The 57,671-nt window shown below is 70.8% G+C and carries 46 protein-coding genes, 1 tRNA gene and 1 riboswitch (1 of these 48 running past the window's edge); of the genes, 17 read left to right on the top strand and 30 right to left on the bottom strand.

What is annotated here, in order from left to right:
- The 3 genes from ACIBLC_RS34940 to ACIBLC_RS34930 all read left to right on the top strand — a co-directional run.
- Nucleotides 1–642: the 3' portion of a transcriptional regulator gene (locus ACIBLC_RS34940; protein WP_399215412.1), read on the top strand. The gene continues 171 nt to the left of window position 1, outside the view; 642 of the gene's 813 nt are visible here — the last part of the coding sequence; its start codon lies off the left edge, out of view; the stop codon is at nt 640–642.
- A 67-nt stretch (nt 643–709) separates the two neighbouring features.
- On the top strand, nt 710–1,225 hold the full coding sequence (locus tag ACIBLC_RS34935) for a roadblock/LC7 domain-containing protein (protein ID WP_399215411.1): 516 nt from the start codon (nt 710–712) through the stop codon (nt 1,223–1,225).
- Between the two features lie 16 nt (nt 1,226–1,241).
- Complete coding sequence (locus ACIBLC_RS34930; RefSeq protein ID WP_399215410.1) at nt 1,242–1,616, top strand: hypothetical protein; 375 nt, start codon at nt 1,242–1,244, stop codon at nt 1,614–1,616.
- A 54-nt stretch (nt 1,617–1,670) separates the two neighbouring features.
- On the opposite strand, the gene ACIBLC_RS34925 is transcribed toward ACIBLC_RS34930, so the two are convergent.
- The 3 genes from ACIBLC_RS34925 to ACIBLC_RS34915 form a co-directional block, all read right to left on the bottom strand.
- Nucleotides 1,671–2,240, bottom strand: a complete 570-nt coding sequence (locus ACIBLC_RS34925; RefSeq protein WP_399215409.1) for a hypothetical protein — start codon at nt 2,238–2,240, stop codon at nt 1,671–1,673.
- A 145-nt stretch (nt 2,241–2,385) separates the two neighbouring features.
- Nucleotides 2,386–3,276 carry a MurR/RpiR family transcriptional regulator gene (locus tag ACIBLC_RS34920; protein WP_399215469.1) on the bottom strand — a complete coding sequence of 297 codons (891 nt, stop codon included), beginning with the start codon at nt 3,274–3,276 and terminating at the stop codon, nt 2,386–2,388.
- A 5-nt stretch (nt 3,277–3,281) separates the two neighbouring features.
- Nucleotides 3,282–5,132, bottom strand: a complete 1,851-nt coding sequence (locus ACIBLC_RS34915; RefSeq protein ID WP_399215408.1) for an aromatic amino acid ammonia-lyase — start codon at nt 5,130–5,132, stop codon at nt 3,282–3,284.
- 311 nt (nt 5,133–5,443) lie between these two features.
- Here ACIBLC_RS34915 and ACIBLC_RS34910 point away from each other — a divergent pair, with 311 nt between their 5' ends.
- Nucleotides 5,444–5,878 (top strand): hypothetical protein, encoded by a 435-nt coding sequence (locus ACIBLC_RS34910; protein ID WP_399215407.1) that lies wholly within the window; start codon nt 5,444–5,446, stop codon nt 5,876–5,878.
- A gap of 415 nt (nt 5,879–6,293) precedes the next feature.
- Here the strand turns inward: ACIBLC_RS34910 and ACIBLC_RS34905 are convergent, their stop codons facing one another.
- Nucleotides 6,294–7,688, bottom strand: a complete 1,395-nt coding sequence (locus tag ACIBLC_RS34905) for a cystathionine beta-synthase (RefSeq protein ID WP_399215406.1) — start codon at nt 7,686–7,688, stop codon at nt 6,294–6,296.
- A gap of 143 nt (nt 7,689–7,831) precedes the next feature.
- Between ACIBLC_RS34905 and ACIBLC_RS34900 the strand changes: the two genes are divergently transcribed.
- The 3 genes from ACIBLC_RS34900 to ACIBLC_RS34890 all read left to right on the top strand — a co-directional run bounded on the left by ACIBLC_RS34900 (nt 7,832) and on the right by ACIBLC_RS34890 (nt 11,506).
- Entirely contained in the window at nt 7,832–8,854 is a 1,023-nt protein-coding gene (locus ACIBLC_RS34900) for an SGNH/GDSL hydrolase family protein (RefSeq protein WP_399215405.1), read from the top strand.
- A gap of 364 nt (nt 8,855–9,218) precedes the next feature.
- Nucleotides 9,219–10,439 (top strand): acetyl-CoA C-acetyltransferase, encoded by a 1,221-nt coding sequence (locus ACIBLC_RS34895; RefSeq protein WP_399215404.1) that lies wholly within the window; start codon nt 9,219–9,221, stop codon nt 10,437–10,439.
- A 284-nt stretch (nt 10,440–10,723) separates the two neighbouring features.
- Nucleotides 10,724–11,506, top strand: coding sequence for a hypothetical protein (locus ACIBLC_RS34890; RefSeq protein WP_399215403.1), 783 nt, complete (start codon nt 10,724–10,726; stop codon nt 11,504–11,506).
- A gap of 129 nt (nt 11,507–11,635) precedes the next feature.
- Here the strand turns inward: ACIBLC_RS34890 and ACIBLC_RS34885 are convergent, their stop codons facing one another.
- The gene (locus tag ACIBLC_RS34885; protein WP_399215402.1) at nt 11,636–11,947 is read right to left on the bottom strand and encodes a hypothetical protein; all 312 of its coding nucleotides are present in this window, start codon (nt 11,945–11,947) and stop codon (nt 11,636–11,638) included.
- A 104-nt stretch (nt 11,948–12,051) separates the two neighbouring features.
- Between ACIBLC_RS34885 and ACIBLC_RS34880 the strand changes: the two genes are divergently transcribed.
- Nucleotides 12,052–12,282 carry a DUF4287 domain-containing protein gene (locus tag ACIBLC_RS34880; protein ID WP_399215400.1) on the top strand — a complete coding sequence of 77 codons (231 nt, stop codon included), beginning with the start codon at nt 12,052–12,054 and terminating at the stop codon, nt 12,280–12,282.
- Nucleotides 12,283–12,388: 106 nt separating this feature from the next.
- Here ACIBLC_RS34880 and ACIBLC_RS34875 read toward each other — a convergent pair whose 3' ends face one another.
- The 3 genes from ACIBLC_RS34875 to ACIBLC_RS34865 all read right to left on the bottom strand — a co-directional run bounded on the left by ACIBLC_RS34875 (nt 12,389) and on the right by ACIBLC_RS34865 (nt 14,976).
- The gene (locus ACIBLC_RS34875; protein ID WP_399215399.1) at nt 12,389–13,273 is read right to left on the bottom strand and encodes a Bax inhibitor-1/YccA family protein; all 885 of its coding nucleotides are present in this window, start codon (nt 13,271–13,273) and stop codon (nt 12,389–12,391) included.
- A 235-nt stretch (nt 13,274–13,508) separates the two neighbouring features.
- Nucleotides 13,509–14,684: a 4-hydroxybenzoate 3-monooxygenase gene (locus ACIBLC_RS34870; RefSeq protein WP_399215398.1), complete on the bottom strand. Its 1,176-nt coding sequence runs from the start codon at nt 14,682–14,684 to the stop codon at nt 13,509–13,511.
- Nucleotides 14,685–14,893: 209 nt separating this feature from the next.
- Nucleotides 14,894–14,976: transfer RNA gene (locus ACIBLC_RS34865), tRNA-Leu, on the bottom strand.
- Nucleotides 14,977–15,397: 421 nt separating this feature from the next.
- On the opposite strand from ACIBLC_RS34865, the gene ACIBLC_RS34860 reads away from it, so the two are divergent.
- Together ACIBLC_RS34860 and ACIBLC_RS34855 are read left to right on the top strand one after the other, a co-directional pair.
- Nucleotides 15,398–16,168 (top strand): ABC transporter ATP-binding protein, encoded by a 771-nt coding sequence (locus ACIBLC_RS34860; protein ID WP_399215467.1) that lies wholly within the window; start codon nt 15,398–15,400, stop codon nt 16,166–16,168.
- Nucleotides 16,169–16,244: 76 nt separating this feature from the next.
- A complete protein-coding gene (locus ACIBLC_RS34855; protein ID WP_399215397.1) occupies nt 16,245–18,773 on the top strand; it encodes an ABC transporter permease in 2,529 nt (842 codons plus the stop codon).
- 142 nt (nt 18,774–18,915) lie between these two features.
- On the opposite strand, the gene ACIBLC_RS34850 is transcribed toward ACIBLC_RS34855, so the two are convergent.
- The 10 genes from ACIBLC_RS34850 to ACIBLC_RS34805 form a co-directional block, all read right to left on the bottom strand.
- Complete coding sequence (locus ACIBLC_RS34850) at nt 18,916–20,202, bottom strand: class I SAM-dependent methyltransferase (RefSeq protein ID WP_399215396.1); 1,287 nt, start codon at nt 20,200–20,202, stop codon at nt 18,916–18,918.
- Nucleotides 20,203–20,447: 245 nt separating this feature from the next.
- On the bottom strand, nt 20,448–21,851 hold the full coding sequence (locus ACIBLC_RS34845; RefSeq protein WP_399215395.1) for an NAD(P)/FAD-dependent oxidoreductase: 1,404 nt from the start codon (nt 21,849–21,851) through the stop codon (nt 20,448–20,450).
- 465 nt (nt 21,852–22,316) lie between these two features.
- The gene (locus tag ACIBLC_RS34840; RefSeq protein ID WP_399215394.1) at nt 22,317–23,258 is read right to left on the bottom strand and encodes an exopolyphosphatase; all 942 of its coding nucleotides are present in this window, start codon (nt 23,256–23,258) and stop codon (nt 22,317–22,319) included.
- A complete protein-coding gene (locus ACIBLC_RS34835; protein ID WP_399215393.1) occupies nt 23,255–23,818 on the bottom strand; it encodes a DUF501 domain-containing protein in 564 nt (187 codons plus the stop codon). The genes ACIBLC_RS34840 and ACIBLC_RS34835 overlap by 4 nt, the downstream gene beginning before the upstream one ends.
- Nucleotides 23,819–23,931: 113 nt before the next feature.
- Nucleotides 23,932–24,408 (bottom strand): septum formation initiator family protein, encoded by a 477-nt coding sequence (locus ACIBLC_RS34830; RefSeq protein ID WP_399215391.1) that lies wholly within the window; start codon nt 24,406–24,408, stop codon nt 23,932–23,934.
- Between the two features lie 141 nt (nt 24,409–24,549).
- Nucleotides 24,550–25,836, bottom strand: a complete 1,287-nt coding sequence (gene eno / locus ACIBLC_RS34825) for a phosphopyruvate hydratase (RefSeq protein WP_399215390.1) — start codon at nt 25,834–25,836, stop codon at nt 24,550–24,552.
- A gap of 375 nt (nt 25,837–26,211) precedes the next feature.
- Nucleotides 26,212–26,916 carry a transglycosylase family protein gene (locus ACIBLC_RS34820; protein WP_399215388.1) on the bottom strand — a complete coding sequence of 235 codons (705 nt, stop codon included), beginning with the start codon at nt 26,914–26,916 and terminating at the stop codon, nt 26,212–26,214.
- 4 nt (nt 26,917–26,920) lie between these two features.
- Nucleotides 26,921–27,085, bottom strand: a riboswitch (cyclic di-AMP (ydaO/yuaA leader).
- Nucleotides 27,086–27,269: 184 nt separating this feature from the next.
- Nucleotides 27,270–28,136, bottom strand: coding sequence for a transglycosylase family protein (locus tag ACIBLC_RS34815; protein WP_399215387.1), 867 nt, complete (start codon nt 28,134–28,136; stop codon nt 27,270–27,272).
- A gap of 392 nt (nt 28,137–28,528) precedes the next feature.
- Nucleotides 28,529–28,930, bottom strand: a complete 402-nt coding sequence (locus ACIBLC_RS34810) for a transposase (protein ID WP_399215466.1) — start codon at nt 28,928–28,930, stop codon at nt 28,529–28,531.
- Nucleotides 28,931–29,004: 74 nt separating this feature from the next.
- A complete protein-coding gene (locus ACIBLC_RS34805; protein WP_399215386.1) occupies nt 29,005–30,477 on the bottom strand; it encodes a recombinase family protein in 1,473 nt (490 codons plus the stop codon).
- A 196-nt stretch (nt 30,478–30,673) separates the two neighbouring features.
- Between ACIBLC_RS34805 and ACIBLC_RS34800 the strand changes: the two genes are divergently transcribed.
- Both ACIBLC_RS34800 and ACIBLC_RS34795 read left to right on the top strand, forming a co-directional pair.
- Entirely contained in the window at nt 30,674–31,963 is a 1,290-nt protein-coding gene (locus ACIBLC_RS34800) for a cytochrome P450 (protein WP_399215385.1), read from the top strand.
- Nucleotides 31,964–32,061: 98 nt separating this feature from the next.
- On the top strand, nt 32,062–33,273 hold the full coding sequence (locus ACIBLC_RS34795) for a globin domain-containing protein (protein WP_399215384.1): 1,212 nt from the start codon (nt 32,062–32,064) through the stop codon (nt 33,271–33,273).
- A 10-nt stretch (nt 33,274–33,283) separates the two neighbouring features.
- Here the strand turns inward: ACIBLC_RS34795 and ACIBLC_RS34790 are convergent, their stop codons facing one another.
- The 9 genes from ACIBLC_RS34790 to ACIBLC_RS34750 all read right to left on the bottom strand — a co-directional run bounded on the left by ACIBLC_RS34790 (nt 33,284) and on the right by ACIBLC_RS34750 (nt 46,541).
- Nucleotides 33,284–34,306: a nucleoside triphosphate pyrophosphohydrolase gene (locus ACIBLC_RS34790; protein WP_399215465.1), complete on the bottom strand. Its 1,023-nt coding sequence runs from the start codon at nt 34,304–34,306 to the stop codon at nt 33,284–33,286.
- 184 nt (nt 34,307–34,490) lie between these two features.
- A complete protein-coding gene (locus ACIBLC_RS34785) occupies nt 34,491–35,150 on the bottom strand; it encodes a SurA N-terminal domain-containing protein (protein ID WP_399215383.1) in 660 nt (219 codons plus the stop codon).
- Between the two features lie 149 nt (nt 35,151–35,299).
- On the bottom strand, nt 35,300–36,802 hold the full coding sequence (locus tag ACIBLC_RS34780) for a protein kinase (RefSeq protein WP_399215464.1): 1,503 nt from the start codon (nt 36,800–36,802) through the stop codon (nt 35,300–35,302).
- 17 nt (nt 36,803–36,819) lie between these two features.
- Complete coding sequence (locus tag ACIBLC_RS34775; protein ID WP_399215382.1) at nt 36,820–37,410, bottom strand: hypothetical protein; 591 nt, start codon at nt 37,408–37,410, stop codon at nt 36,820–36,822.
- Between the two features lie 234 nt (nt 37,411–37,644).
- A complete protein-coding gene (locus tag ACIBLC_RS34770) occupies nt 37,645–38,415 on the bottom strand; it encodes an N-acetyltransferase (protein WP_399215380.1) in 771 nt (256 codons plus the stop codon).
- Between the two features lie 56 nt (nt 38,416–38,471).
- A complete protein-coding gene (locus ACIBLC_RS34765; RefSeq protein ID WP_399215379.1) occupies nt 38,472–39,206 on the bottom strand; it encodes an HNH endonuclease family protein in 735 nt (244 codons plus the stop codon).
- Nucleotides 39,207–39,334: 128 nt separating this feature from the next.
- Nucleotides 39,335–42,886: a transcription-repair coupling factor gene (gene mfd, locus ACIBLC_RS34760; protein ID WP_399215378.1), complete on the bottom strand. Its 3,552-nt coding sequence runs from the start codon at nt 42,884–42,886 to the stop codon at nt 39,335–39,337.
- Between the two features lie 290 nt (nt 42,887–43,176).
- Entirely contained in the window at nt 43,177–45,756 is a 2,580-nt protein-coding gene (locus tag ACIBLC_RS34755) for an ABC transporter permease (protein ID WP_399215377.1), read from the bottom strand.
- Nucleotides 45,753–46,541 (bottom strand): ABC transporter ATP-binding protein, encoded by a 789-nt coding sequence (locus ACIBLC_RS34750; RefSeq protein WP_399215376.1) that lies wholly within the window; start codon nt 46,539–46,541, stop codon nt 45,753–45,755. The genes ACIBLC_RS34755 and ACIBLC_RS34750 overlap by 4 nt, the downstream gene beginning before the upstream one ends.
- 425 nt (nt 46,542–46,966) lie before the next feature.
- Here ACIBLC_RS34750 and ACIBLC_RS34745 point away from each other — a divergent pair, with 425 nt between their 5' ends.
- The 3 genes from ACIBLC_RS34745 to ACIBLC_RS34735 all read left to right on the top strand — a co-directional run bounded on the left by ACIBLC_RS34745 (nt 46,967) and on the right by ACIBLC_RS34735 (nt 50,761).
- A complete protein-coding gene (locus ACIBLC_RS34745) occupies nt 46,967–48,478 on the top strand; it encodes an MFS transporter (RefSeq protein ID WP_399215375.1) in 1,512 nt (503 codons plus the stop codon).
- A gap of 157 nt (nt 48,479–48,635) precedes the next feature.
- Nucleotides 48,636–49,127 (top strand): DUF485 domain-containing protein, encoded by a 492-nt coding sequence (locus ACIBLC_RS34740; protein WP_399215374.1) that lies wholly within the window; start codon nt 48,636–48,638, stop codon nt 49,125–49,127.
- Nucleotides 49,124–50,761, top strand: a complete 1,638-nt coding sequence (locus ACIBLC_RS34735; RefSeq protein WP_399215373.1) for a cation acetate symporter — start codon at nt 49,124–49,126, stop codon at nt 50,759–50,761. The genes ACIBLC_RS34740 and ACIBLC_RS34735 overlap by 4 nt, the downstream gene beginning before the upstream one ends.
- 24 nt (nt 50,762–50,785) lie before the next feature.
- On the opposite strand, the gene ACIBLC_RS34730 is transcribed toward ACIBLC_RS34735, so the two are convergent.
- The 3 genes from ACIBLC_RS34730 to ACIBLC_RS34720 form a co-directional block, all read right to left on the bottom strand.
- Entirely contained in the window at nt 50,786–51,673 is an 888-nt protein-coding gene (locus tag ACIBLC_RS34730) for a cellulose-binding protein (protein WP_399215372.1), read from the bottom strand.
- 371 nt (nt 51,674–52,044) lie between these two features.
- Nucleotides 52,045–54,789, bottom strand: a complete 2,745-nt coding sequence (locus tag ACIBLC_RS34725) for an SUKH-4 family immunity protein (protein ID WP_399215371.1) — start codon at nt 54,787–54,789, stop codon at nt 52,045–52,047.
- 7 nt (nt 54,790–54,796) lie between these two features.
- On the bottom strand, nt 54,797–55,810 hold the full coding sequence (locus ACIBLC_RS34720) for an SMI1/KNR4 family protein (protein ID WP_399215370.1): 1,014 nt from the start codon (nt 55,808–55,810) through the stop codon (nt 54,797–54,799).
- 229 nt (nt 55,811–56,039) lie between these two features.
- Here ACIBLC_RS34720 and ACIBLC_RS34715 point away from each other — a divergent pair, with 229 nt between their 5' ends.
- A complete protein-coding gene (locus ACIBLC_RS34715; protein WP_399215369.1) occupies nt 56,040–56,555 on the top strand; it encodes a YwqJ-related putative deaminase in 516 nt (171 codons plus the stop codon).
- A 124-nt stretch (nt 56,556–56,679) separates the two neighbouring features.
- Nucleotides 56,680–57,174 (top strand): SUKH-3 domain-containing protein, encoded by a 495-nt coding sequence (locus ACIBLC_RS34710; RefSeq protein WP_399215368.1) that lies wholly within the window; start codon nt 56,680–56,682, stop codon nt 57,172–57,174.
- Nucleotides 57,175–57,671: the final 497 nt, after the last annotated feature.

The raw sequence follows: 57,671 nt of genomic DNA, 5'->3' as shown, positions 1-57,671 counted from the left end.
GCCGAAAGCCCCGCCACACCAGGGCTCGACGTGCTGTTCGCCGCCCGCGGGGTGCTGGACCCCCAGGTGTGGCGGGAGGCCGTCGCCGCGGCCGGCGCGAGCCATCAGGTCGGCCAGTTCCTGGTCGACAGCGGCCGGATAGCGGAAGGCGCGCTGGAACTGTGCCACCTCGGTTCGCTTTACGACGCGGCGTACTTCGTGCTCGGGCCGAGCAGCACCCCGAGCCGCTTCCGGTACGGGGCCGCGCACTGGCTCGGTCCCGTCCGCCCGGTGCCGGTGGCCGCGCTGGAGCGCGAGACCGTGCGCCGCCGCGAGCTGCTGCACCGCATCTGGCCCGACCCGGCGACGGACACCGCGCCCCTGGTGCGCGCCCGGCTCGCCGCCGGGCCGTCGGTCCCGCTGCGCCAGGAGGCCGTACTCGGCCGGGTGGACGGCGTGCGCACCGCGGCGGACGTCTCGCTCGAGCTGGGGCGGCCCGCCTTCCACACCCTGGTCGACCTGCGGCGGCTGGCCGCCGCCGGGCTCGTGACGGTGGCGCCCCCGGCGCAGCCGCCGCAGCTGCCCAGCGAGCTCACCCAGCCGTCGGCCGATCCCGACGTGGCCCTGCTGCGGCGGCTCAGAGACGCATTGGAGGCCCTGTGAGCCCTGACCCGCGGGAGGCCTTGTGATCCGCGCGCTACGACAACAGCGTGCCGAGAGGAGACTGCTGATGGCGGCGGAGCCCGAAGTCCTCGACGAACTGCACCGGTTGAGGGCCCGAGTACCCCAGCTGACCGGGGCGCTCGCGGCCAGCGCCGACGGTCTCGTCCTCGCCCACGACACCCCCGGCGTGGAGCCCGACGGCCTGGCCGCGCTCACCGCGGCCGCGCTGGGCGTCGCCGTACGGATGGCGGACGCCACCGGGCAGGGCGACTTCCGCGAGCTGCTGGTGCGCGGCGTCCACGGCTATGTGGCGACGTACGCGGCGGGCGGCTCCGCCGTGCTGACCCTGCTCGCCCAGGACCGGGTGAACGTCGGCCGGCTGCACCTGGAGGGGCGCCGCTCCAGCACCCGGATCGGCGAGCTCGTGGACGCCGCGACGGCACGCGGTGAGCCGGTCACCTCGGCGCGGGCCCCCGTGAAACCGGGCCCCGCCCCCTCACGTACCCGCGCGGCGCGCGGCGCGACGGGTTCGCGCACCGCCGCCACCCCGACCCCCAACACCCCGAGAACATCGGAAAGCTGAAAGGAAACCGAACACCATGGCCAACACCGAAACAGCACTGAAAGAAGCACTCGCCTCCATCGAGGGCGCCACCGGAGCCGCCCTCGTCGACTACACCAGCGGCATGGCGCTGGGCACCATCGGCGGCAGCAAGGGCTTCGACCTCAACGTCGCGGCGGCCGGCAACACCGACGTCGTACGCGCCAAGCTGCGCACCATGGAGCACCTCGGGCTGAAGGGCGAGATCGAGGACATCCTGATCACGCTGTCCGACCAGTACCACCTGATCCGGTTGATGCAGGGGCGCGGCGGCAACGGCCTCTTCCTGTACCTGGTGCTCGACGCCAAGCGGTCCAACCTGGCGATGGCCCGCCACCAGCTGCGCAGGATCGAGGCGGAGCTGGAGGTGTGACCCGGGCCGACGGCCCAGGGCCGGCACGGCCAACGGCCGTCGCGGCCCGTGCCGTCAGTGACGCCGCGCTCCGCCGGGCGCGGCGTCGCCCGCCGCCACACCGGTGGCCCGGCACGCCTTGACCGGCTTGCCCGCGGGGGCGCCCGCGCCCCTGCCGAGCCAGTCGACGCGCACCCAGATCAGCTCCTGCCCGGCGCGTTCGCGGCGCCCCAGCCAGCCGGCCTTCAGCCACAGGCCTGCTCCCGCGCCGGCGAGCAGCATGCCGCCCGCGGCGGGCACCGCGAACGAGCTGCCGAGCGCGGCCGCGAAGGCGAGCAGCAGCCACCATCGATGGCCCCGGCGCCAGTTCCGTACGGTCACCGCGCGGTCCTGGAGCACGTCGTGCTTGCCGGCGCGCGCGGCGGCGCGGGCCAGTGCGGCGTACCGCTTCCTGTGCCGGTACGCCACCACGACGGCCGCGACGATGAACAGCGCCGCCCCCGCCATGACCCCGATCCGGCGCCCGGTGAATCCCGGCAACAGCAACCCGATGCCCGCCGCGAACACCCCGCACCACCACAGCGGTGCCGCGCCCGCCCTCACGACGACAGCCACCCGGGCCAGTCCCTGCCCTCCGCGCCCCACGTTCCGCCTCCTCGTGTGTCCCAGCTCTCCGGGCGGGCACGCTAGCGAGCGAAGGTGAGACGAACCTGAGAAATACGGCGGCTCGGCCAAAACGTGACTACGCCAAAACGTGACTACGCCGAACCGTGATTGCTCCACGCCGTGCCTACTCCACGAACAGGCCCCGGGCCGCGGCCCGCGCGTCGAACTCCTCCAGCCGTGCCTGCGCGTCCGGCAGGTCGTCGCACATCGCCTCCAGCAGAACGCGGCCGAGCAGCATCGGGGCGCAGGCCGTGTCGAAGGCCAGACCGGTGCCGACGGCGGCCGGCAGCAGCAGGTCCGACACCTTCGCCACCGGCGCGAACGCCGAGTCCGCGACCGTCACCACCGTCAGGCCCGCCGCCTTCGCGTACGCCAGCGAGTCCACGACCTCGCGCGGATGCCGGGGCAGCGCGAAGCACAGCAGTGCCGTGGCCCCGGCGTGTACGGCCGCGTCGATACGGTCGTGGAGCATCGTGCCGCCCTCGTGCAGCAGCCGTACGTCGGGATGGACCTTGGCGGCGAAGTACCCGAAGCCGTACGCCTGGGAGGCGGCGGCGCGCAGCCCGAGCACGATGAGCGGCCTGCTCGAGGCGAGCAGCCGTCCCGCGCGGGCCACCGGGCGCGGGTCCGCCAGCACCTCCGCCAGGTGCTTCAGGTTCTCGATCTCGGCCTCGACGGCCTGCTGGTACTCGTTGTACGAGGCGGAGCCCGCGGTCTGTTCGGCGGGCGTGACCTCGCGCAGGTGCTTGCGCAGCGCCGGGTAGCCGTCGAAGCCGAGCGCGACCGCGAAGCGGGTGACGGACGGCTGGCTGACCCCGGCCAGTTCGGCGAGCTCGACGCTCGACAGGAAGGGCACGTCGGCTGCGCGGCGCACCATGCTGTGCGCGATCCGCCGCTGGGTAGGCGTCAGCCGGTGCCCCTCGAAGAGCGCCTGAAGCCGAGCGGCCGGACTGTCCGTCGTCATACCGATGCTCCTCCCGTCCACACCCGTGATCCCGTCCGCGTTTGCGTCCATGCCGCTCATGACGCGCTCCCCCTCCAGATGTCCGTGAACCGGTCGAGCAGTACGGCCGCGGTGCCCACGTCGTCGGTGAGCGGCCGGTCGGCCTGTTCCGGGTCGAGCACCGACTCGGCGAGCTCCAGCGCCCGCCCGGCCGGCAGTTCCGGGTCGGGCCGCAGGCCCCGCTGGCGCAAGGCCCGTACGGCGGCGACGAGTTCGCAGCCGACGACGAGACGGTACGCACCGCAGGCGCGCAGCGTCTGCCGTGCGGCGAGCGAGGCGAAGCTGGCCTGTTCCTCGACGCCCCGGGAGAGTACAGCGTGGCCCAGCGAGGCGGGCGCGGAGAAGGCCCGCAGGTCACCGAGGGCGGCCGCGGCGGCGTACTCCAGGATCATCACGCCGGAGGACGCGGGTTCGCTGTCGGCGAGGAAAGGGCGCAGCCGGGTGTAGGCGGGTTCGTTGAGGGTGGAGAGGCGGGAGGTCGACAGCCGGGCGACCTGGGTGACGGCCAGCCTGAAGTGGTCGAGGGCGAGGGCGAGTTGGGCCTGGTAGAAGCCGCCGTGGTGGTAGGCGGCCATGTCCTCGGGGGAGATCAGGGGGTTCTCGGCGGCGGCGTTGATCTCGACGGTGAGGACGCCCTCCAGCGCGTCCGCCGCGTCCTGGGCGGGCCCGTGGATCTGCGGGACACAGCGGAAGCCGTACGGGTCCTGGATCCGTCCGAGCGGCGGCACCGGCCGGTCGGCGGCGCCGATCAACTCCCGCATCCGCCGGGCCACTTCGACCGAGCCGCGGTGCGGCCGCGCGGCGTGCACGGGCGCCGCGTACGCCTCGTGCGAGCCGTCGACCGCGATCAGCGAGAGCGCGGCGACCACCTGGGTGGCCCCGATGAGCCCCCGCAGCTCGTCCAACGCCAGCGCGGCCTGCCCGAGCGTGAGCGCGTTGCTGCTGATGAGCGCGAGAGCGTCATTGTTGTCGAGCAACTGCGGCTCGGGCCCCACCACCTGCGAGTACGCCCCCTCGGCGGCCACCCCCACGGACGCCCGCCACGACGTCACCCCTCCGGAGACCGACCCCGCGGACGCCACCCCTCCGGAGACCGCCCCCACTGACGCCACCGCCCCGGAAGCCGACCCCGCTGACGCCAGCGCTTCGGGCAACCGCCCGTCGGAAGCCGCGGCTTCAGCCACCCGCTCGGCGGACGGCGTCGTTCCAGACGCCCGCCCGTCGGCGGTCACCCCTTCGTGCGCCCACCCCGGGGATGCCACCCTTCCGGGCGCCCGTCCCCCGGACGCCACCCCGCCCAGAGGCCGCCCCCCGGAAGACCCCGCACCCCCCGGCCCCGGCCGCCGCCACGGATGCTCCCCCGCCAGCGCCAGCCCCACCTGGGCCAGCGCCGCGATGTCTCCGGTGCCCACGGAGCCGAACTCGTTCACCGCCGGGTGGACGCCGGTCTCCAGTGCCTCGCACAGGGCCGTGACGACGGAGGGCCGCAGGCCGGCGCCGCCGGCGAGGAGCTGGTTGGCCCGGACGGCGAGCATCGCGCGGACCTCCCGGGCGGGCAGCTCCTCGCCGATCGCCCCGGCGTGGCTGCGCAGCAGCCGCAGGCCGTGTCCCGCGGCGGACGCCGTCGGCACGTCCTCGTTCCGGTTGGCGCCCACGCCGGTGGAGCGCCCGTAGACGCGACCGCTCGCGGCGATCTGCCGGGCGGCGTCCCAGGATTCCTCGACGCGCTTCATCGCCTCGGTGCCGGGAACGGGCCGCGCGGCTCCGTCGGCGAGCCGGACGACGTCCGCGACACCGGTGCTACAGCCGTCCAGCACCACGAGTCCGACCGTCACCCCACTCGGCGCGGCCACATTCCGAGACGGCATAGAGCGCAAACTCCCCTCGATCCGGACATTGGATCCTGCCTGGTGGCCACAAGTAACCAGCGGTCAACACCGGACCGGTGGCAACCTATTCAGATAGAGAGAACTCTGCATGACGATATGCAGGCCGGGCAAGGGACACCTCATGATCCAGAGGGCCCGGAGGACGTCACGAACGCGTACGCCAAGCAGCACAGGCCGGCCAGGCAGCCGGGGCCGCCCGCCGGCGGTGGGCGGGGCGGGGGTGGAGCCCACCGCGAACAGGGGGGCTAACCCCCGTGCCACGAGGGCGTCGGCTCCCTAACGTAGACACCATGACCGGTATGGAAGCCCACGGCGACGCCGAACTGAAGAAGGAACTCGACGCCACCCTGCACGCACGCAAGGAGCTGGGCGAAGAGTACGAGCCCGCGTTGATCGACTCGTTCCTGGAGAAGGTCGAACAGCGCTTTGACGGCGTGGTCGACCGCCGGGTGCGGCGCCAGCTCGCGGAGCAGCAGATGGTGGTGGCCCGCGGATCGCGCTCGCCCCAGTCGACCGACTCCTTCGGCGAACGCTTCGGCTTCGGGATCGTCTCCCTCGTCCTGGCCGTCCCGCTGTCCGGGATCGGCGGCGGCGTGGCGGGCCTGCCCGGCCTGCTGGTCGCCTGGGGCGGGATCGTGGGGGTCAACATGGTCCAGGCCGCGCGGCTCTCCCCGAACTTCTTCGGGCGCCGCAAGGGCAGGCGCGAGTCGGACTGGGAAGACTGAGCGGAGCCGAACACGTGTGAAGGGCCCGGCACCTGAAGCAGGTGCCGGGCCCTTCGGGGTCTTGCGCGGGGACCGCCGCACCCCCGTTGCCGGGGGGCGGGACGACGGCGGTCCCCGCGAGGGACGCGCGCCGGGTCAGGGCCGGGCGTACGCGTCCGTGGCGTCCATGGAGGTCCGGGAGCCGCTCCGGAGGTCCTTGACGCCGATTTGGTGTCGGCCGGGGCGGGGAGCCGCTCCCGCCCTTGCCGACACCCACTAATGTGCCGGACCCGTGTTAAGCCGGTGCTGCGCGGACGTGACGCGCTCGTACCACTTCTGCGAAGTTCCCGCCTCTGCGAAGTTCCCGCCCGAAAGCGCCGTTCAGGAGCCTTCTCGCGGCTCGGCGAGCACTTCGGCCCGGATCACCGGCCGCCCGTCACTTCTTCGGGGCGCCCTTGGCGAGGAAGGACAGCAGGTCCTGGCGGCTGACGACCCCGGTGGGCTTGCCCTCGACCAGCACGATCGCGGCGTCGGCGACGCCGAGCACGGACATCAGGTCGCCGACCGGCTCGCCGGAACCGACCTGCGGCAGCGGCGCCGACATGTGCTTCTCCAGCGGGTCCTCCAGGGAGGCCCGCTGGGTGAACAGCGCGTCGAGCAGCTCCCGTTCGACGACGGAACCGATGACCTCGGCGGCCATCACGTCCGGGTGTCCGGCGCCCGGCTTCACGATCGGCATCTGCGAGACGCCGTACTCGCGCAGCACGTCGATCGCCTCGCCGACCGTCTCCTCCGGGTGCATGTGGATGAGCGTGGGAATGCGGCCGTGCTCCTTGTCGTCGAGGACGTCGGCGACGCGCGCGCTGGGCCCGGAGTCCTCCAGGAAGCCGTAGTCCGCCATCCACTCGTCGTTGAAGATCTTGCTGAGGTATCCGCGCCCGCTGTCCGGCAGCAGGACCACCACGACGTCGTCGGGACCGAGCCGCTCGGCGACCCGCAGCGCGGCGACCACGGCCATGCCGCAGGAGCCGCCGACGAGGAGCCCCTCCTCCTTGGCGAGGCGGCGCGTCATCTGGAAGGAGTCCTTGTCGGACACGGCGACGATCTCGTCGGCGACGGTCCGGTCGTACGCGGTGGGCCAGAAGTCCTCGCCCACGCCCTCGACCAGATACGGCCGCCCGGACCCGCCGGAGTACACGGACCCCTCGGGGTCGGCGCCCACCACCTGCACCTTGCCGTCACTGACGTCCTTCAGGTACCGGCCGGTGCCCGAGATGGTGCCGCCGGTGCCCACGCCCGTGACGAAGTGGGTGATCCGCCCCTCCGTCTGCTCCCACAGCTCGGGGCCGGTGGAGTGATAGTGCGAGAGGGGATTGTTGGGGTTGGAGTACTGGTCGGGCTTCCAGGCGCCGGGCGTCTCGCGCACGAGCCGGTCGGACACGTTGTAGTACGAGTCCGGGTGCTCGGGGTCGACCGCGGTGGGGCAGACGACGACCTCGGCGCCGTACGCCCGGAGCACGTTGATCTTGTCGGTGCTCACCTTGTCGGGGCACACGAAGATGCACTTGTACCCCTTCGTCTGCGCCACGATGGCGAGCCCGACTCCAGTGTTTCCGCTGGTCGGCTCGACGATCGTGCCCCCCGGCTTGAGGGCGCCGCTCTCCTCCGCGGCCTCGATCATGCGCAGGGCGATGCGGTCCTTCACGGACCCGCCGGGGTTGAAGTACTCAACCTTCGCCAGGACGGTCGCCTGGATGCCCGCACTCACGTTGTTGAGCCTCACCAGCGGGGTGTTGCCGACGAGACTGATCATCGAGTCGTGGAATTGCACCGTTGTCTCCGGAGCTGCGTTCTAAGAGGGATGGTCCTGTCAGCCTACGGCCCCGGATGACCGTTCACGCGCCGTTGAGATTGGGGAACGGCCCTCACGGGGCAAGCACTGGTTGTACGGCTATGAGGAGGTGGCGGCGACGCATGGCGGGTTTGTCGAGGGCGAGAGTGGCACGGCGGATCGCGGCGGGCGCGGCGTACGGCGGCGGTGGGATCGGCCTGGTGGGCGCCGCCGCGGTCGGGGTGCTGCTGGCCGAGGTGCAGATGGCGAAACGCGTGGTGGGCAACGGACACACGCCGCACGCGCCGCGCGGGGAGGGTTTCTACGGATACGGATACTCCGGCCAGGACGAGCCGCCGCTGCGGCTGGTCATGCTCGGTGACTCCACGGCCGCGGGGCAGGGCGTGCACCGGGCCCGGCAGACTCCCGGCGCGCTCATCGCGTCCGGGCTCGCGGCGGTCGCCGAGCGGCCGGTGGAGCTGCACAACGTGGCTCTGCCCGGCGCCCAGTCGGACGACCTGGACCGCCAGGTGTCGCTGGCCCTCGCGGACGCCACCCGGCCGCCGGACGTCTGCGTGATCATGATCGGCGCGAACGACGTGACCCACCGGATGCCGCCGACGCGTTCCGTGCGCCATCTGTCCTCGGCGGTACGGCGGCTGCGCACGGCCGGTGCGGAGGTCGTGGTGGGCACCTGTCCCGACCTGGGCACGGTCGAGCAGGTCCAGCAGCCGCTGCGCTGGCTGGCCCGCCGGGCCTCGCGGCAGCTCGCCGCCGCCCAGACGATCGGTACGGTCGAGCAGGGCGGCCGTACGGTGTCGCTGGGCGACCTCCTCGGGCCCGAGTTCGAGGCGAACCCGCGGGAGCTCTTCGGGCCCGACAACTACCACCCCTCCGCCGAGGGGTACGCGACGGCGGCGATGGCTCTGCTGCCCACGGTGTGCGCGGCCCTCAGCCTCTGGCCGGCGGAGGAGGAGCGTCCGGACGCCTCCCGTCGGGAGGGTTTCCTCCCTGTCGCCCGTGCGGCGGCGGAGGCGGCCTCCGAGCCCGGCACCGAGGTCGCCGCCGCGATGCCCACCGGTCCTCGCGGCCCCTGGGCCCTCCTGAAGCGCCGCCGCCGGCGCCGCGTCCCGGCCACGGACCCGGCCCCCGCGCCGTCCACCTGAGAGACGTTTCCTCGCCCCCTCCGCCCCTTCCCGTCCCTTCCCGTCCCTTGAGGGCTCCGCCCCCGAACCCCCGCTCCTCAAACGCCGGAGGGCTGAAATCTTTCAGCCCGTCCGGCGTTTGAGGACGAGCGCCAGCGCGAAAGGGGGGTCTGGGGGCGCAGCCCCAGAGACGGGACGGGCAGGGGCGGAGGGGGCGAGAAAAGCCCACCGCGCCCCCGGTCACGAAGGCGCCCCCGCCAGAAGAAAGCAAGCGCTTAGAAAAGTGCGGCCGGAGTCACACTCCCAGAGCGGTGACCCCAACGGTACGTGCGGGTAACTTCCCAAGCAGCCATGCCCGACCCGCCGCACGCCAATGGAGCCGTCGATGCCCGAAGCCGTGATCGTCTCAGCCACCCGCTCCCCGATCGGCCGCGCCTTCAAGGGCTCCCTGAAGGACGTACGCCCCGACGACCTGACCGCCACGATCATCGAGGCCGCCCTCGCCAAGGTCCCCGAGCTCGACCCGAAGGACATCGACGACCTGATGCTCGGCTGCGGCCTCCCCGGCGGCGAGCAGGGCTACAACCTCGGCCGCATCGTCGCCGTGCAGATGGGCATGGACCACCTCCCGGGCTGCACCGTCACCCGCTACTGTTCCTCCTCGCTCCAGACCAGCCGCATGGCACTGCACGCCATCAAGGCCGGTGAGGGCGACGTCTTCGTCTCGGCGGGCGTCGAGATGGTGTCGCGCAGCGTCAAGGGCTCCAGCGACGGCCTGCCCGACACCCAGAACCCCTTCTTCGCCGACGCGGTGGCCCGCACCGCCACCGTGGCCGCCAGCGAGGGCGCGAGCTGGCACGACCCCCGCGAGGACGGCCTCGTCCCGGACGCGTACATCGCGATGGGCCAGACCGCCGAGAACCTGGCACGCGTCAAGGGCGTCACCCGCCAGGACATGGACGAGTTCGGCGTCCGCTCGCAGAACCTCGCCGAGGAAGCCATCAAGAACGGTTTCTGGGAGCGGGAGATCACCCCGGTCACGACGCCGGACGGCACGGTCGTCGGCAAGGACGACGGCCCGCGCGCCGGCGTGACGCTGGAGGGCGTCCAGGGCCTGAAGCCGGTCTTCCGCCCGGACGGGCTCGTCACGGCCGGCAACTGCTGCCCGCTGAACGACGGCGCCGCCGCCCTCGTGATCATGTCCGACACGAAGGCCCGCGAGCTCGGCCTGACCCCGCTCGCCCGCATCGTCTCCACCGGCGTCACCGGCCTCTCCCCCGAGATCATGGGCCTGGGCCCGGTCGAGGCGTCGAAGCAGGCCCTGAAGCGCGCCGGCCTGACCGTCGACGACATCGACCTGTTCGAGATCAACGAGGCGTTCGCCGCCCAGGTGATCCCGAGCTACCGCGACCTGAACATCCCGCTGGACAAGCTGAACGTGAACGGCGGCGCCATCGCCGTCGGCCACCCCTTCGGCATGACCGGTGCCCGCATCACCGGCACGCTCATCAACAGCCTCCAGTTCCACGACAAGCAGTTCGGCCTGGAGACGATGTGCGTCGGCGGCGGCCAGGGCATGGCGATGGTCATCGAGCGTCTCAGCTAGTCACGTACGGGTAACCACAGTTGGACCCAGAGTGACCTAATCGGCCCGGATCCCCACAACCACAGGGACTCTGGGCCGATTTGTGATCCAATCCCCCCCAAGATGTGACCTATCTCCCTCCGGAGAGGGATTTACGCAGGTCAGAGCTCATACGCAACTAAACGCCGGGCCCAAAGTCCTGTCCCTTTCGTGACGTTACGCACTGACAGCGGGATAGTCCGCCCTTCAAGCTGATGTAGGAAGTCGGGGGTCGACTTTGAACCGGGAGTACGTCAGTGAGCGCCATGCCGATTGCTTTGCTGCTCACCACGGCCGCGACCGCGGCCGTGGGCGTCGCCGTTCTGCGCACCCTCAAGGGGCTGCGCGCGCAGGTCGCGGCCCTGCACACCGAACTCGCCGCGAACCGTGCCACGGCGGCCAGAGGCCTCGTGCCCGCCGCCCGCACGGCCGCGGACACGGACGAGATACGCGCTGCCGTGGCCGAGGCACTCGCCGAGGAGCGGGAGCGGGAGCTTGCCGAGGCGCGCGCGTTCTGGGCCGCCCAGGAGGCACGCGACGCCTCGGACATGCCCTCGCTGCTCGGCCTCCCGGACAGCGAACCGTTTCTGCCGCGCCACTCGGACTTCGCCGGCCTGGAACACCTGGAGCCGGTGCCCGAGCCCGGCCCGGACGCCGACGAGTTCGCGGGCGAGTCCGCCGAACTCGCCGCGGCCCGCCGCCGCCACCCCTCCCACCCGGACTTCGTACCGGTCCAGTCACCCGTCGTGAACGACCATGAGCGCACGGTGGCCTGCCTGGAGGAACTCGCCGAGTCCGGCACGGAGCTGGCCGACGTCCGCCCCGGCCCGCTCGGCACCCTCGACGTCTACGTCTTCGCCGACGGTACGACGCTGTGCATGACCCCGGGCCACCGCGAGACCGCGGAACACCTGGCCGCGGCCCTGCGCATGGGCGCCGCCCCGGTCCTGCTCGGCGGCTCCGGCGTCTCGGGCGCGTACGCGCTGACGTTCGCGTGCGGGGACGAGAACATCTACATCCTGGCCGACCGGGTCATAGCGTCGCTGTAGTCGGGGCCGAGCAGGAGCGCCTCCTCAGGGGCGCGGGGCTGTGACACCGTGCGGCTCCGCCGCGTGGGCGCGACCAGAGCCACGAACCACCAGCGGTGAGAGCACGGCGCGCCGGAGTCGATCCCCGGATCAGACCCCGGCGCGTTTCTGCGCCGCCGCCACGAGCCCGAGCGCCTCCGCGAGCTCCCCGTCGTCTTTCAGTACGAGTGCCAAATCGTGCGCGGCGACGGTGATTTGGTCGGCGGCGGCGAACATCCCCGCGTCAGGCATCTCCCGGGGAAGCTCCGCGGCGTCCTCCAGACGCTGTGCCCAGCGTGCCAACTCCCTGGCCAGGCCCAGCGCCTCGGCGGCGGCCCCCCGTTGCAGCCGGCTCTGCGGCGCGGCCCGCAACCGGTCGGCGAAGTGATCCACGGCACGGGTCAGCGGCGTCGTATCAAGCACGCGGCGAGCGTACGCGCCGCAGCGGGACTGTTGCCAACAACCCAACCCTCAGGCACGGTGGCGTGAAGGACCGGCTTACATCCCCATTGCGTCCGGAGGCGCCGATGTCCCAAGTCTTCTATCAGGAGACCCATCGCAATCTGCTCGCCCGCATCCCTCACTGCACCGGTCGTGAGATCTCCGACTGGCTGCGCACCGTCGACGAAGGCCCCGCGCTCTTCCGCTTCGAGGAGAAGGTCAGCTGGCTCCGCGCCGAGCACGACCTCGCGTACGGCCATGCCAAGGCAATCATTCACGAGTACGACCTGAGGAGGGCCGCGCGCAAACTGCTCTGAGCGCGCACCGCCGAGACGACAGGCATCCGCAACGACAAAGGGCCCGCGAACGGTGGGTTCGCGGGCCCCTCTGTCACTGACGACCGGCTGCTCCCGGTCGGTCCGGCTAGTCGTTGCCGCTGAAGATGGCGGCCAGCCGCAGCATCTCGACGTAGATCCACACGATGGACATGGTCAGGCCGAACGCGGCCAGCCAGGCCTCCTCGCGCGGCGCCCCGTACGCGATCCCGTCCTCGATCTGCTTGAAGTCGAGGGTCAGGAAGAACGCGCCGAGGATGATCGCGAGGATGCCGACGATCGCGCCCAGCGGGCCCATGCTGCGCAGTCCGCCGTCCTCGGCGACACCGAAGGCGACCAGCAGCAGGTTGACCGCCATGACCACGATGAAGGCGATGGCGATGGCCATGCCGATGCGCGCGTACCGCGCGGTCACGCGGATCCAGCCCGCCTTGTAGATCAGCAGGGTCGCGCCGGACACCGCCATGGTGCCGAGCACGGCCTGGAAGGGCGCGCCCGACCACCGGCTGTTGTACATCTCGCTGATGACCCCGAGGAAGACGCCCTCGAAGGCGGCGTAACCGAGGATCAGCGCGGGCGAGGCCTTGCGCTTGAAGGACTGCACGATGGCCAGCACGAAGGCGATCAGGGCCGAGCCGATGGCGAGCCCGAAGCTGGTGCTGGTGACCGGCAGCAGCGCCCAGGCCAGGGTGGCGCCCACGGCGACGGTGCCGAGCGTCATGGCCGAGCGCATGACGACGTCGTCCATCGTCATACGGCCGGTGGTGGCCGGGGCCTGCGGGGGAGCACCCTGCTGGAGGTCCGGCTGCGCGTAAGGGTTCTGCGCGTAGGGGTTGCCGCCGCCCTGCTGGGCGTACGGGTTGGCCTGCGTACCGACAGCGGGTCCCCCGGCCTGCGGCGCCGCGTTGAATCCCGCGGAGCCGTTGTCGCGGCTGAACCCCCGTCGCGAGAAGACCGGGTTGCTGCTCCTCATTTCACTCCTCCATGGCCACGGTGTGTGGCGTTGGCTCAAGAGTAATAGGTAGGCAAAGGAAAGAGCCTAGTGCTTGGGGAGGATCTTTCCCTTGTCATGACGCGGAACACGCTACGTGCTGGCCTCATTCCCTGCGACGGAGCCCCCAATCCATGACCAACACGGGACACGTCCGAGACCGGACGATGATCGGCCGGGCGTCCCGGACGGTCCGGACAGCCCGCACGCGGCCGGATCAGTCCAGCGGGAACCCGGTGTACCCCTCCGCGAGGTCGGTCTCGGCCGCCCGCGAGCTCGCGACCCGTTCGAGCCGGGCGAGCTGGAGGCGGTCCTCGAAGGGGGTCGCGTCGGGGGCGCGGTGCAGCATGGTCGTCATGTCGTACGAGAACCGCTCGGCCTGCCAGACGCGGCGCAGGCAGGTCGCGGAATAGGCGTCGAGCAGTTCGGCCGACCCGGTGTCCCGGAGCCGGGTCAGGGCGCGGGCGAGGGTGACGACGTCGCCGACGGCGAGGTTGAGGCCCTTGGCGCCGGTGGGCGGCACGATGTGCGCGGCATCACCGGCGAGGAGGAGCCGGCCGTACCGCATGGGCTCGTGGACGTAACTGCGCATCGGGGTGACGGACTTGGAGGTGATGGGTCCCCGCCGGAGCCGCCAGTCGTCCGCGGTCCCGAACCGCCGCTCCAGCTCGTCCCAGATCTCCTCGTCGGCCCACGCCCCGGCGTCCGTGCCCTCGGGCACCTGGAGGTAGAGGCGGGAGACGGTGGGCGAGCGCATGCTCAGCAGGGCGAAGCCACGGTCGTGGCGGGCGTAGACGAGCTCGTCGTGCGAGGGCGGGACGTCGGCGAGGATACCGAGCCAGCCGAAGGGGTACGTCCGCTCGAAGACCCGGGAGAGTCCGGCGGGCACGGCCCGGCGCGCGACCCCCCAGAACCCGTCGCACCCGACCACGTAGTCGCACTCGATCAGGTCCTCCCGCCCCTCGTGCCGGAAGCGGATCCGCGGCCGGTCCCCCTCGACGCCCTCCACCGCCAGCGCCTCGGCCTCGAAGAGCAGCGGCCCGCCCTCCTTGAGCTGGAGGGCGATGAGGTCCTTGCACACCTCGGTCTGCGCGTACACCATCACGGAACTGCCTCCGGTGAGCCCGGGAAGGTCGACGCGGTGCCGCCTGCCCTCGAACCGCAGCTCGATCCCGTCGTGCCGCAGCCCCTCCCGGTCCATCCGCTCCCCGGCGCCCGCTGCCCGCAGCACGTCGACGGTCCCCTGCTCCAGGATCCCGGCCCGCTGCCGATGCTCCACGTAGGCCCGGTCCCGGCTCTCCAGGACCACGGAGTCGATCCCCGCGTTGTGCAGCAGCCGCGCCAGCAGCAGCCCGGCCGGCCCGGCCCCGATGATCCCGACGGTGGTACGCATCGGCACGCCCCTTCGCGTTCCTCGATTCACACTCACTTGTTCGTATAGTGAAGTTTCCTTCACCAATCTCCGTCCGTGAGTCTCCGACCACGCACGTCCGCTGTCAACAGGTGAAGTCGTCCACCGAAGGGGAAGTGACCCAGGGAGCCGGCCGCCACGGTGGGAACGCCGTCCGTCGAGACCCGCGCCCGCGCTTCAGGAGCGGGAAGTGCCCGGAACCGGACTTGAACCGGTACGCCCGCGAAGGGCAGCGAGGTTTAAGCTCGCCGTGTCTGCATTCCACCATCCGGGCAGGCCATGGGCTCCGCGTCGAGATTCCGAGCCTATCGGGGCTCATCACTTGAACAGCGGTCAGGCCAGGCGATGTTGTCTTATTTTATTGATGCCTGAGGGATCGTCAGCCCCCGGTACAGGCCATACGCACATGCCAGACAGCCTTTCGGGCGACTTTGGTCGGCGCATACGGAATGACGGAATTTCACCGTCCGAACATGCGGTCCGCGCAGCACCCGTGAGGGGCCCGCGGCCCTCGGCCCTCAGGGACGACCGTCATCCCCAGGGATGACACAGGCGCTCCCGGTGCGACCGAAGTCGCCCCCCGGAACCGGGACAGCGGCTGACTACAACGCCCCGAACGGCCGAGACGATGGACTCACGTCCCCCGGAAACCGTTGTCGTCCCGACAGGAGCACCCTCCCGTGACCACCACTCCCGTGACCGCCGCCCGCACCGCCGACCGGGCCACCGCGGTGGCCGCCCGCGCCACGGAACTCTCCAAGGTCTACGGACAGGGCGAGACCCAGGTGATCGCGCTCGACCGGGTCACCGTCGACTTCCGGCAGGCGGAGTTCACCGCGATCATGGGCCCCTCGGGGTCCGGCAAGTCCACGCTGATGCACTGCGTCGCCGGACTCGACTCGTTCTCCTCCGGCTCCGTCCGCATCGGCGAGACCGAACTCGGCTCGCTGAAGGACAAGCAGCTCACCAAGCTGCGCCGGGACAAGATCGGCTTCATCTTCCAGGCGTTCAACCTGCTGCCGACGCTGACCGCCCTGGAGAACATCACCCTCCCGATGGACATCGCGGGCCGCAAGCCCGACAAGGAGTGGCTGAACACGGTCATCCAGATGATCGGCCTCGCCGACCGCCTCAGCCACCGGCCCTCCCAGCTCTCCGGCGGCCAGCAGCAGCGCGTCGCCGTCGCCCGCGCGCTCGCCTCCCGGCCCGACATCATCTTCGGCGACGAGCCGACCGGAAACCTCGACTCCCGCGCCGGCGCCGAGGTGCTCGGCTTCCTGCGCAACTCCGTACGGGAGCTGGGCCAGACCGTCGTCATGGTCACCCACGACCCGGTGGCCGCCGCGTACGCGGACCGCGTCATCTTCCTGGCCGACGGCCGGATCGTCGACGAGGTGCTCAGGCCGACCGCGGACGCGGTCCTCGACCGGATGAAGCAGTTCGACGCGAAGGGCCGTACGAGCTGACGCTCGCCGGTCCGCCAGGCCGGGCGCCACCCGCGCGCCGCCGCAGACTTCCTACCCTCCTTGGACTGAGACCCCCATGTTCCGAACCGCCTTGCGCAACGTACTCGCGCACAAGGCCAGGCTCCTGATGACCGTGCTCGCCGTGATGCTCGGCGTGGCGTTCGTGTCGGGGACCCTGGTCTTCACCAACACCATCTCGGACGCCTACCAGACGAGTTCCGCCAAGGGCTTCGACCAGGTCGACGTCGTCATCGAGCCGGAGGTCCAGGACGACACCGGCGACACGGTCGGCAAGGCGCACAAGCTCACGCAGGAGCTGCTCGACAAGACCGCCGACGTCCCCGGTGCCGCCTCCGCCATCGGCGTCGTCAACGGCTTCACCGCCATCGCCGGCAAGGACGGCAAACTCGTCGGCGACGGCTTCCAGTCGGCGGGCGGGAACTACTGGGGCGACAAGGACCCCCGGTATCCGCTGACCGGCGGCAGCGCGCCGCGCGGCCCGAACGAGGTCGCGATCGACTCCGAGACCGCGAAGCGGACCGGGTACAAGGTCGGCGACACCGTACGACTGTCCGTCGACGGACCCGTCCTCACGCCCACCGTCACCGGCATCTTCACCACCGACGACGGCAACGTCTCGGCAGGCGGCAGCCTCGCCCTCTTCGACACGGCGACCGCGCAGAAGCTCTTCGACTCGGTCGGCAGCTACGCCCAGATCGACGTGAAGGCCGCGGCCGGCACCAGCCAGACCGCCCTCCAGAGCCAGCTCGACAAGGTCGTACCGAAGGACGTCGCCTCCACCACCACCGGCGAGAAGGCCGCCGCCGACCAGGCCGAGCAGATCTCCTCGGCGATGAGCGGCATGAAGACGGGCCTGCTGGTCTTCGCCGGCATCGCGCTGTTCGTCGGCACGTTCATCATCGCCAACACCTTCACCATGCTGGTCGCCCAGCGCACCAAGGAGCTCGCGCTGCTGCGCGCCGTCGGCGCCTCCCGCAGGCAGGTCACCCGGACCGTACTCGTCGAGGCCTTCGTGGTCGGCGCGGTCGCGGCCGTCACGGGTCTGGTCGCGGGCATCGGCATCGGCGCCGGAATGCGCTCCCTGATCGGCACGCTCGGCGCGCCCGTACCGGACGGCCCGCTGGTGATCTCGCCCGGCACGGTCGTCACGGCCCTGCTCGTCGGCGTCCTCATCACGATGCTCGCCGCCTGGCTGCCGGGCCGCCGCGCGGCGAAGATCCCGCCGGTCGCCGCGATGAGCAGCGTGCACGCGCAGGCGACCACGAAGTCCCTGGTCGTACGGAACACGATCGGCGCCCTCTTCGCGGGAGCCGGCGTCGCCGTCGTCCTGCTCGCGACGACCATGAGCGGCTCGGACGGCCAGGCCCCGATGGGCTTCGGCGCAGTCCTGCTCATTCTCGGCGTCTTCATCCTCACGCCGCTGCTGTCCCGCCCGATGATCGCGGCCGCCGCCCCGGTGCTCCGCGTCTTCGGGGTCTCCGGCAAGCTCGCCCGCCAGAACTCCGTACGCAACCCGCGCCGCACCGCGGCGACCGCCTCCGCGCTGATGATCGGCCTCACCCTGATCACCGGCATGACGGTGATGGCGGGCAGCCTCCAGAAGTCGATCGACAAGATGGCCAGCTCCGCGATCAAGGCGGACTACGTGGTCTCGATGGCGAACGGCCGGTCGCTCTCGCCGGACGTCGAGAAGAAGCTCGCCGGCCTCGACGGGGTCACGGACACCAGCGCGCTGCGCAACGCGCCCTCGCGCATCGACCAGCAGACCGAGTACCTGACGGGCGTCAACGGCGCCTCCATCGCCAAGCTCACCGACCTCACCCTGGACGAGGGCTCGTTCAAGGTCGGCGGGACGCAGGTCGTGGTCGACGACGACACCGCCGAGTCGCACGGCTGGAAGGCGGGTTCGAAGTTCACCGTCTCCTACGAGGACGGCAAGAAGCAGCAGCTCACCGTGGCCGGGGTCTACCAGGGCAACGAGATGATCTCGGGCATCATGCTCGACAACTCGACGCTCACCCCGCACACCACGGACGCCTTCGACATGCAGGTCATGCTGAAGACGTCGAGCGGCACCTCGGACGCCACCAAGGACAAGCTGGAGAAGGCCCTCGGCGACAACCCGGCGATCCAGGTCCAGGACAAGAAAGACATCTCAGACCAGATCGCCAGCATCTTCACCCTGATGCTGAACATGCTCTACGGCCTGCTCGCGATGGCCGTCATCGTCGCGGTCCTCGGTGTCATCAACACCCTGGCCATGTCGGTCTTCGAGCGCTCGCAGGAGATCGGGATGCTCCGCGCGATCGGCCTCGACCGCAAGGGCATCAAGCGGATGGTCCGGCTGGAGTCCCTGGTCATCTCGCTCTTCGGCGGCGTACTCGGCATCGGCCTGGGCGTGTTCTTCGGCTGGGCCGCCGGTGAACTGCTCGGCAGCACCATGCCGACGTACGAACTGGTCCTGCCCTGGGCCAGGATGGGGCTCTTCCTGCTCCTCGCCGGGACGGTCGGCATCCTCGCGGCGCTGTGGCCGGCGCGGCGGGCGGCTCGCCTGAACATGCTGTCGGCGATCAAGTCGGAGTAACCGTACGGCGGATGGGGCCCCGTTCCACGACGGAACGGGGCCCCTTCGTCGTACCGGGGCCCCTTCGTCTTACCGGGGCCCCGTCGCCGTACCAGGGACCCCGTTGCCGTACCGGGAGCCCCGTCGTCGTTCCGTACGCCGGTCAGTTCCAGTCGCGCGAGCGCAGTGGCATCCCGGACGCGCCCGACGCCTCCGGTGTCCTGACCGCCAGCACCTGGTTGACGCCGATGCGGTTCTGCTCGAAGGCCAGCACGGAGGCGACCATGTACAGGCGCCAGACGCGGGCACGGGCCGGGCTGGTGAGCCCGACGGCACGCCCCCACTGCGCTTCCAGGTTGCTGACCCAGTCGCGCAGCGTGAGGGCGTAGTGCTCGCGGAGCGACTCGACGTCACGGACCTCGAACCCGGCCCGCTCCAACTGGGTCACCGTCGTCCCGACCGGCGCGAGTTCGCCGTCGGGAAAGACGTACGCGTCGATGAACTCGTCGACGTGGTACGCCGATTCGTCCTGGCGCGGCGGACGGGCGATCTGGTGGTTGAGCAGCCGCCCGCCGGGCTTCAGCAGCCGGCGAAGCACCTGGGCGTACTCCAGGTACCTTTCGGCGCCCACGTGTTCGGCCATGCCGATGGAGGAGATGGCGTCGAACGGCCCGTCCGTGACGTCCCGGTAGTCCTGCACCCGGATCTCCACCCGGTCGGTCAGTCCCTCTTCCGCGACCCGCTTACGGGCGTACGCGGCCTGCTCCTGCGACAGCGTCACGCCGACCACGCTGACGCCGTGCTCCCGGGCGGCGTGGATGGCCATGGAACCCCAGCCGCAGCCGACGTCCAGGAGCCGCTGTCCCGCTCTCAGGTCCAGCTTGCGGGCGACGAGTTCGAGCTTGTCGCGCTGGGCGTCCTCCAGGGTTCCGCCGTCTTCCCAGTAGGCGCACGAGTAGACCATCGACGGCCCGAGGACGATCTCGTAGAAGTCGTTCCCCACGTCGTAGTGGTGGCTGATGGCCTGCCGGTCGCTTCGCTTGGTGTGCAGGTGGCGGCGTCTGCGCACCTCCTCGGGGGGCGGGGCGGGCGGCAGCGGCCCGGCCAGCCTCACCAGCCCGCGCACGGCGGCGCGCACCTCGGGGTCCCGCAGGGCCTCCGCCGCCCCCCGCGCGTCCTCTCCCCGTTCCCACACGAGCCCTGCCATCAGGTCGAGGGCGGTGTAGAGGTCGCCCTCCACGCCGAGATCCCCGGCCACCCACGCCCTCACGAGCCCCAGTTCCCCCGGCTTCCACAGCAGCCGGCGCACGGCCCGGCGGTTGTGGACGAGGAGTACGGGGGCGGCGGGCGGGCCTGCCTCCGAGCCGTCCCAGGCGCGGATACGCAGCGGGAGCGGAGCTCCCAGCAACTGTTCGACAAGGCTCTTCAGCCGCAGCGCGGCGTCCTGCATGGCCCACACCTCCGTGACAACACTCCCGAAAGCTCCAACATCCACGTAAACACCAAGACGCGCCGCGCGCAGTCCCCCCGCCGTGTCACGGCTTCGCAAAATACGTGCAGACGCCACGCTTTCGCTGCCGGTGCGGCAGTCGCGGAACCGCCGGAGAAGGCCGGAGCAGGCCGGGGAACGCCGAAGGGGGCCTCCCGCACCACGGATGGCGGGAGGCCCCCTTCGGGGTGTTCAGTGACCGGGCGTCAGGAGGCCTTGGCCTTCTCCTCGGCCTTGGCGGGCGCGGGCGCGGCCACGGCCGCCGCCGGAGCGGGCGCCGGCTTCGCGGCCTCGTAGAACTCCTCGCGAGGAGTCTCCATGGCGCCGAGCGAGACGACCTCACGCTTGAGGAACATCGCGAGCGTCCAGTCGGCGATGACGCGGATCTTGCGGTTCCACGTCGGCATGGCGAGACCGTGGTAGCCACGGTGCATGTACCAGGCGAGACGGCCCTTGAGCTTGATCTTCACCTTGCCCATGACGATCATCGCGACGCCCTTGTGGAGGCCGAGGCCGGCCACCGCACCCTTGTTGGCGTGCGCGTACTCCTTCTGCGGGAAGCCCCGCAGGCCGGAGATCACGTTGTCGCCGAGCACCTTCGCCTGGCGCAGCGCGTGCTGGGCGTTCGGCGGGCACCAGGCGTTCTCGACGCCGGCCTTGCGGGCGGCGGCGTCCGGCACCTGGGCGTTGTCGCCCGCGGCCCAGATGTAGTCCGTGCCCTGCACCTGGAGGGTGGTCTGCGTGTCCACGTGACCGCGCGGGCCCAGCGGCAGGCCGAAGCGGGAGAGGACGGGGTTCGGCTTGACGCCGGCCGTCCAGACGATCGTGCTGGAGTCGACCTCGAGGCCGTTCTTGAGCACGACGTGACCGTCGACGCAGGAGTCCATGGAGGTGGAGAGGTAGATCTCCACGCCCCGGCTCTCCAGGTGCTCCTTGCCGTACAGGCCCAGCTTGGGCCCGACCTCGGGAAGGATCTTGTCCGCCGCGTCGACGAGGATGAAGCGCATGTCCTCGCGGGAGACGCTGGAGTAGTACTTCGAAGCGTCGCGGGCCATGTCCTCGACCTCGCCGATGGTCTCCGCACCCGCGAAGCCGCCGCCGACGAAGACGAAGGTGAGCGCCTTGCGGCGGACCTCCTCGTCCGTGGTCGAGTCGGCCTTGTCGAGCTGCTCGAGGACGTGGTTGCGCAGGCCGATGGCCTCCTCGATGCCCTTCATACCGATGCCCTGCTCGGCGAGGCCGGGGATCGGGAAGGTGCGCGAGACCGCGCCCATCGCGATGACGAGGTAGTCGAAGGGCAGCTCGTACGCCTCGCCCACGAGGGGAGCGATCGTGGCCACCTTGCGGTCCTGGTCGATGGTGGTGACCCGACCGGTGAGGACCTCCGCCTTGGGGAGCACGCGTCGCAACGGGACGACGACATGCCGCGGGGAGATGCTGCCGGCGGCGGCTTCGGGGAGGAAGGGCTGGTAGGTCATGTACGACCGGGGGTCGACAACCGTGACGGTCGCCTCTCCGTAGCGCATCTTCTTGAGAATGCGCCGAGCTGCGTACAGGCCTACGTACCCACCGCCTACTACGAGGATCCTGGGACGCTCCGTGGTGCTCATGCCATCGAGTATCCACCTGCCCCAGGGGGGTCGCTCGTGAGCCCCTTCACAAGCATTTGCGGACCCTCTGCTACACTGCGCGGCCCGCATGATCGAAGTCATGCCACGACTGGGGTCCGGGCGTCCGGTTCGGACCGTTGTCAACACCGCGTGAGCTGCTACTCCGTCCTCGCGAAGGCACCTCGGCCGGGCCGGACCAGCCCCCGTTTCACACGCCCGAAACACGCCCCGAACGCTCCGGTGAGCGCCCTCCCCGACCTGGTGAGCCGCCCGGAGGGACCACGGGAGCGAATTCCTCGCCGAACAGGGGCTTTTTCCTTGTGAAGAACTTCACGAACTTTTCCGGCGGCGTGTCGCCAAGAGGATTCCGAGAGCCCAAAAGTGCGCTCATACGTTGTCCGACCTGCTCAGGAGAGGCGACCGGCGGGCCTGCCGACGCCTCTCCCCCACCCCGCCGTGCCGCCGCTACGCGATCGACCAGGCGATCCCGTCGAGGATGTCGTGCTCGCTGACCACGACCTCCGCCGCGCCGGTCCGCTCCATGACCGAGAGGAGCACCAGGGCGCCCGCGGCGATGACGTCGACGCGGCCCGGGTGCATCGAGGGGATCGCGGCCCGCTCGGCGTGCGTCGAGGCCAGCAGGGACTCGGTGATCTCGCGGACCCGGTCGTAGGGGACCCGGGAGTGGTGGATGGCGGCCGAGTCGTACTCGGGGAGGTTCTGCGCGATCGCCGAGACCGTGGTGACCGAGCCCGCGAGCCCGACCAGCGTGCGCGCCTCACGGAGCGGCACGGTCCGCTCGGCGAGATCCAGCGCCGCCTCGATGTCCGCGCGGATCGCCTCGGCCTCGGCGGCCGTCGGCGGGTCACTGACCTTCCCGTCGTGCACGAGGTGCCGCTCGGTCATCCGTACGCAGCCGATGTCCACGGAACGCGCGGCACGCACCTCGTCGTCGCCCACGACGAACTCCGTGGAGCCGCCGCCGATGTCCACCACCAGGTACGGCCTGGCGAGGTCGTCCCGCCCCGTCAGTTCCCTCGTCGCGCCCGTGAAGGAGAACTCCGCCTCCTGGTCACCGGTGATCACCTCGGGCTCGACGCCCAGGATGTCCAGCACCCCGCGCACGAACTCGTCCCGGTTCTCGGCGTCCCGGGAGGCCGAGGTCGCCACGAACCGCAGCCGCCGCGCGCCGTGCTCCTCGATGACCGCCGCGTACTCACGGCAGGCGGCGAACGTGCGCTCCAGCGCCTCCGGGGCCAGCCGCCCGGTCCGGTCGACGCCCTGGCCGAGCCGGACGATGGTCATACGGCGGTCCAGGTCGACGAGTTCCCCCGTCGCCGGGTCCGCGTCGGCGACGAGCAGCCGGATGGAGTTCGTACCGCAGTCGACGGCGGCGACACGGGTCACTTGACGGTCTCCTCTTCGGCGGGGGCCACGCCGTCGCCGGGGTCCCCCGGCGACGTCACACAGGGCCCCTTGCGCCACCACTCCGGCAGCATCCCGATGGCCTCGTCGCCCAGCGGGTTCACGCCGGGACCCGCCGCCAGGGAGTGGGCCACCAGCACGTGCAGACACTTCACCCGGTCCGGCATGCCACCCGCGCTCGGGAAGCCCGCCAGCACCTCGACGGAGTCACGGCGCGCGAGGTAGTCCTCGTGAGCGGCGCGATAAGCGGCGGCCAGCTCCGGATCCTCCGCCAGCCGGTCCGTCATCTCCTTCATGACCCCGTTGGCCTCCAGCGTGCCGATCGCGGAAGCGGCCCGCGGACACGTCAGGTAGTACGTCGTCGGGAACGGCGTCCCGTCCGGAAGACGGGGCGCCGTCTCCACCACGTCCGGCTGACCGCAGGGACAGCGGTGCGCGATCGCGCGCAAACCGCGCGGCGGGCGCCCGAGCTGCTGCTCGAAGGCCTCGACATCCGCGTCGGTCGGCTCGGTGGAGGGAGTGGTGGGCGGGGGCGTTTGCATGCCTGGAGGTTGTCTTTCCTTGGGTCAGCTGTCGGTTTTCGGACGGCGGGAACAGGCGACGCGTCCGGCGGGAGACAGCTGACGCGCCGTCTCCCGGCAGGCGGGGGACGACATCAGCGGCCGGAACGGTCGGCCTTGTCCACGCCGTCCCACACGTTGGTGTACCAGGGGCGGTCGCCCGCCCCCTGGTCGACCCGGGACTGCTTCGCCGCGTCCGGGTCGATCACGATGTAGCCGGTCTCCCCCGGCATCACATAGTGCAGCCGGTCCCGGATCTGCTGCTCCGCGTACGAGTCGTCCTGCCAGCGCGCCTTGAGATCGCGCAACTGCTCGACCCGCGTGCGGGCCTGCTCCCGCTGCCGCTCGAGACCGGCGATCTCCGCGCGCTGGGACACGTACTGCCTTATCGGGTACGCGAGAGCCACGACCAGGGAACAGACGACGAGGGCGAGGAGCGCCGCCCGCCCGGTGAGCCGCGAGCGGCGCGCCTGCCGCTTGGTCTGGGAACGGTAGACCCGGGCCGCCGTCTGCTCCCCGAGCAGCTTGATCCTGGTCGCGGTGGAGAACCGGTCCCGGTCCTTCACGGCCATGAGTCCCGCCTCCCCGATACCTGCCTGCACGTGCGTACGTCCCCGCACACGGTACGGGACCGAGTACGGGGACGTACGGACGACGCTTCCCAAGCGGGTGGCGCTCAGCCCTTGAAGCGGGGAACCGCCGAGCGCGGGGCGTCAGCCCTTGAAGCGGGGAAACGCGCTGCGGCCGGCGTACACCGCGGCGTCGTCGAGGATCTCCTCGATACGCAGCAGCTGGTTGTACTTGGCGACGCGGTCCGAGCGGGCCGGGGCGCCGGTCTTGATCTGACCGCAGTTCACCGCGACCGCGAGGTCGGCGATGGTGACGTCCTCGGTCTCGCCGGAGCGGTGCGACATCATGCACTTGAAGCCGTTGCGCTGCGCCATCTCCACGGCGTCCAGCGTCTCGGTCAGCGAGCCGATCTGGTTGACCTTGACGAGCAGGGCGTTCGCGGAGCCCTCCTCGATACCGCGGGCCAGGCGCTCCGGGTTGGTGACGAAGAGGTCGTCGCCGACGATCTGGACCTTGTCGCCCAGCTTGTCGGTGATGACCTTCCAGCCGGCCCAGTCGTCCTCGTACAGCGGGTCCTCGATGGAGACGAGCGGGTACGCGGAGACGAGCTCCTCGTAGTACTCGGTCATCTCGGCGGCCGAGCGGGACTTGCCCTCGAACTCGTACTTGCCGTCCTTGTAGAACTCGGACGCGGCGACGTCGAGCGCGAGCCCGATCTGCTCGCCGGGGATGTAACCGGCCTGCTTGATGGCCTCGATGATGAGGTCGAGCGCGGCGCGGTTGGACTCCAGGTTCGGGGCGAAGCCGCCCTCGTCGCCGAGGCCGGTGGACAGGCCCTTGGTCTTCAGCACCTTCTTGAGGGTGTGGTAGACCTCGGCGCCCCAGCGCAGCGCCTCGGAGAAGGACTCCGCGCCGATCGGGGCGATCATGAACTCCTGGATGTCGACGTTGGAGTCGGCGTGCGACCCGCCGTTCAGGATGTTCATCATCGGAACGGGCAGCAGGTGCGCGTTCGGGCCGCCCAGGTAGCGGAAGAGGGGGAGGTCGCTGGCCTCGGAGGCGGCGTGGGCGACGGCGAGGGAGACGCCGAGGATGGCGTTGGCGCCGAGCGAGCCCTTGTTGTCGGTGGCGTCCAGGTCGAACATCGCCTGGTCGATCAGGCGCTGCTCGGTGGCGTCGTAGCCGACGAGCTCCGGGCCGATCTGCTCGATGACGGCGAGGACGGCCTTCTCGACACCCTTGCCGTGGTAGCGGTTGGGGTCACCGTCGCGCAGCTCGATGGCCTCGAAGGCTCCGGTGGAGGCGCCGGACGGGACGGCGGCACGACCGGTGCTGCCGTCATCGAGGCCGACCTCGACCTCGACGGTGGGGTTCCCTCGCGAGTCGAGGATTTCCCGGGCTACGACGACGTCGATGGACGGCACGAGCATCTCCTTCTGGGATGTGACGCGGGTACGCGGGACTGTGGCAGCCCCGCGGGATGAGCCTAACCGGCTCCGGCGCTTCGGCCAGCCGGTCGACCACCTCTTGGGCAGAACTGGGAGCGAACATTGTTCCAGAATGGAACAAAAAGGGAATGAATACCGGCCCGGAGGCGGAACCGACGCCCGGACCGGACCCGGAAAGAAAAAACCCCGCCCCGGTGCGTACGGGGGAACACGCACCGGAGCGGGGAGCCCGTGGGGACGGGGGATGACCCACACGAGGCCCTCAGTATGAGGACCACGTATATGAGCGGGCCGTGGTTCAGCTACGAGCCGGATGTGATTCGCCGGCCGACCGCCGCGGGCCGGCGGACCCGACCGTCAGCTGAGGTGGAGCTGCTGACCCGGGAAGATGAAGTCCGCGTCGTCGATGATGTCCTTGTTCAGCTCGAACAGCTTCTGCCAGCCGCCCTTGACGTTCTTCGCCTCGGCGATGGCGCTGAGGCTGTCGCCCTTCTTCACCTTGTACTCGCCGTCGCCCTTCTTGACCGTCTTTCCGGTCGGGGTCTCGACGGTCTCCTTGGCGACGGTCGGGCGCTCCGAGGAGCGCGAGGAACGCTGCTCGTCGGTCTTGGCGCTCGGCTGCTGCGAAGGGGTGGTGCTCTGCGAGTTGCCCGACGACGAGGACGAGTCGCTCGTACCACCGTTGTACGCGGCACCCGACAGGCCGGTGCCGCAGGACGGCCAGGCACCCTTGCCCTGCGCCGCGAGGACCTTCTCGGCGACGGTTATCTGCTGGGACTTGGAAGCCTGGTCGGCGGTGGAGGCGTACGCGCTGCCGCCGTAGGCGGACCAGGTGGAGGCGGAGAACTGCAGGCCGCCGTAGTAGCCGTTGCCGGTGTTGATGGACCAGTTGCCGCCCGACTCGCACTGGGCGACGGTGTCCCACTCGGAGGTGCTGGCGGCGGAGGCCGTGCCGGACGCCATCAGCGGGGCGGCGACGGCGACACCGGCGACCCCGGCGAGCGTGACGATACGGGTGGCCTTGGACGGACGACGGTGCTTGCCCTTGCACGAACGCAGCATGAAGTGATCCCCTCACCGACGCCTACGAGGTGAGCTGTCGGGTTCGGGCGGGTGAGTGCCCGGTCGCGCACCTTGCGGTGCACGTCTTCACCCCAAGCCACTCCCGGTCAACTACCGGGCGCGGCACTTACCTTGGGTCCCCCGCTCCTGCCTACGGCGCTTGACGCGACGATTGTTCCCGTACGGCCGCTGGCAGGATTCGGCGTTGCGACCCACGGGGCTCACCAGTGGCGAGCGGTCACGACCGTAGACAGGCCGCGGGCGGAATATCAAAGACGATCAGGGGGTCTGAGATCCATCTCTCATTCTCACCAAACCGGACATTCCATGGCGAACCATGACCCGAACTCCCGCTACTTTTCGACCGGTTCGGCAGCATTGTCAAGGCCGTGACCGGGGAAGACGACAGGCGCCTCGACGTCGGCCGTCTCCTCGTCCGCGGTGGACGGGTCGAGCCATCCACCGACGAGACCGAAGGCCTCCGCGATGACCGAGAGCCTCTCGTCGACGACGGCCGGGTAGGAGCCGACGATGGTCTCGCGAGCCGTCGCGGAGTCGCGTGAGGCGTGCCGCCCGGACGAGTTGTCGTCCGTACGGCTGTCGGTCGCGTCCTGGGCGGCGGTACCGCGGTGACGTCCGGAGGTGCTCGCCGCGTCCGAAGGATAGGCACTCTGGGTGGACTTGTCCGAATCGCCATCCTTCGTCGCGCTCGCGTCGCCGGACTCGGCCGGATCCGCGGAGGTGTCCGAGGAAGCTCCTGAGGAGGGCGAGGTGGACGGCGACGGAGTGGACGAATCGGGCAGTACGTCCAAACCGGTCGAGCCGGTTGAATCCGTCGAGCCCGTCGAGCCCGTCGACTCGTCGGACGGCGACGAGCCGTCCAGGAGGCCCGTGTCGATGTCCAGGGCCGAGTCCTCGCTGAGCGCGGAGAGGGGCCCGCAGGTGGGCCAGGCGACGACGCCGCGGCCGTCGAGGATCTTCTCGGCGATGGCTATCTGCTGCGAGCGGCTGGCCTGGTCGGCGCTCGGGGCGTAGTCGAGGCCGCCGTAGTTCTCCCAGTCCCACTGGGTCAAGTGCAGCCCGCCGTAGTACCCGTCGCCGGTGTTCTCGCTCCAGGAGGCGTCCGTCTCGCACTCCGCGACGCGGTCCCAGGTCGTGGCGTCGGCCGCGCTCGCACCCGTGGCGGCGAGCAACGGGATCACGATGGCCGATCCGGTCACCCCTGCCGCGACCATGAGAGCCGGAGCCTGACGGGGTCGACGATGACGGCCGTTCCCGGAGAGCATACGGAAGCCTTTCGCGTGACAGCAGGTGACAACAGCGACGTACGACGACGCCGGCGACGGATGATCCGTGCTGACGAGGAACGTATCGACACTCGAACGCTTGTCACAAGTCGATGCAGCGCAGATCACGTGAAGATCACAATGTTGAGGAAGCGTCAGCTTTTCGCGACACCCGAAGACCCTTGCGACCGCCCGGGGGACAACTGGCGCGGAGTGGTGAACTCCACTGGAAGAGTGCGCAATCCACGCATAATCAGCCCACCGCGCCACCGCAAATCAGCGGAATCACCCGCGAGTTGGAGGTCGGGAAGGCGGGTGGCAGGGTCTCACCGAGCTCCCCGGTCCCGGAATTGACCGGTCACCGTGAACTGCGGCAGGACCGGCCGCTGGTAAGCGCCGACTCCGTCGATGCCGGCGTCCAGGGCCTTCATGACTTCCGGCCACGCACCCTTCTGCCACCACGACAGGTGGCGCTCACGAATCGGGTTGACAGGTCCCCAAGTGAGCGGCATGTCAGTCCAGGAGAGGCCGTGCCGAAGACGATGGAGCATCCCTTCGAACTGAATGCGGATGTCGTACTTGCTCGTGAAGTGGCGCTTGGTGAAGTACGACCGCAGCACCTCCAGCACCTCCTCCCACTGTTCGTCATCGGGGTCCGGCGGTACCTTCGTGCCGGTCGTCCAGTGCCACTCACTGACGGCGCACCTCACGCCGGGTTTGCCGAGCATGGCGGCCCCACCGAGGACGACCTTGAGGTCGAACATGTCGACGACCTGCCTGCACTCCTCCGGCGTCAGGTTCCTCAGCCGCTCCTCGGCGCTGGTCTCGATGTCGAATAGGTCGGGAGCCGCGCGCCAACGGTCGCTGTTCGCCTCCAACCACTGCTGGGCGAACTTGAGCTGGTCCCGGAGCTCCGCGAGTTCGGTCTCGAGCGCCATGACGGAGGCCCTGAGTACCGCTGGGTCGACACCGGCGCGTACGTACTCAGGGATGCGCACCTCGAGCAGGTGCTCCTGTTCGGCGATCCTGGTCGTGAACTCAGCGACGCGACTGTCGTATTTCTCCTTGTCTCCGGGGAGTCCGCGTCTCCGGGGAGTCCGCCCACCCGTTCGGCGGCCGGACCCTGGAAGCGTCCCTCGTCATTGAGAATCCGGGCCAGCTCCATCCAGACGGCGCTTTCGATGCCGTCCGCCTCGATGTAGGGCTCACCGCAAGAGGGGATCTTGAGAACCCCCTTGCAGCGGTAGGACCGGCTGGTGCCCCTGCCCGCTCCCAGGTACGGCTCGCCACACGTGCCGTGGATCCGTCCGGTCAGGGGGTAGACACGATTCCCGCGCCGCCCGTTCTGGAAGCCGAGTTCCTTCAGAGCGGCCATGAGCTCCGCAGCCCGTTGCACGGAAATAACGGGCGGAACGCCGATCTTGACCTGATCTCCATGAACGGGGGCGCCGTCGTCGCCGCGGCGGGTGTGGTTCCCTCCGTTACCGCGATCGGTCTTTCGGTAGACCACGTAGCCGTCGTGAATGGTCTCGCCACGGAGGCGGTTGCGGAGGTTGGCGACGCTCCAGGGAACGCCGCTGCGAGCAAAGAGTCCGCGGTTGTTGAGTTCCGCGCAAGCCTCGGTGAGGTTCATTCTCCGGTCGACGATGAGCTCTGCGGCGAGGGTGAGAACCAGAGATTCACGGGCGTCGGTGACGAGGACGGAGAAGCGTTTGCGACGGCCGCCGACTTCCTTGGTGTCCTTTTCGATCCTGTAGCCGTAGGGCGCCGGGCCACCCGGCCAGCCGCCGTAGCTGATCTTCAGTTCCCGCCCGGCAACGGTGCGCTCCTTGATACGCCGCCAGTCCATCTCGGAAAGGGTGACGTACCGCATGAACTGCTGCCAGCCTGCTTCGGTGCCGGTGTCGATTCCCTCTGTCACCGAAATAAAGTGGATGCCGATGTCAGCCATGTTCCAGGCCCACTGGTAGGCGGCTCGGGCTGTGCGTCCGATACGGTCCACTTTGGGCACGAGGATGCGGTTGAAACACTGTCGGTGTGCGTCAGCGACGAGACGATCCATCGCGGGGCGGCTCTCCAGAGCCCCGGACACAGCTTCGTCGACGTAGGAGTCATAGACGGCGACTTCAGGGTGTTGGCCGAGCCACACGTCGGAGACCTTCTCCTGGTCCTCCAATCCGAAACCGTCGAGCTGGTCGAGGGTGGAGACGCGCGCGTATTTGGCGACAACGACGGCCGCAGGGGCGGCAAGGCATGGGCGTGCCACAATGGGCATGTTCAGTCCTCCGAGACTGTTCCGTCCCCGGGGTGTTGGCTCACCGCCGGGAAGGTTCCGGCTCCTCTGCGCTGTCGCAAGCGCTCTGGGGCCGGTGCCGTTTTACGGAACCCTACCTCCCGCTCTGGGCAGTTGAAGGCGAATTGCACAGTTCAGAGTCCCCGCCACGCGACCCGACTCCAGGTACCGTCACCCCGTGAACGCCCCGCATATCAAACCCGAGCTCTTCAACTGGGAGTTCGCCACCGATCCCTACCCTGCCTACGCGTGGCTCCGTGAGCATTCGCCGGTGCACCGCACCACACTCCCCAGCGGGGTGGAGGCATGGCTCGTCACTCGGTACACGGACGCCAAACTGGCCCTCGCCGACGCGCGGCTCTCCAAGAATCCCGTGCACCATTCCGAAGGCGCCCACGGCAAGAGCAAGACGGGAATCCCCGGCGAGCGCAGCGCGAACCTCATGACCCACCTGCTCAATATCGACCCGCCGGACCACACGCGCCTCCGTCGGCTCGTCTCCAAGGCGTTCACTCCGCGTCGCGTGGCCGAGTTCGCCCCGCGCGTCCAGGAACTGACCGACCACCTCATCGACCAGTTCGCGCACACCGGAAGCGCCGACCTCATCCACGAGTTCGCGTTCCCTCTCCCCATCTACGCGATCTGCGATCTGCTGGGCGTCCCCCGCGAGGACCAAGACGAATTCCGGGACTGGGCAGGGATGATGATCCGGCACCAGGGCGGACCGAGGGGCGGTGTCGCGCGGTCCGTGAAGAAGATGCGCAGCTATCTTGCCGAGCTGATCCACCGCAAGCGGCAGGCACTCCCGGACACCCCCGGCCCCGGCGAAGACCTCATCTCCGGGCTCATCCGCGCCTCCGACCACGGCGAGCAACTCACGGAGAACGAAGCCGCAGCCATGTGTTTTGTGCTGCTTTTCGCAGGTTTTGAGACGACGATCAACCTTATTGGCAACGGCACATACGCACTGCTACGCAACCCGAGGCAGCGGGCAGAACTGCAGAAGTCGATCGACCGCGGCGAACGAGAGCTGCTCGACACGGGCATCGAAGAACTCCTCCGCTACGACGGTCCTGTCGAACTGGCGACTTGGCGCTACGCAACCGAGCCTCTCGAAATCGGCGGACAGGGAATCGCTTCCGGTGACCCCGTGCTCGTGGTCCTCGCCGCCGCCGACCGCGATCCTGCCCGTTTCGACGAGCCGGACACACTCGATCTCTCCCGCCGGGACAACCAGCATCTCGGCTACGGGCACGGCATCCACTACTGCATCGGCGCCCCGCTCGCCCGTCTCGAAGGCCGCGCCGCGCTGGCCACCTTGCTGCGTCGGCTGCCAGATCTTCGCCTTGCCTCCGATCCCGCGGACTTGCGCTGGCGCGGCGGCCTGATCATGCGCGGGCTGCGGAACCTGCCTGTGGAGTTCACGCCTACTCGACCGGTGTCCACCCCGGTGCCCACTCGCCGTTGAGCCTGCACTTCCGGTCGCCCTCCACACCTTCACCCCAGGCTGTCCGGAAATGGTCTGCTGTTTGACTTCGTGACTCGACAACTCCCTACATTCGCGAAGTGGACCCCGAAATACTCAGATCCAGCTTCGCGGTCGTCGAGAGACGGGCCGAGTTCGCGGTCAAGTACTTCTACTCGCATCTGTTCCGGCACCACCCGGACGTACGCGAGCTGTTTCCGCTGGACTTTCCGCAGGACATGGAGCGGCAGCGGGACCGGCTGTTCGCGGCGCTGACGTATGTGATGGAGCGGCTGGGGGATCCGGCGCTGCCGGACTATCTGAGGGACCTGGGACGGGATCACCGCAAGTATCTGGCGGAGCCGGACCACTACGCCGCCGTGGGGACGAGCCTGATCGCCGCGTTCACCATGGTCGCGGGGACGTCGTGGAGTGCGGAGGTCGAGAAGGCCTGGGTCGAGGCGTACGGGGCGATCGCCAACGTCATGCTCCAGGGCGCCTGGGAGTCGCAGCAGGCGGGCGAACCGTCCTGGTGGGACGCCGAGGTCGTGTCCAGGACCCGGCACGGTGAGGACCTCGCCGTGCTGACCCTGCGGCCCGAGCGGCGGCTGCGGTACTCCCCCGGCCAGTACGTCAGCGTCAACACCCCGCAGCTGCCGGGCATCTGGCGGCCGTACTCGCTGGGCAACGCGCCCCGCGCCGACCACACCGTCGACCTGCACATCAGCCGGGTCGAGGACGGGGTGCTCTCCACCGCCCTGGTCCGCCGGACGCGGGAGGGGGACGTCCTGCGGCTCGGCGCGCCCGGCGGCGGGATGACCCTGCGGACGCCCGTGGAGCGACCGCTGACCTTTGTCGCGGCCGGCACCGGCTGGGCCCCCGTCAAGGCGCTTCTCCAGCAGCTCGACAAGACGCACGAGGCCAGGCTCTTCCTCGTCGCCCGGGACACGTCCTATCTGTACGACCGGTCGGCCGTCGAAGGGCTCCAGGCCCGGCTTCCGCTGCTTTCGGCCACGTTCATCACTCCCGCGCCCGGCCGGCCCAAGGCGCAGGCGACCGAGCGGCTGCTGACCGCGCTGGGCAACCGTGCGGGCTGGGAGCGGCACGACGTCTATCTGGCCGGGCCGCCCAGGCTCGTCGAGGAGATCGGCGCCGAGCTTCCCGGCCTCGGCACTCCGGCCGAGCGGATCTTCCACGACCTGCTGGCGCCGACCGCGGAGGACCGCACCCGGCCGCTGGGCACGGCGGAGTGGCTGCTCGACCGTCCGCAGCCGAGCTGGCACAACCCGGCGAGCCGCGCGCCGGACGGCTGACTCCCGGCCCTCACGCCTCCGCGGGGCGCTCGCTCGCGCGGATCGCGTCCCGGTAGGCCCGTGCCGCTGTCCGCAGTGCCGTCTCCGGGTCCACGCCCTCGGCCTCGGCGCGGGCGGCCATGGCCAGCAACTCGTAGCCGACGCCCTCGCCTTGAGGGAGTTCGACCTCAAGTCCCGCCGTGCGCACCCGGGATGCCAGCTTCGCCGCCAGGGCGAGGCCCGGCTGACCCAGCGGGATGCCCTCGGTCACCGATGTCCGCCGCTTCTCCTCGGCCTTGGTGCGCAGCCAGTGTTCCTTGACCTCTTCGGGGGTGGTGGCGGTCTCGTCGCCGAAGACGTGCGGGTGGCGGTGGATCAGCTTCGTGATGATGCCGGCGGCGACGTCGTCGATGGAGAAGGGGGTGTCCTCGTCCTCCGGGCCGCCCTCCTCGGCGATCCGGGCGTGGAAGACGACCTGGAGCAGGACGTCGCCGAGCTCCTCCCGCAGCTCGTCACGGTCGCCCTCCTCGATCGCCTCGACCAGTTCGTACGCCTCCTCGATGCCGTACTTCACCAGGCCCTTGTGGGTCTGCTGGGACGACCAGGGGCACTCCAGGCGGATGCGGTCCATGACCTGGACGAGGTCCAGGAGGCGGGCGCCCGGCAGGTCGTAGGAGGCCGGGAGCAGCTCCAGGTCCGGCATCTGTATGCGGCCCGAGCCCGCGAGCCCCGCCAGCCCGTCGGTGAGCCGGGGCTCGCCCTCGCCGGTGGCGACGACGACCACCGTGCGGCCGCCGGCGCAGGTGTCGACCAGCTCCTGGGCGGTCGGTGCCGTCTCGTCCACGGTGATGCCCGCCTCGCGGAGGTACGGCAGTTGCGGGTGCGTGCCGTCCGCGCACAGCACCCGGTCGGCGCCGCGCAGGGCCTGCCAGGCGGGCCAGGACAGCAGCCCCGGGGCGACGCGGTGGCTGGTGGTGAGCAGGACGATACGGCCGGGGGACTCCGTCCCGGGGCCGGGGGCGTCCCTACCGGGGGCATCCCTGTCGGAGGCCAGGGCGTCCGTCCCGGGGGCGGGGGTGGCTGTGCCAGAGGTGGCCGTGCCGGAGGCGACGGCATCGCTCCCCAGGGCGTCCGTGCCGGAGGCGTCCGAGGTGCCGTCGAAGCTGGTTGCGTTCACTCCTCGAACGTAACCCACACCGCCGACCGCCCCCTCGGTTATCCACAGGCCGGGCCGTCCGCTACGCCGTCTCCTGCGTCTGGGCGGCGGTGACCTCCCGCAGCCACGGTGTCTTCACGTCGACGCGGCTGCTCTGCTTGACGTCCCAGGCGCCGTATCGCGGGTTCAGGTCGACGTCCAGTTTCCTGGAGGCCTCGGACATCGCCTTCCAGAAGGTGGCCTGACCCGCGTCGGTGTTCATGTCGGCGCCGATCGCGGCGGCGAGCTTCTGGGCCTCGATCTCGGTACGGAGGCTGTCGTCGAGACGCTTGGGCGCCACCCCGTACTGCTGGAGCCAGGCCGCCTCCAGCGCCTTCGCGCCGCCCGCCTGCTGTTCCAGCGACGAGCGCAGCTGCTGGGTGTCCTTGCGGGTGACGCTCACGCCCGCTTTCGTCGCCGCCTCGTCGAGGACCCGGTCCAGGACCAGGGTGTGCAGGGTGTCGCGGGTGAGACTGGCGGTCTTGGTGACGGCCTGCTCGTACTGGGCCTGATCCGGGATGGCGGCGCGCTGTGCCGTGCGCACCTCGTTCACGCGGCTCTCCAGCTGCGCGATGGTGATCCGCTCGCCGCCGACGACGGCCGCGGCACCGGGATGCGCCTCGCTGCCGCAGGCGGTGAGAAGGGGGGCCGCGGCGGCGAGCGCGGCGGACAGGACGAGCGCGGTGCGACGGCGGCGGTGCAAGGAAGCCTCCCGAGGAGATTGTGCGGCGGTGCACAAAGTCTTGCGGTGATCGATGTTAGGCAGTGGCCCAGCTCTCGGCCACCCATTCGACCAACGATTCGCGAGCAGTTCAGGCACCGTCGCACCGGCACATCGTCCCGGCCCGGGTCCTATCCCCGTACCTGGCCCAGCCATTGCAGGGTCCGCCGGATCTCCGTCGTCATCGGGTGCCCTGGCCCGCTCAGGCGTTCCACGTCGTGCAGCAGCCGGGCCAGCGTGTCGTGGGCGGAGCCGCGGTCGCCGAGCGCCAGCAGCAGGTGGCCGATACGGCGGCGGATCTCGAGGGACTGTCCGGGGTCGCCCGCGACGTAGTGGTTCTCGTAGTACGGGAGCAGCGAGCGGTACTCCGCGAGTGCGGCGGCGGGTTCGCCGAGCTGTTCCAGGCATTGGGCGATGTCGTAGCGGAAGCGCAGTGACTGCGGGTCGGACTGGCCCGCCGCGGTGGCCCGTTCGTCGGCGAGGCGGCGCAGTTCGGGCAGTGCGCGCCGGTACTGGCCGTCGTCCATGAGCGTGGCGGCGTACTGCTTGCGCAGGGTGCGCACGACGGCGGAGTGCGCGCCGTGCTCGGCGGCGGCGGCCGGCAGGATCGCGCCGAGGATGTCGACGGCCTGCGTGATGCGTCCCTCGCCGAGGAGCCGCTTCACCTCGTCGACGGCGCCCGCGACATCGGCTCTCTCCACGGCGGGTGCGGCCTGCGGCTGCGTCGCGGGAACGAGCGCCCGGTCCGGCCAGGGGGCGTGCGGGCGCAGGAAGGGGCGGGTGGGGTCGAGCGGGGCGCTGGTGGGCATACCGCGCCCCGGCAGCAGCGGGAGCAGTTGCTCGTACGTCTCCTGCGCGGACCCCGGCCGGTGCTGCGGGTCCTTGGCGAGCAGGCGCAGGACGAGATCCTCCAGGGCGGGCGGGACCTCGGGGCGCAGTTGGCGGACCGGGACCGGGGGCTCGTAGAGGTGGCGGTGCAGGACGCCGAGGGCGGTCGAGCCGCTGAACGGCACGTCTCCGCTGAGGAGTTCATGGAGGAGTACGCCCAGTGCGTACAGGTCCGTGTACGGGCCGACGGCACCGCCCATCGCCTGCTCGGGCGCCATGTAGGCGGGGCTGCCGATGGGTGAGCCGGTGTGGGTCAGGCGGGTGGTGTCGGTGTCCATGACGGAGGCGACGCCGAGGTCGAGGACGGTGACCGTGCCGTCCTGCTTGATCATCACGTTCCGCGGCTTCAGGTCGCGGTGGACGATCGGGACGGCGTGCACGGCGCTCAGCACGGCGCACAGTTGCGCGGCCACCGACACCGCCCACTCCCACGGGTAGGGGGTGTGTTCGGTGAGGTGGTCGGCGAGGTCGGCGCCGTCGACGTACTGCATGACGAGGAACAGTTCCTCGCCCTCGCTGCCCGCGTCGTGGACCGTGACCAGGCCGGGGTGGTCGACCTGCGCGGTGACCCGGCACTCACGCACGAAGCGGCGGCGCAGTTCGTCGGCCTCCTGGCCCGCGACCTTGTCGGGGCGCAGCAGTTTGACCGCGACCCGTCGGTCCAGGCGCTGGTCGTAGGCCGTCCACACCTGGCCCATGCCGCCCTGGCCGATGATCGTGGACAGTTCGTAGCGGTCGGCGACCATCCGCTTCGCCGCCACGCTCACCGGCCGTCCCCTTCGTTGCCCTCGCGCTTGCGCAGGTAGTCGCTGAGCTCGTCGAGTTCGGCGCGCACCTGATCGATCCGGGCGGGCGCGGGACGCTGCGGGGGCGCGGGGGGCGGAACGGGGTTCTGCGGCACGGGAGCCTGCTGGACCGGCCTCTGGGGTATCGGCGTCTGCGGGTGTGTGACGGCGTACGGGGAAGCGGCCTGCGGGTAGCCGTAACCGGTGCGGGGCGGCGGCTGGGGTATGTAGCCGGGGAACGGGGGCTGCTCACGGTGGTGCTGGATGTCGGCGATCAGGAAGTGCACCGAGCTGAACGCGCCGAGCAGGAGAATGACGGTCAGCGCGAGATCGGTCCTGGGGTCCGATTCGGGCAGCGCGCCGATCACCATGAGACCGCCGATCGCGAGCGGGATGCTCACCCAGGCCAGCGCCCAGTCGTACCACTTGCCGCGCAGCACGGCGACCCTGAACAGCGGGAGGCACGAGAGCATGCCGCAGGTGAGGAAACCGGCGGCGGCGACCAGCACACGGAGGAAGATGACGGTGCCCGAACTGCGGGAGGGCGGCGCAGCGCCGTGGCCGTACATGACTTCTCCCGGTGACCTGATGAGGACGGACTGACGAGTTCGAGGTCCGAGCGTATAGGCCGCCGAGGACAACCGGTCCCGGGTTGTACCGAACCGTTGCCGGGCCGATCACCTTACGTGCTTCTCGGGGCCGGGACGGGTGCTCGCCCGGCCGGCTGTCGACAATGACGCCGGCCACGACACCGGTATCAAGTCGGTCATGACAACGACGTCGAGTCGGCCACGACAGCGGCGTCAAAGAGTGTGCCGCACCCACACGTTGGGCTCGACGTACACGGCGTATCCCCGCGTCGGTTCGCAGTGCACGGGCACCAGCGCGCCGGGCACCTCGACGAGTCCCGGGGTGTCGAAGGGCAGCCCCGTCCAGTCGCGCCACTCCTCCAGCGAGGCCGCCACGGTCATCGACGCCGGTGCCACCTTCTCGATGACGCCGCCCGCGCGGACGTGGACGCGCAGCCACGGGTCGTGCGGCAGTCCGTCGGCACGGGTGCGGAAGGCGTACTCGGTCATCGGCGTCCGCGGTTCCAGGTGCTTGGCGCTGGGGCGGACCGGGGCGACGACCTCGCCGAAGCCGTGCGCGAGGGCGTTGTCCCGCATCGCGGAGAGCATCCGGGCGGACAGACCGCCGCCCTGGGCCTGCGGGGCGACCACGATCGAGATGGCGCTCACCGTGTCGGGGGGTGTGCCGTGCCGCCGGCCGGCGAAGGCGCGGGCCAGCACGTCGTCCCAGCCCCGCGCGGGGAGTTCCCCGGACCCGTCGTGCCGGTCCTCGTGCCGGTCCTCGTCCCCGGCGAGCGCGAACGGCACGCTGTACGCGTGCGCGACCACCTCTCCGCGCTCGTCCTCGGCGAACAGCACGTACTCCGGGAGTTCGGTGGCGATCCGGCCGTAGTGCGCGTTCCCGACCGGGTCGTGGCGCACGAACTCCGGCCAGCTGTCCGCCATCTCCACCACCTGGCGGAGCATCTGCGGGCGCTCGGCGAGACTCGACAGTTTCAGCCGCATGCGGGTCAGGCTAGAGGGACCGGCGCCGCGAGGAAACGGGTTCGCGCCCGCGGCCCTCAGCCCGAGTGGAAGCGGGCCGGCGCGTCCGTCGGGTTGCCGCCGGAGGGGATCCGCTGGTCGGGACAGCTCGCGAGCACCTTCTTCATCGCGGCCTTCTCAGCGCTGGTGACCCACAGCTCGTACTTCTTCTTGACGGCCACCTGGGCGGCGACATACGTGCAGCGGTACGCCTTGTTGGGCGGGAGCCAGGACGCCGTGTCGGCGTCGCCCTTGCTGCGGTTGGTGCTCGAGTCGACGGCTCGGAGGTTGAGCGGGTCGTTGGCGAGAGCTATCCGCTTGCTCTCGTCCCAGTACTTGGCGCCCTTCTGCCAGGCGTCCGAGAGGGCGACGACGTGGTCGATGTCGACCAGGCTGCGACCGCGGGTGAACGTGACGTCCTTGCCGGTGTAGTGGTCCGGGTTGAGCTCCCCGGAGGACACCTTGCAGTCGCCGTCGCTGAACTTCACGTCGTCCAGGTCCCGTTTGAGGATGTCGTCGCGGGTGTCGCAGCTGTTGGAGTCCGTGTCGGCCCAGGCCGTGCCGAACTTCTCCCTGTCGTAACCCGTCTTGGGCGCGCGCCCCTTGACGGTCAGTGAGTCCACGGCCGTGAGGGCGGGGCCGCCCGCCCCCGTCTCCTGCGGACCCGCCGCACCCTCGTCGGCCTCGATCTTGCAGCCGCTGACACCGAGACTCACACCGACGACGAACACCGCCAGCGCGGGCCCGACGCCCCCACCCCTCAGACGCACCACGACGCCCCTCCCCTTCACCCAGTCCACTTGTCCGGCCGGACGCGCCCGCTACGGGCGCCTTCTGGGCCGCTGTCCTTCTCTCCCCTGCCCGGCCGGTCAAACCCTCCTGAGCGGCGACCGTGCCGGGCTCACGACCCGAGAACCGTGGCCAGGAACTCCCCCGTCCACCCCAGCAACTCCCTTCCCACCAACGGCTTTCCGCCGACCTTCGCCGTCTTGGGGCGCGGCACAAGGAGCTGGTGCGCGGTCGGCTTGATGACGGTCCCCGGGTAGAGCCGCTTCAGCCGCAGCTCCTGCGACTCCCTCAACTCCACCGGTGCGAAGCGGATGTTGTTGCCCTGGAGGACGATGTCGCCGACTCCGCAGGCACGGGCGAGCATCCGCAGGCCCGCCACGAGCAGCAGGTTCTCCACCGGCTCCGGCAACTTGCCGTAGCGGTCGACGAGTTCCTCGCGTACGGCCTTGACGTCCTCCTCCGTGTTGGCGGAGGCGATGGCGCGGTAGGCCTGGAGACGGAGCCGCTCGCCCGGCGCGTAGTCGTGCGGGACGTGCGCGTCGACCGGGAGCTCGATCCTGACCTCCAGGGGCGGCTCCTCCTGCACCCCGCCGTCCAGCGAGGCCCGGTAGTCCGCCACCGCCTCTCCGACCATCCGTACGTACAGGTCGAAGCCGACGCCCGCGATGTGGCCCGACTGCTCGCCGCCGAGCAGGTTTCCCGCGCCGCGGATCTCCAGGTCCTTCATGGCGACGTACATGCCCGCGCCCATCTCGGTGTGCTGGGCGATGGTCGCGAGCCGCTCGTGGGCGGTCTCGGTGAGGGGCTTCTCCGGCGGGTACAGGAAGTACGCGTAACCGCGCTCGCGGCCACGGCCGACCCGGCCGCGCAGCTGGTGCAGCTGTGAGAGGCCGAAGTTGTCGCCGCGCTCCACGATCAGTGTGTTCGCGTTGGAGATGTCGATGCCCGACTCGACGATCGTGGTGGACACCAGGACGTCGAACTTGTTCTCCCAGAAGTCGACGACCACCTGTTCCAGCGCCTGTTCGGACATCTGGCCGTGGGCGGTCGCGATGCGCGCCTCCGGGACGATCTCCCGCAGCCTGGCCGCCGCCCGGTCGATGGACTCCACCCGGTTGTGGATGTAGAAGACCTGGCCCTCGCGCAGCAGTTCGCGGCGGATCGCGGCGCCGATCTGCTTCTCCTCGTACGGGCCGACGAAGGTCAGGACGGGGTGCCGCTCCTCCGGCGGGGTCGTGATCGTGGACATCTCGCGGATGCCCGTCACGGCCATTTCCAGGGTGCGGGGAATCGGGGTGGCGGACATGGTCAGTACGTCGACGTTGGCGCGGAGCTTCTTCAACTGCTCCTTGTGCTCGACGCCGAAGCGCTGTTCCTCGTCGACGATGACCAGGCCCAGGTCCTTGAACCTGGTCTCGGCGGAGAAGAGCCGGTGGGTGCCGATGACGAGGTCGACGGAGCCCTCGCGCAGGCCCTCGATGACCGCCTTGGCCTCCGTGTCGGTCTGGAAGCGGGACAACGCCCGTACGTTCACCGGGAATTGGGAGTAGCGCTCGGAGAAGGTCCCGAAGTGCTGCTGCACCAGCAGGGTGGTGGGCACGAGCACCGCGACCTGTTTGCCGTCCTGTACGGCCTTGAAGGCGGCGCGGACCGCGATCTCGGTCTTGCCGTAGCCGACGTCGCCGCAGACCAGACGGTCCATGGGGACCGTCTTCTCCATGTCTTCCTTGACCTCGGCGATGGTGGTGAGCTGGTCGGGGGTCTCCGCGTACGGGAAGGCGTCCTCCAGCTCGCGCTGCCAGGGGGTGTCGGGGCCGAACGCGTGCCCGGGTGCCGCCATGCGGGCCGAGTACAGCTTGATGAGGTCCGCGGCGATCTCCTTGACCGCCTTCTTCGCCCGCGCCTTGGTCTTGGTCCAGTCGGCGCCGCCGAGACGGTGCAGGGTCGGTGACTCGCCGCCGACGTACTTGGTGATCTGCTCGAGCTGGTCGGTGGGGATGTAGAGGCGGTCGCCGGGCTGGCCGCGCTTGGCGGGGGCGTACTCGACGACCAGGTACTCGCGGGTCGCGCTCTGGACGGTGCGCTGCACCATCTCGATGTAGCGGCCCACACCGTGCTGCTCGTGCACGATGTAGTCGCCGGTCTCCAGGGTCAGCGGGTCGATGGTCTTGCGGCGGCGGGCCGGCATCCGGGCGCCGTCCTTGCCGGCCGCCTTCTGGCCGGTGAGGTCGGTCTCCGTCAGGACGGCGAGCTTGAGCACCGGGTCGATGAAGCCGTAGTCGATCGAGCCGCAGGAGACGTGCACGACCGAGGGGCTGATGTCCGCGACATCCGTGTCGAGACGGGCCGCGATGCCCTCGCCGCCGAGCACCTCGACGGTGCGGGCGGCCGGACCGTGCGCCTCGGTGACGAACACCGTGCGCCAGCCGTCGGCCAGCCAGCCCTTGGTGTCGGCCAGCGCCCTCGCGGTGTCGCCGCGGTAGGTCTCGGGGGCGTGCATGCCGAGCTTCAGCGTGTCGCCCGCGTCAGTGGCGAATGTGTCCGTGAGTTCGTCGTCGGCGGCGAAGGGTGAGACCGACCACCACATCATGTCCAGCTCGCGCGCCCGGTCCCGTACGTCCGCGATGGACCACAGGGACGCCGCGTCGACGTCGATGGGCGCCTCGCCGCCGCCCGCGGTCGCCGCCCAGGACGCCTGGAGGAACTCCTGCGAGGTCGCCACCAGGTCGGAGGCCCGCGTCCGCACCCGCTCCGGGTCGCACACGAGGGTCATCGAGTCCTCGGGCAGTACGTCGATCAGCAGCTCCATCTCGTCCACCAGGACCGGAGCCAGCGATTCCATGCCCTCCACGGCGATGCCCTCGGCGATCTTGCCGAGCAGCTCGCCCAGCTCGGGGTGCTCCTCCGCCAGCCGCGCGGCCCGCTCCCGTACGTCGTCCGTGAGCAGCAGTTCACGGCAGGGCGCGGCCCACAGCCCGTGCGCGGCGACCTCCAGGGACCGCTGGTCGGCGACCTTGAAGTAGCGGATCTCCTCGACGTCGTCGCCCCAGAACTCCACCCGCAGGGGGTGCTCCTCGGTGGGCGGGAAGACGTCGAGGATGCCGCCGCGGACCGCGAACTCGCCGCGCCTCTCGACGAGCTCGACGCGGGAGTACGCGGCCGCCGCGAGCGCTTCGACGATCTCGCCCAGGTCGGCGCTCTGGCCGGTGCGCAGGGCGACGGGCTCCAGGTCGCCCAGGCCCTTGACCTGCGGCTGGAGCACGGAGCGGATCGGCGCGACGACGACCGAGACCGGGCCGGTCTCCGGGTCGTCGGGGCGCGGATGCGCCAGGCGGCGCAGCACGGCGAGGCGGCGGCCGACGGTGTCCGAGCGGGGGGAGAGCCGCTCGTGCGGGAGCGTCTCCCAGGAGGGGTACTCCACTACTCCCTCCGAGGGGAGGAGGGAGCGCAGCGCGGCGGCCAGGTCCTCGGCCTCGCGGCCCGTCGCGGTCACCGCCAGCACCGTGCGACCGGCCTCGCGGGCCAGCGCCGCCACCGCGAAGGGGCGGGCGGCGGGCGGGCCGACCAGGTCGACGTGCATCCGGTTGCCGTCGGCGGCCGCCCGCACCGCTTCCTTGAGGGCGGCGTCCTTGACGACGGCGTCGAGCAGACCGTGCAGGCTCATGAAGGGCTTCCATCCCGGGGAGAGGGCAACGCGAAGGGCCCGACACGTGTTCCGGGCCGGGGGCCTCCAGCGTACGTCGGCGTCGCGCTCGCCGTGGGGTCGTGCGATACCCGGCACGGGTGTGGGCGTCCCCGGGGGCTGCCGCCCCCCGACCCCCCGCTTCGCGCTGACGCGCTCGTCCTCAAACGCCGGACGGGCTGAAAGATCTCCCACACGCGCTCGGGCCCGGTGGCCGGAGGGCATCCCCTCCGGCCACCGGGCCCGTTCCCCGCGACCCCCGTGCGCGGTGGCTATTCGGTGGCGATCGCGTTCAGGACGTTCATCCGGCCCGCCCGGAAGGCCGGGACCAGCGCGGCGAACAGGCCCACGAACGCGGAGCCGATGAAGACGGCGATGATCGTCGGCCAGGGGATCTCCAGAACCTTCAGGCCCTCCAGGGCCAGCAGCTTCTGGGCCGTCGCGCCCCAGCCCATGCCCAGGCCGAGGCCGAGCAGGGCGCCGAAGAGGGCGATGACGACCGACTCCAGGCGGATCATGCGGCGCAGCTGGCGCCGCGAGAGACCGACGGCCCTCATGAGGCCGATCTCGCGGGTCCGCTCCACCACCGACAGGGCCAGGGTGTTCACGACACCCAGGACCGCGACGATGATCGCCAGGGCCAGCAGGCCGTAGATCATGTTGAGGAGCTGGCCGATCTGGTCCTTGAGCGATTCCTTGTAGTCGGTCTGGTCACGGACCGTGTACTGCGGATAGTCGTGCAGCGCCGACTTCAGCGACGTGTAGGCGGCTGCCTCCTGGCCGTCCTTCGCCGAGGCGAAGACCATCTCGTCGAGGGGCATCCTGTCGGCGGGCACGTACTTGGCGAGGGTGTCGATCGACATGTACATCGCACCCGCGTCGATCACGACGTCGCTGCTGGTGATCGCACGGACCGTGAGCCGGGCCTCGGAGCCGTCCTTGAAGCCGACGCCGATCTTGGAGCCGAGGGTGATGCCGTGGTCCTTGGCGAACTGCTCGTGGACGGACATCGAGTCCGGCTTGTAGGCGTCCGTGAGGTTGCCCGCGACCGTCTTGGTGACCAGGTCCTGGGCGTACGTCGGGTCGGCCGCCGTGACCGCCGTGTCCTTGAGCGTCTTGCCGTCGGGGGTGGTGAAGTCGGCCTCGGTCCACTTGTACTCGGTGACCCGCGTGAGCCCCTCGGTGTCCTTGACGGCCTGTACCGCCTGCGGGGTGATGAGTTGGCCGCTGTCGGACTGGATGATGAAGTCGGTGCCGACGGTCTTGTCGAGCTGGTCGGTGGCGGAGGCCACCATCGAGGAGCCGACCACGGAGAGGCAGGCGACCAGCGCGAGGCCGATCATCAGGGCCGCTCCGGTGGCGCCGGTGCGGCGCGGGTTGCGCAGCGCGTTGCGCTCGGCCAGCCGCCCGACCGGCCCGAAGGCCCGCAGCACGACCACGCTGAGGCCCCGGACCACCACGGAGGCGAGCAGCGGGCCGATGATGACGAACCCGATGAGGGTCAGCACCACACCGGCACCGAGGACGAGCGAGCCCTCGGTCGCCTTGTCGGCCGTGGCCGCCGCGTAGAGCGCGGCGGTTCCGGCGCCGGTGAGGACCAGGCCGATCAGACCGCGGACGAGACCTGCCTTGCCGTCCGCCGGCGTACCGGCGTCGCGCAGCGCGGCCATCGGCGAGACCTTGCCGGCCCGCCGGGCCGGCACGTACGCCGCGAACACCGTGACCAGCACGCCGAGCACCAGCCCGATCACCGGGGTCGTCCAGGCGACGGTCAGGTCGGACGTCGACAGGTGCATGCCCATCTGGCCCATGAGCTTCATCAGCCCGACGGCGATGCCGACACCCGCGCCGACCCCGAGCACCGAGCCGAAGAAGCCGAGCAGCAGGGCCTCGACGAGCACCGAGAGGTTGACCTGCCTGCGGGAGGAGCCGATGGCACGCATCAGGCCGATCTCGCGGGTGCGCTGGGCGACCAGCATCGAGAAGGTGTTGATGATCAGGAAGATGCCGACGAGGAAGGCGATCCCGGCGAAGCCGAGCATCGCGTACCGCATCACGTTCAGGAGGCTCTCGACGTCGCCGGCGTTCGCGTCGGAGACCTCCTTGGCGGTCTGCACCTGGTAGCCGCCGCCGAGTTCGGCCACCACGTTCTTCTTGAGCTGCGCGTCGGTGACGCCGGAGGCGGCGGTGACGTTGACGTTCGTGTAGACGCCGGTCTGCCCGACCAGGGTCTGCTGGGCGGTCTTCGTGTCCAGGTAGAAGATCGCGGCACCAGGGTTGGTGACGGTGAAGTCGGCGATGCCGGAGATCTTCGCGAGGTGGGTGCCGACGGCGCTGATGACGCCGATCTCGTCACCCAGCGCGAGGTGGTGCTTGTCGGCGGTGTCGGCGTCGATCATGACCTGGTCGGCGCCCTCGGGCTCCGCCCCGGAGGTGATCTTCATGGTGCGGGCTTCGTTGCTGTTCCAGCTGCCGACGATGGTCGGCGCGCCGCTGGTGGGCGACAGGCTGTCCTTGTCGGCGTCGACCACGGTCACCGAGGTCGAGAAGACGGTGCCCTCGGCCGACTTGACGCCGTCGGCCTTCCGGACCTCGCTGAGCACGGAGGCGGGGATGACCGGCGGCTTGCCGTTGTCGGACTGGGTCTCGCCGCTGTCCGAGGCGTCCTTGGCGCTGACGGTCACGTCGGAGGAGGTCGCCGCGAACAGCTTGTCGAACGTCGTGTTCATCGTGTCGGTGAAGACGAGGGTGCCGCACACGAACGCCACCGACAGCATGACGGCCACGGCCGACAGGGCCATCCGCCCCTTGTGCGCGAAGAAGTTGCGCCTGGAGGTCTTCATGACAGTCATGACGTACGTCCCCGGGCGTCGAAGTCCTTCATGCGGTCCAGGACCTGATCGGCGGTCGGCTGGTACATCTCGTCGACGATCCGGCCGTCCGCGAGATACAGCACGCGGTCCGAGTACGAGGCGGCCACCGGGTCGTGCGTGACGATCACGATGGTCTGGCCGAGCTCGTCGACGCTGCGGCGCAGGAAGCCCAGGACCTCGGCGCCCGCGCGGGAGTCCAGGTTTCCGGTCGGCTCGTCACCGAAGATGATCTCGGGCCGGGCGGCCAGCGCGCGGGCCACGGCGACGCGTTGCTGCTGTCCGCCGGAGAGCTGGCTGGGGCGGTGCTTGAGGCGGTCCTTGAGACCGACCGTCTCCACGACCTGGGCGAGCCAGCCCTTGTCGGGCTTGCGGCCGGCGATGTCCATCGGGAGCGTGATGTTCTCGATCGCGTTCAGCGTCGGCAGCAGGTTGTACGCCTGGAAGATGAAGCCGACCCGGTCCCGGCGAAGCTGCGTGAGCTTCTTGTCCTTGAGCCCGGTGATCTCGGTCTCGTCCAGGAAGATCTGTCCGCTCGACACCGTGTCGAGCCCGGCGAGGCAGTGCATCAGCGTGGACTTGCCGGACCCCGAGGGGCCCATGATCGCGGTGAACTGGCCCCGCGCGATGTCCACGTCGATGTGGTCGAGGGCGACGACGCGGGTCTCACCGGACCCGTACGCCTTCACGACCTGCCGCGCTCGTGCGGCAACGGCCGTACGCCCTCCAGTGCCCCCGTGCCTGGGAATGGTTACAGCCGAAGTCACGGTATGTCTCCTAAGTCGGTCAGCGGATGACCCGCGTCAGGTGGTGCGTGGATGATTCGCGCTAACTGGTTACGTGGATGAGTCTGCTGGCCGGAGGGTGTCCGGCGCGCTGGTGCCCGGACCCGTCTTGTGCTGGGGAAAACCCCACCCCCGAAGGTGCGGTCCACCGCCGCGAGCCGTGCCGTCGCACAGCTCCCAGCGGCATAAAGCCAGGTTAAGGACGGCCTTCGGCCATCTCGTCCTCCGTCGGTACGACCCCGCCCCTGCCTCTGATGCGGAGATACCCCTAGGGGCCGTCCACCCTGAGGCGGAGTCCTCCTCAGGGTTGCCTCCACCCCCGGACCGCTCCAGCGTCCACCCTGCCGCGACGCGAGGGTCAAGTGGCAGAGTGTTCCCGGCAGATCGTTGCAGGGGGAAGGAATCCAGTGGGCCGTACCCGACCCGCCGTACGCGACGCCGCCCAGGACCCCGCCGCCGGCACGGACAGACGCGGCGCCGTCGTCGCCGCCCTGATGCTCTCCATGGCGCTGGCGGCCCTCGACGCCACCATCGTGTCGACGGCCGTGCCGCAGATCGTCGGCGACCTGGGCGGCTTCTCGGTCTTCTCCTGGCTGTTCTCGGGCTATCTGCTGGCCGTGACGGTCATGCTCCCCGTCTACGGCAAGCTCTCCGACACCTTCGGCCGCAAACCGGTGCTGATCGCGGGCTCGATCCTCTTCATGGCCGGCTCCCTGCTCTGCGCCACCGCCTGGAACATGGCCGCGCTCATCGCCTTCCGCGTCGTCCAGGGGCTGGGCGGCGGCGCCCTCCAGGGCACGGTCCAGACCCTCGCCGCCGACCTCTACCCGCTCAAGGAACGCCCGAAGATCCAGGCCAAACTGTCCACCGTGTGGGCGACTTCGGCGATCGCGGGCCCCGCGCTCGGCGGTGTCCTCGCGGCGTACGCCGACTGGCGGTGGATCTTCCTCATCAACCTGCCGATCGGCGCGCTCGCGCTGTGGCTGATCGTCCGCCATCTGCACGAGCCGCGGCGCGAACCGGTACCCAGACCCCGCGTCGACTGGGCGGGCGCGCTCGCCGTCTTCGCCTGCGGCGGCGTCCTGCTGACCGCGCTGGTGCAGGGCGGGGTCGCCTGGGACTGGCTGTCCCCGCCCTCAACAGCCCTGCTCGGTACGGGAGTCGCGCTGATCGTGGCCGTCGTGGTCATCGAGCGGCGGGCCGCCGAGCCGATCATCCCCGGCTGGGTGTGGCGGCGGCGCACCATCGCCGCGGTGAACCTGGCCTGCGGTGCGCTCGGACTGCTCATGGTCGCGCCGACGGTCTTCCTCCCCACCTACGCCCAGGCGGTCCTGGGCCTCGGCCCGATCGCCGCCGGATTCGTGCTCTCCGTATGGACGTTGAGCTGGCCGCTGTCGGCGGCGCTCAGCCAGCACGTGTACCGCCGCATCGGTTTCCGCAACACCGCGATGATCGGCATCGGCACGGCGGCCGTCATCCTGCTGGCCTTCCCCTTCCTCCCCTACCCGGGCGAGCCCTGGCAGCCGGCTCTCCTCATGCTCCTGCTCGGCGGTGCGCTCGGCCTCTTCCAACTCCCCCTGCTCATCGGCGTCCAGTCGACCGTCGGCTGGGCCGAACGCGGCACCACCACCGCGTCCGTCCTCTTCTGCCGGCAGACCGGCCAGACCCTGGGCGCCGCACTGTTCGGCGCGGTCGCCAACGGCGTGCTGGCCGCCCGGCTCGGCGGCGCGGGCAACCTGGACGCGGTGACCCGCGCCCTGGACGAACCCGGCGGCGCCTCCGAGGAGTTGCGCCGCGCGGTCGCGGCGGCGGTCCACTCCGTCTACTTCGGCGCGGCCTGCGCGGCCGGACTCGCCTTCCTGGTACTGCTGTTGATCGCACCGCGAAGATTCCCGGTGATCAAGAGCCCGGAGGACTGAGGGCGCGTGCCCGAAGCCCACCCGGGTACCGGATACTCACCGACCACCCAGTTCGCCGAAAGCCGCACACACCCCGCCACCTGCGAGTAAGGTGCGTCGCCCACACCCCAGCTCCCTGCGGTCCGCTCCGGACCCTAGTCGCGCAAGGAGAAACGGGATGTCAGACGCGTCCTCGTCCCCACACCCGCCCCCGGAGCCCCAACAGCCGCACCCACGCCCAGATCCATACAAGAAGTCACACTTACCCCCTAACCAGCCCAACTCGCCGCCCTCCTCCTTCACTTACCCCTGGCAGCCGCCACCCCCGGAACCCCCGCGGAAGCGACTGCCGCGCCACCGCGCGATGGGCCGGCACAGCGACATCCGGCTGCTGCGAACCGCCTACCGCAGACTGCGCCGGGTGGCGACGCTCACGGCGCTCGGCTACTTCGTCCTCTTCCTCCTGCTGTCCGCGTTCGCGCCGGGCCTGATGACGAGCGAGGTGTCCGGCGGACTGTCCACCGGGCTGCTGCTCGGTCTGCTGCAACTGCCGGTGCTGTGCCTGGCGATCGGGCTGTACGAGTACACGGCGCGCCGCAGTGTCGACCCGATGGCGGCCCGGATCCGCCGGCAGACCGAGCTGAACGCCAGACGGGAGGCGGCACGGTGACCGGGTTCAGCAGTTCGGCGCAGGCGATGTCGCTGGTGGCGTTCACGGCGGTGGCCACGGTCACGCTTCTGCTGTGCGTGCTGACGGGGCCGGACCGGGACGACCTGGACGAGTTCTACACGGGGTACCGGTCGCTGTCGCCGATGCGCAACGGCCTCGCCATAGCCGGGGACTACATCTCAGCGGCGACGGTCCTGGCCACCGGCGGCATCATCGCGCTGGCCGGGTACGACGGCATCGTCCTCGCCCTGAGCACCGCCCTGTCCCTCGTGCTGCTGATGTTCCTGCTGGCCGAACCGCTGCGCAACGCGGGCCGGTTCACCATGGGGGACGCGCTCGCCCGCCGGATGCCCGGACGCGCCGTGCGCATCACCGCGTGTGCCACCACCCTCATCGCGCTGCTGCCGCTGATGCTTGTCCAACTGGCGGGCTCCGGCGACCTGTTGGCCTACATCCTCGGTTTCTCCGGCGACTCGGTGAAGACGGGCTGCGTCATCGGACTGGGCGCCCTGATGATCAGCTACGCGGCCATCGGCGGCATGAAGGGCACCGCACTCATCCAGATCATGAAGATCGTGATGCTGCTCGGCTCGGGCGTCGTGATCGCCCTGCTCATCCTGCACCGATTCGACTGGAACCCGGGAGCGCTGCTGGACGGGGCGGCGCGGGGCAGCGGGGCGGGCGAGGCGTTCCTCCAGTCCGGCCTGCAGTTCTCCGGCGGCTCCAACCCCCGTCTGGACATGATCAGTTCGGAACTGACGGTGGTCCTCGGCGGCGCGTGCCTGCCGCACGTCACCATGCGCATGTACACCGCGAGGAGCGCCCGGCAGGTACGCCGCTCGATGTCCTGGGCGGTGCCCTGCGTCGCGCTGTTCGTCCTGATCATCTCGGTCATCGGCCTCGGCGCCACCGCCCTGATCGGCCGCGCGACGATCACGGCCGCCGACCCGCAGGGCAACACCGCCTACCTGCTGGGCTCACGCGCCGCGTTCGGCACGGACGTCTCGACCGCCGAGACCCTGCTCTTCACCACCGTCACCACGGCGATCTTCCTGACCCTGCTCGCCTCGGTCGCCGGCATGATCCTGGCCTGCGCCAACTCCCTGGCCCACGACCTGTTCGCTCACGCGAGAGTGTTCCGCGGCAACCGCCGCCGCACCGACGAGCTCTCCCCGCGCCGCGAGATGCTGCTGGCCCGCGTCTCCGCCCTGGCGGTCGGCGCCGTCGCGATCCTGCTGGCCACCCTCGTCCAGCACCGCGGCCTCCAGCCCCTGATCACCCTGTCCCTCTGCCTGGGCGCCTCCGCCCTCGCCCCCGCCCTGGTCTACACCCTGTTCTGGCGCCGCTACACCCGCACCGGCCTCCTCGCCACCCTCATCGGCGGCACCCTCACCGTCCTCCTCCTGATGCCCGGCACCAACCTCGTCTCCGGCTCCCCCGGCGCCGCCTTCCCCGACTCCGACTTCAACTGGTTCCCGTTCACCACGACCGGCCTCGTGTCGATCCCCCTCGGCTTCGCGTACGGGTGGCTCGGCACCGTGGCCTCCGGGAGAAGGAAGGCGGAGGAACAGCGCAAGCAGTACGAGGCGGTGGAGGGGTGGATCCTGGCGGGTGGGACGCGCGGAGACGAGTGACGGCGGGGCCCGGCGAAGACGCGGCTACTCCGCGGGGGCGCGCCCGGTCAGAGCGGTGAGACTCGACTGGACGTGGTCCATGTGGGCCCGTACGTCGTCCCACCGCTCCCCGTGCTCGCGCAGTACCCGCTCGGTCTCCCGGGCGATCCGGTCTTCTCGCACCCTGGCCTCCGCCAGCACCTCGGCGGCCCGGCCCTCCGCGTCCTCCTGCCCGTGCCGGGCCGACTCCTCGGCCTCGGCGAGGGCACGTTCGGCCTCGGACAGCGCGGCCTCGGCCCGCTCGACCTGCCGCGCGTGGTGCGCGTCGAGGGCGGCCTCCCGGCCGGCGGCGGCGCGGCCGGCCTCCTCCCAGCGCTCGGCGTGCTCCTTCTCCTGCTCGGCGAGCAGCACCTGGGTCCGCTGTCTAACCTCCCGCAGCCCGGCCAGCGCCTCACCGCGGTTCTCCTTGATCTCGCGCCGGGCGGAGATCCGCGTCTCGTCGGCCTCGGCACGGGCGGCGAGGAGCCGCTGCCGGGCGCGTTCCTCGGCCTCGCCGCGCACCTCGTCGGCGTACTCCGCCGCGGCCTCCCGCACCCGCCGGCCCGCCGCCTCGGCCTCGTCGACGATCCGCTGGGCGTCCCGGCGCGCGGTGTCCCGTACCGCCGCGGCCTCCTCCTCGCCGAGGGCGAAGAGCCGCCCGGCACGCTCCCCGAGGGTCTCGTACGTCTGCGGAGCGAGCCCCGCGACGACCTCCCGCAGCCGCGCCGCCTCCGCGTCCATCTCCTTGGCCAGCACGGTCAGCCGGGCCGCCCGTTCCCACGCGGCGTCGCGGTCCGCGGAGAGCCCCGCGGCGTAGGCGTCGACCTGCTCGGGACGGTAACCACGCCCCCGTACGGCCATGAAGCCGTGCGGCGGCACCGATGCGCTGCTCATCCTTGAACCCCTCTCCGCGGACACCCACGAAACGACGACGCCGGAATGCCGAAATGCCGAAATTTCGAATGACGATTTCGCGCACATCTTGATGGATCAGACGGAAGTGTTCATAACGCGACACTCCGCCCACCGGCTCAGTCAGAGACGTGTCATTCGCGGTCGTCGGCCGGAATCGCGGTGTCGGCGCGCAGCGCGGAGAAGGGCTGTTCGGCCTTCGCGCCGTCCCACTCGACGACAATCACCGACCTCCTCGGCGGAGGCCTCCGCCCCCACCGGAACGGTCGTCCCGGCCCGCGCCCGGACATACGGACGAGGCGCCCGACCCGTCGCGCGGGTCGAGCGCCTCGTTCGTACGTATACGGGCGGGCCTACAGCAACCCGTCCCACATCTCTTCCAGCAGCACCGACCACCAGCTCTCCGGCGACCCGAGGGCCGCCGGGTCCAGGGCGGCGAGCTGCGCCTGGAAGTCGACGGTCCAGCGGCCCGCCTGCTCCTGGTTCAGCCCGAAGCGCAGCCGCCACATCCGGCCGAGCAGGGCCAGGCAGCGCGCGAACTCGGGCAGCCCCGTGTTCACGAACTGCGGCGGCACCGGGGCACCGCCCGGACCCGCCTCCACCGGCACGGCCACGATGTGCGCCGTGCCGTACTGGACGCAGATCGCCTTGCCGAAGTCACTGCCCATCACGAGGTAGGAGCCCGCGTCCGAGGACGGCTGCACCCCGCGCTCCGCCGCCAGCTCCGCCAGCGTCGGCACCGGACGGCCCGGCTGGGCCTGCGCCCAGAAGAACGGGCCCATGTCGGCCGGCAGCCCGGCCACCACGAGCGTGTGCGCCACGATGTTCGGCACACCCTGCCGCGACACCGCCACCTGGTCGAACCGGAACACCCCCGGCCCGAACGCCGCCGCCAGCTCCTGCCCGATCACCTCCGGCGGAATCGGCGGCGCGGGCTGCACCGGCGGAATCGGCGCCCGCACCGGCGCGAGCCGCGCGGGTCCGTCCGCCACCTGGTGCAACTCCCCCTGGTGCGCGAGGAGTTGACTCATCCCCTGCTGACGGCTCGCGTGATCCGTGCCGTACGGGGCGATGCTCGTGATCCGCGCCTGCGGCCAGGTCTCCCTGATCATCCGCGCGCAGTACGCGCCCGGCAGCTCACAGGACTCCAGCTCCGTGTGCAGCTCCAGCACCTGCTGCGGCGGCACGTTCATCGCCCGCAGCTCGTGCAGCATCTGCCACTCCGGGTGCGCCGTACCCGGCGCGGAACGCCGGATCAGCTGCTGCTCGGAACCGTCCTGCGCGCGATAACGCAGCACGGCCTGATAGCCCGGCCCGACGGTCGGCTGACCCGTCTGCGGATAGCCGTACGCCGGGGGCGCCGGGGGTTGCTGACCGGGCCGGCCGGGCAGGGACTGGCCCGGCATCGGCTGGCCCGGCAGGGGCTGGGGCGCGCCAGGGGTGTACGGGGCCGGCGGTGCGCCGGGGCCTCCGACCGGCGGGCCCGAGAGCATGGTCGCGGCGTGGTGGACACCGCCGGGGGGTGTGCCACCGGGGGGCTGCGGCGCGCCGGGTACGCCAGGCGCACCCGGCGGCTTGGGACCGCCCGGGGCACCCGGCGGCTGGGGCGCGCCGGGGCCGCCGACCGGCGGACCGGACAACATCGTCGCGGCGTGATGAACACCGCCGGGACCACCCGGACCACCGGGCGCACCCGGAGCCCCAGGGGCCGCGGGCGCGCCGGGCACCCGCGGCCCCGAGGGATTCTGAGACCCCGCGGGCCCGTCCGGACCGAACTGCGAGACAAGCTGCGTCGGCACATACCCGCCGCCGGGAGCGCCGGGAGCACTCGGCGCACCGGGCACGGGCGGCGGAGGCACACTCCCGGGCCGCGCGCCCGGTACACCCGGCGCACTCGGCGGAGGAGGAGCGCTCGCCGGACCCCGCGCGCCCTTCGGGGGCTGCGCCTTACTGGTCGCGGCGTCGGCGATGTCACTGGCATTGGGCCGCGGAGGCGCGGCGGGCGGCGTACCAGGAACACCCGGGACACCATGAGCACCCGGAACCGGCGGCGCACCGGGCGGCGGCGTACTAGGCACTCCACCCGGCCCCTGCGGAAACCCGTAGGCGGCCGGAGCCGGAGCCGGAGCGGCGGGCGGCGGCGTACTCGGAACCGCACCCGGTCCCTGCGGATAGCCGTACGAAGGCGGGCCCGGAGGGGGCGTGCCCTGCGGACCGCCGGGAGGACCCTGCGGATAGCCGTAGGAGGGCGCGACCGGCGGGGTGGGATTCCGGGGAGTGCCCGGGCCCTGCGGCGAGTTGGGGTCATCGACCGCCGGAGCCGTCGTCGTACGCGGAAGCTGGCTGCCCCCGGACATCAGGGCGGTCTTGGCGCTCGGCGGCGGAGTACCGTCGCGGTCGGCATCGGTCAGCGGCGGCGCGAACACGGTCGCCGGCAGCGGTACGGAACGATCCTCACCGGCGTCGGCGTTGGTGTCGGTCCCCGCCCACGGAGTCGCGTCGGCGGGCACAACGGGCGCCCCCGAACCCTGCCCGCCACCGGCCGGAGGCCACGCAGTGCCCCCACCGCCGCCGGGGGCACCCGGCGCGAAGTGCGCCGGAGGAGCGTCGGCCGGCGACGGAGGCGCGCCCGAACCCCCGGCCCCGGACGCAGACGCCGCCGCGGCCGGACGGGACCCGGCCCCGTCCGACGGCGCACCCGTCGCCCCGACCCGCCGGTCCTGGATCCCCAGCTTGTCCGCGGCCTCCTGCAACCACTCGGGGGGACTCAACAAGAAGGACGTCTGATTCAGATCGACACGAGCCTGAGGAGCCGGCGCCGCCTCCGGAGCCGCGTCCGACACCCCGTACTGCTCCTCGTACCGGCGGATCACCTCGCCCACCGGCAACGAGGGCCACAACGTGGCCTCCCCGCTGTCCCGGGCGATGACGAGCCGCTGCGCGCCCCCGTCGGAACGCGGACCGTCGGGACGGTCCTCGGCCCACACCACGAACCCGAGTTCGAACTCCCGTACCCGCACCTCACGGTGCTGGTACGCGACCACATCCCCGTTGATCCACTGTTCCGCACGCTCCTGCGCCTGCGCGAAGGTCACCATCGAACGCTCACTCCCCCACCGAAGACGCGGGGGCCGCGGAAGCCCCCACGGAGACAGGAACAGCGTGCGCGAAGCCGCCGTCCACCATCAGGTTCGCCACCGTCTCCAACTCCGGCGGATTACCCGCGAGCCGGGACAGGAACTCGTCGAAGTCATCACCGCAGGGCAGCAGGAGCCGCCGCACCCGCTCCGCGGGCGGCCAGGCATCCTGGTCGCGGACATCGTCGTAAGCGCAGAACCAGACCGACCCGATCCCCTCGCCCTTCACCTTCACGGCGAGCAGACCGCCCTGCACGAAGGCGACGCACAGGTAGTCCTTGGTCAGATGGTCACGGAGGCACTTGTTGATGTAGACGAGGTCATTGAGCGTCGCCTCGTCACGCACCGTGAAGAACGGCTGGTCCACCAGGAGACCCAGCTCGGCGTCGAGCGCGGCACCCACCGGCGCACAGCCACCCGCCGCCTTCAGGAAGGACCGGTAGGCACCCGGCAGCCGGTAGCCGAGTTCCTCCTCGACCCCCTGCACCTGCTGCTCGGTCACCGCGACCGACGACTTCGGCAGTCCGAAGTGCGCGGGCCACGTCTCCTGCAACGGCCGCGTGCCGCGCTTCTCGTGATCCACCGGCGCCGTCGCGAGCCCGCCGTGGTGCCGCAGCAACGCCTTCACATCGACAGGGACGAGTTCGAGGCGCCGGGTCCCCGGCACGTGGTGCCAGGTCCAGCCGTGCGGAGTCGCCACCGCGGGGATCGTGTCCCACAGGTCATGGCCGGTGGCGGCGAGCACGGCGTTCGCGGACACGTAGTCCGTGAGCCGCAGTTCGTCCACGCCGAAGCCCTCCGGGGGTTCGGCGATCTCCGCGGCGGCACGCGCGTACGCCGAGAAGTCGGGATAGCCGTACTCATCGATCCGCACACCCCTGGGGTGGCGGGCCGCCCGGACCGGATCCGGGAAATGTACGACCTGCCCGGCGTAGGCCGCGTTCGGCGGCGCGGCTTGCTGCCCGAGCCGACCTGTCGTCATGGCGGTTGCCCCCTGCGGCGTTGTCAATAGCGGTATGGATCGCGGATGTCGACAGCCTATGCGGTTGTACGACCCCGGTCACCGGGCCTCCGGTTCCGTGACCTGCCGTCACCCTGCCGTGACGGTGCGACGAAGACCGGGCGTGTCGCACCGCCCCAGCTTCCCCACCCGCCACGCCATTTGGCAGTCTGTCTCCGCACCGGGGGATGCACGGGAGGAAAAAACGATCATGAGCGCCACGCATACAGGGGCACAACCGGACACGTCCGGGGACCCCAGAGTCGGCTGGAGCAGCGCCGATACGCAGCACGTCCCCGCCCTCCTGCACCGGCGCGACGGCATACTCCCCAACGTCGCCGCCGCCCTCTCCGTACGCGGCGAAACCCTCACCGGCACCGCCGCCCGCGGCGACCAGCCGCCCACTCTCCACCCGCTGGTACAGGATTTCCTCGACACCCTCACCAACGTGCAGCGCGACCGTTTCACCGGCCGCTGCGCCGAGGCGATCCTCATCTCCCGGCACATCGCCGCCATCGACAACGCCCGCACCAAGCGCGCCGGACGCAAGCCGATCACCAACGGCGAGGCCCGCAAGGCCCTCAAGCAGGCCAAGCTCACCGCCCGCCGCATCCGCGAGGACGGTGACCCGCTGCACGGCAGCTTCGCCGAGCCCTGCCGCGCCTGCACCGCGCTCAGCGACCACTTCGGCGTCCGCATCGTCGACCCGACACCGTCCGGCGTCTGAACTCCCCCACCCCCGCGTACGTACAACGGCGATGACACCCGTCCCCACCGGAGACGGACCACTCACGCCCACTCCACGCCCACCCCACCCCACGCCCACCCGACACTCGACGAACGAAGGGCAGATGTACGCCGACCGCACCTCCACCACACGCTTCCCCGTACCCGTGGACGCCGCGCTGCGTACCGCCGGCTGGCAGCCCGGGCGCTGGGACATAAAGCAGGCCGAGTACTGGGCCGACGCGCTGCGCGGGCACGAGTCGCCCGCCGGGCATCAGCACGCGGTGTTTCCGGCGGCCGTCGAGGCGTGGGCCGAGTTCGGCGGGCTGCGCGTCACCTCGCCCGGGCCGGGCCGTCAGATCGCCCCGGCCGCGCTCCACTTCGACCCCCTTCACGGGCTCCACCTCGCCCGTACCCTCGGCGACCTCGGCCGCGCCCTCGACACCGAGGTCTGCCCCCTCGGTGAGGAGTCCGACAACCGCGCCCTCCTCGCCATCGACGCCGAGGGCCGCGTCTACGCCCTCGACCACACCGGCGACTGGTTCCTGGGCCCCGACATCGACACCGCCCTCCACACCCTCCTCGCAGGCATCGACCCCATCCGCCTGACCACGAGCTAGCCCCCGGGGCCCGACAAACAGTCGCTTCTTCCGCCCCCTCCGCCCCTACCCAACCCGTACCTGAGGGCTCCGCCCCCAGCCCCCCGAACGCCCGAAGGGCTCGTCCTCAAACGCCGGACGGGCTGAAAGATCCCGGCCCCCATGGGGTGGGGAGGGGATCGGCACGGGACGGCACCACCCGGATCGCCACCGCCAGACGGGTCGAGGGGCGGCCCGCACCGGAGCCAAGGCGCGCCACGTCCCCACCGTTGGATGGCAGGACGCCGAACGGCCCGGTTGACGCCCACCGGCGGGAGGGGCCGGGGGCCGGTACATCACATGCCCGTCGCGTACGCCCGCGTCACCGGACCCGCCCCCTCTCGCCCGACGTCTGATCCGGCGGCGACGGGCGGATGTACCGGCCCCCGGCCCCCCCCCCCCCCCCCGCGGCAGCCCCCCCCCCCCCCCGGCCCCCGCCCCCCCCCCCCGCCGGGCGCCCCCCCCACCCCCCCCCCCCC

The organism is Streptomyces sp. NPDC050535 (assembly GCF_044457665.1).
Lineage (GTDB): Bacteria > Actinomycetota > Actinomycetes > Streptomycetales > Streptomycetaceae > Streptomyces.
The sequence above is the reverse complement of the archived record's forward strand: the minus strand, read 5'-3'. Positions and strand labels throughout refer to the sequence as shown.

Coding starts and splice junctions, on each gene's coding strand:
- ACIBLC_RS34890 (WP_399215403.1), top strand. CDS start 10,724: ATGCCGATTGCTTTGCTGCTCACCACGGCCGCGACCGCGGCCGTGGGC.
- ACIBLC_RS34910 (WP_399215407.1), top strand. CDS start 5,444: ATGACCGGTATGGAAGCCCACGGCGACGCCGAACTGAAGAAGGAACTC.
- ACIBLC_RS34710 (WP_399215368.1), top strand. CDS start 56,680: ATGTACGCCGACCGCACCTCCACCACACGCTTCCCCGTACCCGTGGAC.
- ACIBLC_RS34930 (WP_399215410.1), top strand. CDS start 1,242: ATGGCCAACACCGAAACAGCACTGAAAGAAGCACTCGCCTCCATCGAG.
- ACIBLC_RS34895 (WP_399215404.1), top strand. CDS start 9,219: ATGCCCGAAGCCGTGATCGTCTCAGCCACCCGCTCCCCGATCGGCCGC.
- ACIBLC_RS34855 (WP_399215397.1), top strand. CDS start 16,245: ATGTTCCGAACCGCCTTGCGCAACGTACTCGCGCACAAGGCCAGGCTC.
- ACIBLC_RS34830 (WP_399215391.1), bottom strand. CDS start 24,408: ATGGCCGTGAAGGACCGGGACCGGTTCTCCACCGCGACCAGGATCAAG.
- ACIBLC_RS34820 (WP_399215388.1), bottom strand. CDS start 26,916: ATGCTGCGTTCGTGCAAGGGCAAGCACCGTCGTCCGTCCAAGGCCACC.
- ACIBLC_RS34715 (WP_399215369.1), top strand. CDS start 56,040: ATGAGCGCCACGCATACAGGGGCACAACCGGACACGTCCGGGGACCCC.
- ACIBLC_RS34770 (WP_399215380.1), bottom strand. CDS start 38,415: ATGCGGCTGAAACTGTCGAGTCTCGCCGAGCGCCCGCAGATGCTCCGC.
- ACIBLC_RS34755 (WP_399215377.1), bottom strand. CDS start 45,756: ATGACTGTCATGAAGACCTCCAGGCGCAACTTCTTCGCGCACAAGGGG.
- eno (WP_399215390.1), bottom strand. CDS start 25,836: ATGCTCGTGCCGTCCATCGACGTCGTCGTAGCCCGGGAAATCCTCGAC.
- ACIBLC_RS34805 (WP_399215386.1), bottom strand. CDS start 30,477: ATGCCCATTGTGGCACGCCCATGCCTTGCCGCCCCTGCGGCCGTCGTT.
- ACIBLC_RS34920 (WP_399215469.1), bottom strand. CDS start 3,276: ATGGACGCAAACGCGGACGGGATCACGGGTGTGGACGGGAGGAGCATC.
- mfd (WP_399215378.1), bottom strand. CDS start 42,886: ATGAGCCTGCACGGTCTGCTCGACGCCGTCGTCAAGGACGCCGCCCTC.
- ACIBLC_RS34835 (WP_399215393.1), bottom strand. CDS start 23,818: ATGCAAACGCCCCCGCCCACCACTCCCTCCACCGAGCCGACCGACGCG.
- ACIBLC_RS34845 (WP_399215395.1), bottom strand. CDS start 21,851: ATGAGCACCACGGAGCGTCCCAGGATCCTCGTAGTAGGCGGTGGGTAC.
- ACIBLC_RS34935 (WP_399215411.1), top strand. CDS start 710: ATGGCGGCGGAGCCCGAAGTCCTCGACGAACTGCACCGGTTGAGGGCC.
- ACIBLC_RS34850 (WP_399215396.1), bottom strand. CDS start 20,202: ATGCAGGACGCCGCGCTGCGGCTGAAGAGCCTTGTCGAACAGTTGCTG.
- ACIBLC_RS34875 (WP_399215399.1), bottom strand. CDS start 13,273: ATGAGGAGCAGCAACCCGGTCTTCTCGCGACGGGGGTTCAGCCGCGAC.
- ACIBLC_RS34915 (WP_399215408.1), bottom strand. CDS start 5,132: ATGCCGTCTCGGAATGTGGCCGCGCCGAGTGGGGTGACGGTCGGACTC.
- ACIBLC_RS34775 (WP_399215382.1), bottom strand. CDS start 37,410: ATGTACGGCCACGGCGCTGCGCCGCCCTCCCGCAGTTCGGGCACCGTC.
- ACIBLC_RS34810 (WP_399215466.1), bottom strand. CDS start 28,930: ATGCTCGGCAAACCCGGCGTGAGGTGCGCCGTCAGTGAGTGGCACTGG.
- ACIBLC_RS34740 (WP_399215374.1), top strand. CDS start 48,636: ATGTCAGACGCGTCCTCGTCCCCACACCCGCCCCCGGAGCCCCAACAG.
- ACIBLC_RS34780 (WP_399215464.1), bottom strand. CDS start 36,802: ATGGTCGCCGACCGCTACGAACTGTCCACGATCATCGGCCAGGGCGGC.
- ACIBLC_RS34730 (WP_399215372.1), bottom strand. CDS start 51,673: ATGAGCAGCGCATCGGTGCCGCCGCACGGCTTCATGGCCGTACGGGGG.
- ACIBLC_RS34870 (WP_399215398.1), bottom strand. CDS start 14,684: ATGCGTACCACCGTCGGGATCATCGGGGCCGGGCCGGCCGGGCTGCTG.
- ACIBLC_RS34900 (WP_399215405.1), top strand. CDS start 7,832: ATGGCGGGTTTGTCGAGGGCGAGAGTGGCACGGCGGATCGCGGCGGGC.
- ACIBLC_RS34720 (WP_399215370.1), bottom strand. CDS start 55,810: ATGACGACAGGTCGGCTCGGGCAGCAAGCCGCGCCGCCGAACGCGGCC.
- ACIBLC_RS34880 (WP_399215400.1), top strand. CDS start 12,052: ATGTCCCAAGTCTTCTATCAGGAGACCCATCGCAATCTGCTCGCCCGC.
- ACIBLC_RS34725 (WP_399215371.1), bottom strand. CDS start 54,789: ATGGTGACCTTCGCGCAGGCGCAGGAGCGTGCGGAACAGTGGATCAAC.